The following is a 57671-nucleotide window of genomic DNA, read 5'->3' as shown; positions in this document are numbered from 1 at the left end:
CCGTATTCTCAGGCTCGGCTGACCCCAATTGGTCTGTGCCATAAGCCAAAATTGATTCGTGCGGTACAGATACAACCTCTGGTTCCATGCACAGCAGTCGAATTTGATTCTTTGGTCCTGCGTAAAGAATTTTGGTAGCTGACCCCCCGTAATCGCAGGCCGCGATCGCTTGAGGCCAGATGGTGTCGATAGTAGTTTCGCTCATATCGCAGGTCTTCCTAATTGAAGTTTCAAGAGTGGTAAACAAACAGCCCTGTACGGAAAGGACGTGCAGAAATAACCCTTACGCTAAGCCAAGCGTGCCACCTCAAAAGAAGGCTGTAAAACAACAGCTATTCAAGGATTAAAACGCACTTACTACTTATTAACCCCTCCTAAAACCTCCCCTCCCTCAGCCAGTTGTCTGAATCCCAGCATCTACAAAAATCGGACTCACGGCTTAGGCTGGGACAGAGCTTTTGGTAGCAAGCTGTGTCAGAGGTGCGTGCAAACTGCTTTCTCTAACGGGATAGCACCCCTATGAGGAGAGCGCTGCTGCCAGCCTGTCGCTGTTCAATGGAAAATTTTCCATTAGCTATTAGACGGGAAGCCCCGCGCTGTATTGCTTGCAATCAGCATCGGGTACTTCACACAGACATCTCGAAAAAAGATGTAGAGACAAGGGCGATCGCGTATGCAAGCAAAAGTGGAAGAGCACGCATCATTGATTTTCCCAGATGTCTATTGGAAATTCCCACGCCTGTTAAGTTCAGCCAAATCTGGCTCTGGGCCACAGTGACAATGGAAAATTTTCCATTGGAAATTCCCACGCCTGTTGAATTCAGCCAAACCTGAGTCTAAGCCCTAGTGGCAAGGGAAAATTTTCCATTGGAAAGACTGACATCGAGTTGCCATGCCTTAAAGCCCCTCCAGGCAACAAGCGAGTGGCAAGTGGCTGAGGCGCGATTGCCCTCCGCGCACGCTACCCGATCGCAGCCGAAGGATAAAGTTCGTTACCCAACACCAAATAGCGAGCAAACTAGCCATGTCGAGATCCAAACGAATCAAAAGAATAGCCGTATACCTAACGCCAGAAGAACTTCAACTTGCTGAGACAATGGCTAAAAATCTCCAGGTGAGCATCAGCAGTCTGTTCCGATACCACACTTTTAAACAACAACATCAACCAGCTTTGTGCCAAAAATTAGCCGAACTTAACCTCCGCCTCAAACCGATTGCCCTTGCTACAGAACAAGCATTATGGATGGGGGAAAAAATTACACAGCCAGCCAACTTTGAGGATCTGATTGAGCAAACTTTGGCACTGCTCAAGCAAGTACAGCAACAGCAAATGAACGTACCACTTCTAATGAATTTAAGCGATATTGAGGAAAATTTAGAAGCTCCTAGCGAAAACTTTTAATAAAAACATCCACAAATCATCACTTTTTTACTACACAAGTTTTAAGTTTAGTAAATAATGATTGGCAAGCAGAAAATCGGTAAAACTTTTACCCCATTGCTCAATTACCTCTTCTCCAAAGAAGGAGCTTCACTGATTGGAGGAAATATGGTAGGAGAAAATGTCCAGGAATTAGCTGCTGAGTTTCTGTTCTCCAAACAACTCAACCCTAGAGTTGAAAAACCAGTTTACCATGCGACCTTAAGCGTGCCGGATGGCGAGTATATCCCTGATGCCAAATGGCGGGCGATCGCCCTAGATTACCTAGAAGGAATGGGACTGGATAAAAATCTGTTTGCTATCATCCGCCATACCGACCGCGACCACGACCACATTCACATTGCAGCCAGCCGTATCAAATTGGATGAGCAAGGAACTTGCGTATCAGATAGCTGGAACTATCTACGCAGCGAAAAATTGATTCAAGAATTGGAAGAAAAGTATGACTTGACACCAGCTTCCCGCAGTTTTGATAAAGAACGCCGTTCTCCCACGACTGGCGAACACCGACGGTTAGCAAGAACGGGGGAAATCAGCACGCGGGAACAACTGCAAACAGCACTAGATAGAGCAACCACTGACAGTCCTGCGCTCGCTCTTTTGATTGACCGACTCGTTGAACAAGGCATTAGTGTAAAAATAGAACCTACCCCCGCAGGCGAATTAGGGATTAGCTACAAATTAGGCAATATTGCTTTTAGCGGCACTCATTTAGGCAAAGCTTACACCTTCAAGGGGCTGCAAAAATACAGAGGAGTCACTTACTCTGCTAATACTGACATAAATGTGGAAGCCATTCCCCCATTGCAAGAGCGAGAATTGAACGAAATTTTGGAAACAGAAAACTCTAAACCAAATAGCGACGCGAACAATGATAGTGATGCTGATGACTGCGGCGAAATGAGGAACAGCAGCATCGAGAGCAATTCTTCACCAATATACTGGCAGACCTACTCTAATATTGACAGGCCAGAGCGAGAAGGAAGCAGCACAGGGACTTCCTCAGAAACCGACAAAGATTCTCTAATCTCTGAGTCAGAAGATGTAGGCAAACCCGACTCGCCCAACGAGCGCGAAACATCGGGGTTCGACTCACTTAACTGGGAGTCTGTACGAAGCAATTTAATAGAAAATGCTTGTCTGCCAGTCGAATTAATCGACCTCCTACACGACAGGGGATGGATAGACGCAGACAGCCTGAACCGCCCTGTATTCCAACTCCGCACTCTTGCAGGAGAGTACAGAGGAACCTGCACCTTAGACGCCAATGGAAAATTTTCCATTGACAGTCATGAGGAAGGCTCACATCAAGGAGGCGACAACAGTGAGAAGGGAGTTTTCTGGATAGCGGTTCAAAACAATATTGAAAGAGCCATTATTGCCAGCAACCCGGTAGAACTCCTGTCGGTAATTGCCTTAGATCCAGATTTCAATAAGAGGCCGACTTTATACTTAAGCATTGATGCGGTTTCTTCGCTGCCAACCGGCTTTCTTAAGGAAGTAGAAACTATAGTAGTCGGCTTCAAAGGAGATCGAGACGGCGATCGACTGTCAAAAGAAATTATTGAAACATTCCCTCAATCAAAGCGAATCAATCCAGGCTTTGCCGGCTGGAACGCAATCTTAGCATCTCAAGAGCAAGAAAACGAAAATGCTTTTAACGATCGTGATGAAGCAATCGATCGCAATTTTGGCATAATTTTGGATTAATCAAAGCTCACTATTAGTATTTTACGCAGCTTTCATGGGGCCAGGAAACGATGACTAAAGTTGGGCGATAAACAAATTGCTTATTTTTACGACGCCCTTTTCGACTTGTTTGAGCAGTAAAACCGTCGCTGCAACCCACCTAAAAACCAAACAATATGCTATTTGGAAAAGAGCTTTTTCCAAACCGGCTTGTCCAAGCCGTGACTCAGACTCTATTATCAGTAGTGTGAAAGAGTGGAAGCGCCACCTTAAAATTATGAATCTACGTCACTTACTTCTGTCGACTGCGCCCTAAATCTTCGTGCAACCAGCGAGAATGGAACTCTGCTTTGTTAGAAGTAATGGAAGGACTAAAAGCAGTGTATCTCCCAACTAAATTCAGCGATTTGCCATTGGTGAAGTGGCTGCTAGCGCAGCATTATGAATGGCTTGCTAACAAAAATTTGAATTTGAGAAATTTCCAACTATCATCATGAAACTGCATTCACCCATTTGCGATCTGCCAGGGTTAAACCCAAGCAATTACAAAATGCTAGAAAGGCTGGGCCTTGCAACTGTACGAGACTTACTGCTCTACTTTCCCCGTGATTACATCAAGTATCGGCGAGTAAAAATTTATCAGTTGAAAGTAGGCGATTCAGTCACGGTTGTAGGTAAGATTGAACATCAGGAAGTAGTCAGTCCGCCTAAAAATTCTAGGCTAACAATTCAGACTATTATTGTCAAGGACAAAACCGGTAAAATAGCCTGCAAGCGTTTCTTCAACCACCCGTACTACCAATCAAAAAAGTGGAGGAACGAGCAAGCTGCCACCTATGTTGCTGGAGGCATTGTTGCTATATGTGGGATAGTCAAAGCCGATCGCTATTGCGGAATGGCATTAACTTCCCCTGAAATCCGATTAATCGGTCTAGACGAAGCCAAGGATACGAAAAATTCAATTATCCCAATTTATCCTTTGACAAAGGGAGTTAGCAACGAAATTGTCCAAGATGCAGTAACCTCAGCTTTGGAATCTGCCAAGCTGCTAAATGACCCCCTGCCGCAGGAGTTCAGACGACAACACGGTTTGATGGAATTACAGAAGGCGATCGCAAACATCCACCAGCCCCCAGACGAAACCAAACTAGAAGCTGCCCGCCGTCGCCTGGTATTTGATGAGTTTTTCTATCTCCAGCTATCGTTTCTCGTGCGTCGCCACCGACTTTTGGCGCGATCGGCTCTTACAAAAATAACTCCTGCTGGCCCTCTAATCCAACAGTTTTACTCTCAACTTCCCTTCTCGCTTACCTCAGCTCAACATAGGGTCATTAACGACATTCTCAACGACATGACTTCCAAAACGCCGATGAACCGACTGGTACAGGGGGATGTCGGTTCTGGTAAAACAGTTGTTGCTGTCGTTGCTATCCTCGCTGCCATCCAGTCTGGCTACCAAGCGGCACTTATGGCACCTACAGAAGTGCTAGCCCAACAGCATCACAGGAAGATTGCGGCGTGGTTTGAACGCCTTGGCGTTTCTGTTCAATTGCTGACGGGTTCTACCAAAACCGCCAAGCGCAGAGAAATCCACGCCCAATTAGAGACGGGTGAACTTTCACTATTGGTAGGAACTCACGCGCTTCTGCAAGAGAAGGTCAACTTCAACAAACTCGGTCTGGTAGTCATTGACGAACAGCACAGATTCGGGGTGCAACAGCGGCAGGATTTACTGAACAAGGGAAACAGACCTCATGTGCTGACGATGACCGCGACTCCTATTCCGCGTACTTTAGCACTGACCTTGCACGGGGATTTGGATGTCAGTCAGATTGACGAGTTACCGCCCGGTCGTCAGAAGATTCACACGAAAGTGCTTAATAAAAGCGCTTCAGCATACGATTTAATCCGCCTTGAGGTACTTCGAGGTCGTCAGGCGTACATCATCCTTCCCTTGGTGGAAGAATCGGAAAAGCTAGATTTGAGAGCAGCGGTAGCAGAATACGATCGACTCTCAGCAGAAATCTTCCCCGAATTTAGCGTAGGATTGCTGCACGGTCGGATGACATCAGCCGAGAAAGATGAAGCGCTCAAATCATTCCGCGACAACAAAACCCAGATACTCGTTTCCACCACTGTGGTTGAAGTGGGCGTGGATGTTCCAAATGCTACAGTTATTTTAATCGACCATGCCGATCGCTTTGGCTTGGCTCAACTGCACCAGTTAAGGGGTCGGGTTGGTCGGGGTTCGCACCGTTCCTATTGTCTGCTGCTCAATACCAGTAAAACAGCAGAAGCTAAGGCACGTCTTGAAGTGTTGGAAAAATCCACCGATGGGTTCTTTATTTCAGAGATGGATTTGCGGCTGCGTGGGCCAGGTGTTGTGATGGGCTATCGGCAGTCGGGAATTTCAGAATTTGCTCTGGCAAATATACTGGATGATAAGGATTTGCTGAATTTAGCTCGTTATATGGCAGTAGCGATCGTCAAAAGTAACCCGAATTTAGAGGGACATCCTTTGATGGTTGCAGAACTCAAAAGACGAGGGCTGACAAGTTGGGATTGCACTCTTAATTAATAGGTTTGCTTAGAGGATATTAAAAAATTATGGTGAACAGAGTGCCAGCCCGATCGAGTATGTCAATATATTGGCTCACATCGCAGGGTTTTGCTTCCCTCCTCTCATCAGCAGTTAAATATAGCTTTCTTTAGCTTTTGAAATATCCTCTTAGCTTTTTATGAGAATATTTTTTTACTTAACCTCAAACAATCTATTAACAGATTTTTTATTTCATAGGATATACTTTTAATTATATAATTGTATTTTATAATTACTATTGAGGTCGTATTTTGAACGGTTATCTTATCTACCATCCATCTCGTACTAAATCAGTATTCGATAGCATCGTAGTTTATCACGATACTATTGTTGGCAATCAAGATCCATACATTTGGAATTGTAAATTCCTGCATTCCTATTGTCACATTACACAAATGTCTTCCATAGTAAATAATATCAATTTTTGGGTCAGTGGCGATACTTTTCCAAATTTTAATAACCTTTATTGTGATTTGGTATTTATTATAAAGGAAAAAACTTACTGGAAAAATGCTAATACTATAGATCGTACCGATGCTACTATTGATACTGATGAAGCATATCTGGATCACTATCGTTGGGCTTGGCAACATCCTTTTAAGCGTCGTCGCAGATTCACCCTTAAAGCTGATCCAGATAACAGCTTTCAGCCACAGAACGCTTTTCAAGAATTAATTGATATTCTTCCTTTTCTGCTCGAACAAGGACTGACCCTACCTGAAATTCGTCGAGGTATGAGAGCGGGCTTTAATTCTAAACCGTTTAGCCTTAATGCTTCTTTGGCAGCTAATCTTTACTCTTGGTTGGATCGAACCGCAGCTATTAAACTTGAGGGAGCTAAGTTACAAAAAATTCGTGAAAACAACCCGCATTTAGCAAGCCTATAAATTTATTGAAAATTTTAGTATAATTCCTTAATTAACAAAAATTATTTCTTATGTAAGAGTTACGAAATTTAGCCTTAGCCATATAAACAGCTTCCTTAACTTTCCATTGTTTTTGGGGCAGTAACTCTTTAACATTTTGTAACTGAACTAATCCTCTATAATCACCTGTAATTTCAGAAACAACTCTAGCGATCGCCTTACAACAACTATCAGGATATTTGACAACTTGCAACTCAGAAAACCGAATCACCACCCAATTTCTTTCTAAGAAAAACTGATTGCGCTGATTATCTTTATTCCTATCCACACAATGATGAGGCTTTCCAGTTCGCCCATCATAAGGTTCATCAATCTCGATATCTATAGCTAAACCTGTCGGTTGATGAACCAGTATAAAGTCAGCAGTGTAACGAAAAGATGTACCGGGTATAGGAAACTCACCACCCATACAGAAGTCATAAAAACCAGAGAAATAACGACATAAGTAAATAAAAAATTGCTTTTCACTCACCCCTTGCTGTACTCCTCCCTTACTCTGACTTGCTGGCTGCTGAATAATTTCTCTTAAAGAAATATTAAACAGCTTAGATCGTTCCTGCAACAGAGAATTATATTGCTCAGTTTCCTTGTGATTTAGCTGCAAGCGACACAATTGATAACTTTCGTATTTGGATAATTGTTGTTGGTAGTCAGCCAGTCGTTGCTTGTAGCGATCACGCACTTGAAAATCAACAAACCGTAGATAAGAGAAAGCTGCTACTACACTCACTGACGAACACGTCAGCGATGACCAGAAAGCCATAACACTCATGCCAAACAGCCAGTTAACCAACATTACTACCGCAATACTAGCTATCCAAAGTTGAATTACCAGAGAATAACGAGAATTATTGGAAACTGGCGGTCGCGGCGGAAAAGGAATTTTTTTTGTAGAAGAAGCACTTTCTTCCAAAATAGGTATCGGGTTATCCGCGCAGAACTGACGAATGGAATCGGGGATAAGAATAACTGGGTAAAAGCCTCTTATTTTGCTCATGGTTATGCTTTTTGTAGGCAATCTATAAGCTCAGGTTATGTGTATTTTCAGCCTTTAACCTATTAAATATGCGCGTCGTATCACATCATGCCAAGGAATTACCAACTTCTCTACCTAATTTCCGATGTCATCCACTTATAAATGGGCTAACGCCCAGATATTGGGGTGAAAATAATAATTTGGTACGCCACTACTTATGCCTACAAATCAGCCCAATAATACACAAAAAATTGCCACAGACCGTCTCAAATCCACGCGGGACAAACTGACAAGAAAAATCAAATTGGCCTTGAAGACTGCAACGCCCGAAGAAACTCTGGAAGTGTGGATGTTGATGAAACGGCAGGAACTCCAAAGAACGACTCCTGGGTTATCGGAACAGCAAATGGAAAGCGTCGTGCGATCGCTAATCCTAGAACTCGGCTATGACATCATCGCTACCTCAACTGCCTCACCTGCTGCTGCATCGCCAGAACCAGAAGTTCAGACAGATGAAAGCGAAGTGGATGACGCGGATGAGGATAACGATGCTGATTTCACTAACGACGATCTTGAAGGCGACGAAGATAACTTTTCAGAAGAATTATCAGATGTATCTGAAGAAAAACTTCCTTCTCGCAAGCAGCGGGTTCCTGCTTTGAAAAAAGTTGAAAAATTAAGGGCTTCTACGCGAAATGGAAAGCACTATTAAGCATTGTTTAATTTGAAATTCTAGACGAGGTTTTACACAACCGTGTCCCTACAACAATGTGAAGCTGACGACACAACAAATACACTCATTTCCTACACTAATACTTCTTTGCTGGGAAGAGTGGATTTCAAATCCGACTCCCTAGAACTTATCCCAGAGACGGAAATTTTGGAAGTAGGCGATGAAAGCATTGACTCTCATAGTTTGGAAGACGAACTCACGCCAGGAACGCTAGCCATACTCGCTAGCATTGAAACTTTTGATGAGTATTTTCATTGTTGCGGAAGGTGGTAACTAATGTATTTAGCCAAAGATTTGTTAGCCAGATATTCGATACAAGCAGTCGAACTCTGGAATCAATTGGAAACTGCTGAAACTCCCGAAGAAGAGGAGGCTATTCTTAAAGAAATCTGGGAAAACCAGACAAACCAGGAAATTGCTGCTGACACGCAAGCCGAACTAGCAGATCAACTAGATGCTGAAATTTGTGCCGTCAAAGCACGCTTAAAACATTTAGTAGAACTGCATACTGAGGCAATTGAACGACTGGAACGTTGGCGCAGCAGTCTGGATAAAACCCTGCTACAATTTCATTCAATGGGAGTAATTCCCACAGAGATTGTGGGGATCTCGCGTCACATCCGACTCAAGGAAAATCCGCCAAGTTGCGAAGTATTAATCAATCCTTGTGAATTGCCAACAGAGTACCGCACAGAAAAGCTAGTTGTTACACCCAACAAACGCAAAATCGTAGCGGATTGGAAACAAGGCATTCCCGTTGATGGCACTCGAATTGAGCGTAAACTCAGAGTTGAATACGGAATAGTACCATCAAATCTGACCTCTGCAACTGAGGTAATTTCTAATCGTGCTGCTGCACCAAATACTCAGGAAAATCATTCAACTATCACACAAAATAGTAGGCGAAAAGAAAAGGCGATCGCTAAAAGCGCTGATGGTTCTAACAAGAAAATGAAAGCACGAGCCGGCTAGGGGTAAATCTTCAGAAAAATAAGCGTGGGAGGTTTAACTAACAGCAGATAGTTGTTATATCGCTATCTGCTAAACCATTTTTTTGAATTAATTTAGGAGAACTTAATCCATGAAAAAACAAAACAACCATTCCTTTGATATTTCAACATTTGACACAATTATCTACCGAATTCATCGAGGAAAACTTGCCATCTTAATTGAGGATGGAGACAATCGCCTCGATATATCGTTTCCCATAAAAGATGGGCGATTATTCGTCCTCCTTGGTTCTATAAGAGCCGCTGTAGCTGAAGCAATGACCGATTACTTGGAAGTAGAAGCCTACGGAGATGAGCCGCTACTATTATTAAGTGGATCTTTGAATAAGTTTAATTAATACCAATAAGGGGGCTAACGCCCATAAGTAGTATGACCAGCTATTAAATAGCATAGCAAAAATGAAATGGTTGACACCAGAAGAGGCAGTCGCGGCTGCTAATTTATCGGTAACGAGCGAACAGTTAATTGAGTATACAATTCAACCCGAAGATGAAGAAACAATAGAGGAAAAATTCCAAAAGATTGGACTGCTATTTGACCGAGATCGCTGGCAAGCCAAAAAACATTATCTAGGTCTCCTCTCGCCAGCTAAAGTTAAAAAACCAGTCGCTACGGAATCATCAACCTCTGCAAGCGATTCAGAATCAATAGATGATGATAATTGGGCAGAGGAAGATGAAGAAAATGCTGTCTCTGAAACTGAAGAATCCCACAATTTACAATCCGAACATCAAGAAGAACCTTATATCTTAGAGAAATGTACTGTCGAAGTGCACCTGAGATTTAAACCAGATGACGGCCATCCAGACGGACGAATTGTAATTATTTCCGCAAGTAGTCACAGGGACTTTCCAGTTAGCGAAAAGATAAGAGAGTCATCATTGGGAGAATTACCGCCACCTCTCAAAGAACTGCTGAAGGAACTTGTAGCAGATTTTCCTAATTGCCAAGTGCGGCGACAGATTGCTAATGCTCGCAACCAAAAGAAAAGAAGCGCTAACCCAAATAAACCTGGAAGCGAAGCAAGTAGCACCACTACGTCTACAACTTCTACAGAGTCTAAAACTACTGGAACGCAACTGACCTTATTTGGGATTTGAACGACATACCTACTTTTGGGATAAAAAAATGACTTCAAAAAAGAAAGTGCTAATTTCCTTCGAGGGACAACAGCATCCTGTTGATGAGGAAATAGCAAATGATGATAACGAACTCCGCAAATTGCTCACAACTTATTACCCAGATTGCGCTAACGCCGACATCATTAGAAAACCTGGAGAATTGATTACAGTAGCCAAACGCAACGGCTCTAAAGGAGTAAAATAACCATGAAAATGACTCCTTTAGAATTCCTCATCAATGCACCAGAAGAAGTCAATCCCGCACTATCTATGTGCCGGAAACTACAACGGTTAGAGCTTTCTGGCGAACTCGATAGCGCGACTATGAAAGAAATGGTAAAAGCTATTGAGTTAGCTATTTCAAAAGGGACAGACGACGTGAGAGCAGTTGAGCAAACCAAGGAACGACTGTTAAATAGTCGCTCTGTAGCTGGTGCAGTTCCAATGGGGTTTTAATATGGCTGCAATTTGGAATGCTAAATCCGCTCTGCAAATATTACAGCAGTGCCAACCAATCATCGATTTTAAATCAGCAACCGATTATTTGTTAGATAAACTGAACACCTATCAGCTACTCAGTCTTTATCAACAATTGTTTCCTTTGGAATGGGAAAAAAGCCAAGCGGAACTCTACTCGGAAGATGAAAATCACAGTCCCAAGGAATTGGAGTTTATTTCGCTAGTTAACGAACATTTATTTCCGATTGACGACATAATTTTAGAGGGCGCTTATGAAGAGCGCCTCTATCAAATTCCTGTCTCGCCTAAAGGAATAGATTGGCAAGACCATGAAGAAGGAATTGACGCATTGCGAAGTGGATGGCAGATATTACTGCCGCTTTCGCAGTCAGGTCGGTGGTGGTTGGAATCGGTAGTAGGCGATAAAGGAGAATCGTGGTACGAATGCACGTTTGGATACAGGTTGAAAGACATTTCACATCCCGAACAAACTAACTTTAAACTTCTTAAAACATTAGCCCGTCGCGTTGCACCTCCCATCAGCGATTTGCCTACAGCCTTAGCACTTCTTGACTTAAAAACTGGCAATATTTGGCTAGACCAAAGTGTTTGCTGTGAAAGTTACTGGAATCATAATTTTGAATCAAGACCCTGGACAATTGAAGACATTAAATTCCTAGCAAGTGAATGGAAAAAAGCTAGTCAGCTACTAGATAAAGCCTGCGAATTGATTGACTGGATTGAATCTGAGCCTAACACCAATTTCTCACACCTCTTAGCATTATGGAATCTGACATTACATCTGAAATAATTCGAGAGGTACTGGAGGTAGCCCCCCGAAAATTGTCCACTATTCAAGCCGAACTTCTCTTTATTGAGGGCGGTACTTACATTTTTCACTATCAATCGGGGGACAGTTCCAAGTACAAATGTCTGTCTCCAGCAACTCTGCGAGCAGCTTTTGCCAATACACCCATTGATTCGGGTTGGATAAACCCTGAATCGGGGATAGTACGTTGGGGAACTGGCAGCGCCGGGGAATGGACAATCAAATTCGTGCTACCTCAGAAACACGAAATAAATTTGTTGGAATCAAAGCACTTGGTTTGTTTACCAGCATTGGTGTTCTTGGGGTTGAAATCTGATTACTGGGTTTGGGCAATTAAAGGCTCTAAATTTGACCCGGAAGCAGATGCTTTCCACGTTCCGCTGCCCAACGTCTATTTGCATTCCTATCAACCCTGTGGACGCATCTGCTGGGGAGATAATAAACCGCCTGTAGCTTCGCCCAATACTATAAAAAAAGCTTGGGAATTGTTCATCTCTAGTCCCTTCAACGGACATTTGAGTGACGGCAAATCTAGGGCGCAACCCAGTGACGTGCGCTTGCAGCTCGAAAAAGCAGTTAAACGTTCATCTTACCCAGTTAAAGATTTAGTCAGCACGAACCAAACAATTGCCAAATTAGTTTCAGCAATAACTGATGATTGAACCACCTAAAGTGAATCACTACCACTTAGAATTTGTCGATTATAAGATTGTCAAACTCGGAGAAAATCTGCCGTTTCACTCTAGCAGTATGTTCGAGTATTTGATTGGCAGCAATGGCATCTTTGTTAGAGCGGTTAGACTGGGATTAGAAGTGATAATTCCGGTGGAAATTTTTACCGCGTTAATCAGAGGATTAGAACCGATTGAGCCTTTAGTCCGATTAACTCCCGGACGAATCCCTCAACAGATACTCATCCAAATGTGGAAAGAAAGTTGTATCGCCGCGCTTGCAGAACCACCGTTAGAAATCACTTTCCACATTCATCAGGACCAAGGAGAATGGCGGCTCGTAATTCCAGAGCAAACGCAAAGTTCTGCTAAATGTAGAGCAATTGAATACGGTTTAGATTCTTCGTACATTAACGCCACTGTAGAGGTACATTCGCACAATCGGATGGCAGCTTTCTTCTCAAGTGCAGATGATGCAGATGAAGGGGGTTTCCGCATTTTCGTAGTTTTAGGGAGAGTGACTGAATCGAGCGCTGAAATTATTTGCCGCGTGGGAGTTTATCGACAGTTCTGGCACGTTCCGGCTGACTGGATATTTGAATTACCGAGTTTCATTGTAGATGTCACAGTTGGTGGAGAAAAAGACGATTTGATGGATAAATTCTACTCCAGTTCTGTTGCGCCATCTTTGTTAGATGACCCAATCGAATTGTAAACAAGATTTGGAGATTTACCCCATGTTTAATTATGATTATTTGGAAGCTTCGCCTCTGATTGTCAGACAAGCTGATTCGATTGATTTTTGGCTAATTGGGGCGGGAGGAACGGGTTCTTGGCTGTCTTACCATATTGCACGGCTGGCACGGAGTTTGGGTAAGTCGGGGAAAAAGGTGCAATTTGCGATCGCAGATCCCGATCGAGTTGAATTCGCCAACATCAGCAGGCAAGCTTTCTGCGATAAGGAAATCGGACTGCCCAAGGCGCAGGCTCTAGCGTTGAGATACTCTATCGCTTGGGGAGTTGACACGACGGCTTTCGTGCAGGTATTTGACCCCAAGCTAATCCGCTACGCCTACGACAAACTGACCATCCTGGTGGGGTGCGTGGATACAGCAGCCGGGAGAGCGGCAATTAATCAGGCTCTGGAGTTAAACCAATTTTACAGCCGTTCTGAAATTCCCCGCGTGTGGTATCTCGATTGCGGAAATCATGCAGCAGCGGGACAAATTTTGCTGGGCAGTTCTTTGGAAACTGACCCGGACTTCTATAATTTTGGGGTACTGGGATGTGCTAGGCTGCCATCTCCGGTGCTCCTGGCTCCTGACCTTTTGAAACCGAAACCTGAAGAGTTGACAAATAACCTATCTTGTGCTGAGATGGCAGTGCTGAATGTGCAGAGCGAGAGCGTGAATGTTCGAGTGGCGGCTGAGGCGGCGGATTATTTGTACCGGATGGCTGCGGGCAATCTCAAGCGGTTTGCGACCTATTTTGATTTGGAGAGTGGGACGGCGCGATCGCTTTACATTACCCAGCATTCGGTCTGTGTGGCACTAAAATCTAATGCTTGAGTTCAGCATCCGTCATCGACCTCACCCCAACCAATGATCCAATGGAAAATTTTCGATTAGGGGGTGCGACATCTTACCTCGTTTGAGGTTAGTAGGAACTTTTTAGCCAAATCCACGATTGGAACTACCCGAAATCCTAGAATTACCGCTTGCTGTGATCTTTACAATGTGTACCGCCTGCGCCATAACTCGACCCTCCTTCTTAATTTGACAGGTCATGCGGTGAGTACCTTTAAAGGCAGTGCTTGTCCAAATTGTGGTTCCGCTATCACTGCTTTCCCAGTAAAGCTGCTTCGCCTCACCTGCCTCGTCTCCTTCGTTATCAACAATCCATTGCACGCTGTAGAGGGGGAGGGGTGGGACATTTGTTGATATGACTGAAAATTTGAGTGCAACGCCTTTAGGTAAAACAGAGCTTCCACTCAAGTACTGTTCATAAATTGGGCCATTCTCACGCTTGGCAAGATCGCAGCGAACTGTAACACTGTATCCTGTTACAGCACTTAACTCAGCCTTGATTGTACCTTTAGTGCTTTCTTTTTTCGCCCAGAATTCATGATTAAAAATCCAGTCCCAAGCAAAACGCGCCTTCTCTCTCGTACACTTTGACTCGTCAAATAACACGCTAAGTTTACTGATTGCAGTATCGAGTCGATCCCGAAGTCGAGTGACTTGGTTTAATACTTCAGTTTTGCCTGTCAGTTCCTGTGAAGTATCGACTGGATTGTATACGTGGCAAGAGGCTTTTAGTCGATTACGTAATGCCACCATAGTGTTGTACAAGGCAAGGTCATCGCGCTCGCTGTTCGCTGTGTAAATACCAGACTCGGCTACTAGTGCTGACACGATCATGCCACCGGGTAGACTCCAAGAAGTTCGTGAGCGACAGAACCGTTTTAGAAATCGCACAATGCGGCGCATTTGCCCATCTTCAACTTTAGGATAGTAACCGAGAGTTTGACTGGCCTTCGGGCTTAGTGTCGCAACACATTTACTAAACCAGTCGTTAACCTCCATTGGATCTCGCCGTTTCCACTCGGTGCTGGCATGCTCAATACGCTTTATACCGAGGTTGTCTATATAGGTGCGGTAGATTGCAAAGTCGATATGGTAGCCTTCTGCATACCAAATCGTAACTGCATTAGTACGTGATTCTGGTTCCTTTGTGAAATTAGTGCAGCGTTTGCATAACGCATCACGTACACGCTGCCGTGCTTTAAGCGGGTCTTCAGGTATCTCATCTTTATGGAAAATTAGTGAAACGTCAATATCGTAGTCATTGTCACCCTTCGGATCTTGGTTGAGAGTATGCATTGCATACCCACCTTGGTTCTTCCAGTCATAAGGATGTGAGTGCGGACGACCAGTTTCTTTAGCAAGATCGTTTAAACCATTTTTTAGTCGGGTGATATTTAAGTCTCGATAAGTTGCAAGTTGCTGTCGTCGTATTGTTCCAAGACGAACATGGGTGTCATAAAAAATTTGTAAGTCGTCAGAGATGTCGTACATGAATATGTGAAATTACTCTGAGGTATCATGGATGAGCAACTTAGTCGAAATGACCCTAGATTCAGGTGAATCAGCACTATTAATCTTAACACCCCAGGCATACCGTGGACTTGTATGAGATGTGTAGTTGTAGACGATAACCTGGTGATGGATCGTTCGGCTGATTCGGCGTCCGAGACTGAAGCCAAGGCTAACTGGTCCAGAATAAAAGATATGCACAATAAGTGACTTGTCAACGCGGGTATGCAAATCATCAAGGACTTGCCGGAAAGCGTTACAGACTTCCTTTACCTGACTGTAATGGGTGATCGCGTCAATACGTCGCTTACCTATCTTAATCTGTATATCTTCATAGGGCTGAGGCACTACATCGTCCACATCATTTTTGGTAATGTCAAACGAAATGGCGATTCTAATGGCAACGGCAACAGCATTTGCTGGACGTGAGATATTGCTAACGCTTAGGTCAAGTTTTGGACTATCATCACCAGCCAACTCATACCAACAATTTACATCGCGATCCAATTCAAATAACGCAATCCTAGGCCAGGTTGAGACAGCATAACCAGCACAGAACTGAAGTGGAATGTGAACAATGCCATAGTAACCAATTACTGCTTCTGGATTGGCTTGAAATACCACTAAAAAATCGTTTATGAGATTGTTATTCTGTTGTACAGCACTAATGGGGTCGCAAACGCCGTTTGTGAAGAAAGATGATAGGTAAAACTCGATATGTTGAATTTTGTAATGCCGAAAATGAGCAGGTAAGGACTCCTCCGAAATACGAACTGTTAATAGTTCAAATGACTGATGACGGATTGCAAAGAAAGTTCCTACTGGATGCTGAACATCAGTCTTACCAGAGCCATATCCGGCAGGTACAACACGGGCTAAGCGTTCAATCCCTTCAATTGCTTTTGAATTAGTTGGTGAAACAGCTAGTACGCGAATCCATAGTTGTTTTGCAAGTTGGAAGTTTTGCTGAACTTCAGCCAGAAGAGCATCGTTTTCCAGTGTCACGATGTCAGTAAGATTAGCTTTGCGAGGCAACAAAATGAGGTGGTACTTAGTTGGTGGTTCGACTACACCATAAGGAGTTTGCTGAACCTTTCTGTATTGTTGGGTCAGGCTAGGAACCCTTTGCCTTAGACGTTGATAGAGCCGTTCAACGGTCGCACAGTTGCTTTCTCCTTCAATTTTTAGTCCCTCCAACAGGGCATAGGTGAATGATCCATGTTGTAGTTCATTAATCTCATAGGAAGATTCCCCTGGGCTACAGGAGAACAAGCTAATGACACCTTGCTGCTTTTCTTGCCCAAAGCCCACACCATCTCTTTGCCCGTTTCCGCTTCGACAAGCATCAATTAGCATAACAACGTTATCGGCACCACTGCGTCGCAGGCGTTCACTAACGTACTGCAATGAAATGCCACTACTCTCAACATCACCAGGATCAACATCTATCGGCATCAGATAGTCCCGATCTTTATGACGTTTTCCATGCCCTGCAAAGAAGAACCACAAGTTATCGCCTGACTTCAAAAATGACTCTTCAAACCGCACTCGAAAGAAACGATTTAAAGTTGTGTAAGTAGGATGAGAGTCCAGATCAGAACCGTAGTCTTGCTTTATAGGCAAGGAATCATCAGCAAAGTGATAAACAGTCTGGATATTGAGTTCTTGCCGGAAAAATACTTGCATTGCCTCGGCATCAAATTTGGCGTAGTTGAGTGATTGCAAGTTGCGATAACCATTGATACCGATCGTAATTGCCCAGTTTTGTCCCATTTCAACTGTTTGTAGTAGTTCGCTTGAACTTAAGCTTAATTGCCCCTTTGTTCCCCAATTTTCCGCTATTGCCTAGGATGCTTACCTGCCCTTCACCATTGATTTCAACGGATAGTTCGACTTCATCTAGTTGTAGTCCATTTTGTTGGTTAGCCTCAGTTGAAATATCACCTAAGACCTTCAGCAGTCCATTCATTTGAACTTTTAGAGCCGCTGCATCCAATGGAACTCGCTGCTGGACGGTCGTCTTTATTTGTTCTTTCACTCGCTGACCAAAACCACCCCCAGTATCATCGCTACTCCGCTGTCCTTGGAGAATTTCAACACTTTCAGTGGTCTCTACTTCAGTCACAATCCAAATTTGAGATGAATCGTCTGACATGCTTTTAATTCCAAAATTTTTCTTCTATTCTATCTTCGCTGAAATTAAGACACTGTACTTTAAACTAAGAAATAAAAGTAAGGCCTTATGTGATTGGCACTAATACACCAGTAGCAAACAATTGAGCAATTGAAGACAGATTGCTTAAATCAAACCCATAAATAAACCCTTTCTATGTAACTAGGGTCAGCCTGAATTCGCTCATCAAAGTTCATATTCTCCCATTCTACAATAACCTTCCCCGGCCTATCCATCAAATCTGGTGGATCGCTAGGAGGGTGCAAGGACGGGTAACAGTCGTCAACATTCCCACCCCAACCGCTCGCCCAATGGAAAATTTTCCATTGGGCATAGCCAAACCAAGAGGCCATATCAGGGCGGCTACCGCCGCCCCATCGGACCAAACACCCCATGCCTCTGCTATGTGTCCCCCTACGCCTAGACCCTATCGATATATGTAGGGTCAGCCTGAATTCGCTCGTCGAAGTCCATATTCTCCCATTCTTCAATAACCCTCCCCGGTCTGTCCATCAAATCCGCAGGAGCACTGCTGGGACGCACGAATGGGTATTTATCCTCATCTTCAGGAGCGATCGTCAATTCCACCAGCTCAGTATCTTCATCTTCAAACAGAGCCGGATTAACAATTGTATCAACCTTTAGTTCCATTTCAATCACCTCAAAAACACTTCCAACGGTCAACACTTGACCGAGTTTCAACCTGTTAAGGCTTAGATAGACTTTTCTTACCTGCCTTACCAACTGTTTCAACAATTCCTATTATAACACCTCGATTCTAGGGAGAAATCAACTCATGGTCGCCACAGTTTGTACCGAACAAGGACTCAAAATACCCGTTTTTGATGCCGCTTACACTGATGCCAAAGGTCGAAATGCAGGCAAATTTTTCAACAACCCAGAAATCCTGCGCCACTCGATTCTGCAAGCAATGTTTCAACCAGACGAACTGAAGACATTAATGATTGTCAAACTTGACAAATCCAATCCAGATCCTAGCCAATTACGCGCCAGCATCCACGACCCAGAAGACGGCATCAAGCGACGCATGATATTTCAATCTGGAAACAGCTATTATTTTGGCGACGAAACCCTAGCCAAAAAGATAGGAGACTTATTCGTAACCGAAAAAGACACCGCCTGTCGCTACGGTTCCCTCCTAGTCAGCACTTGTATGTCCGGCGTATCAGAATGCGACAACCTGCGAGTAAAAATTGTTGATTTCACCGACCCGCAATATGCTAAATATCGAACCGGAGACTGTCACGGTGCAATCAGTTCCGAATTACTCAAAAGCATCGGCGGCGAGAAAAATCGAGCCAGCCAATTCCGTTTCGCTTGGCTACGCAGTTGGAATTCAGAAAATACAGAATCCTCACCCCAAGTCAGCTTTTTGGCTAAAGGAACCCTCCGTCCCGATGACAATTTACTCGGCTCACTAGCCGACTCTGAAGGTAACAAACCTCAACTTATTTTAGACCGTTCCAGCATCAAAGGCATCAATAAAAAACAACTCAAAGAACTCATTCCTTGTGGCGATTACGAATTACCAAAAGCCATCCTTGGAAACCGCAAAAACAGTCAAATCGGCATCACCCAAACAAGCTGGCAGTCTACTGGAGTTTGGTTCGACGAAGAAGCCCAAAGGCAAGACTTAGTACCAACAACTAAAGCCGAAGCCCAAAGACTGGCAGCACTGCAACGCGACCCCATGAAATTGCGCCAAGCGATGATTGAAGATCATGACAAGCGCGAAGCATTTTTAGCGCGTTTGAACGAAAGAAAACTTAAAGAACAGCAGGAAAAACTATCAACTACAAGTAACGACGAAATTAACGGTGACAGCGAGGAAAATACCGAGGATAAAAAGCGGGAAAGACAGGACATCCAGATGCTCAAAGCCGACAAATTCGGACTGATGATAGGCAGTCCCGAATTCACCAATATGGCAGAAAGGTGGCTGGCATCCAAATGGCGAAATCTGGCAACCAGGGGAGCTTTATCAATGACTTCTGCAATGGCTCTACCCTGCGAAGATTTACCCAAAGGCACGGTTTGCGCTAACCATTTAGAAGAAGGAGAATGCGTTCAAGGTCGATTCCCAATTCTCAACAAAGATGGTCTGAGGATATATCAAAATGTACACGCAAAAAACCTGGAAAATATTCCAGAGGAAACCCGTGCTGTCATGTCGAAAATCAAAGGGGTAATTTGGTTCAATCCCAAAGACTTAGAAAAGTTCCATCAAGGAGACTTTGACGGTGACGAACCGTTTGGCATCGAATCTCAAAAAATCCCTCAAATTGCCAAACAAATCTTACCAGCACAAGACGGATTATTTGACTTCGGAGAAGTGGTACAAGCGGAGAAAGTTCCCTATACTAAAGCTCGGTATCGAGAAGACGACCCCGAAGTCAGAGAAGGTAAAGTTAAAGCAGGTCAACGCAAATTTACCACCCTAGAACAAATTGGAGTTGCCAGCTCTCAAAATGAAGTCGGAATCGTCGCTTTAGCCATTGGCAAAGTAGCAGCAGCACTCCCCAACCCCGGGGAAGATGAAAAGCTATTTCTCAAGCAGCAAAAGCGATTTATCGCTGCTCTCAGCATCATGGAACAGTACGAAGTTGACTACCAGAAAAACTCGCTGCGGGGTAAAGATGCCAAAGAAGTGAAAGAGAAAACAAATCTAAATCCCGACACTTTACTAGAAAAAGTAGATGAATGGTGCGACAAACACAAAAGCTGCACTTACTTTTTCCAGTACAAAGGAGACGAGCGACTGTACAAACAATTTCCCATGCCCGCCGACTTTCCCAATCCTGTTTACGTCTTAGCCAAAGAGGCCGTTAACCCTTATTGGGAACAGACGCGGCTCATCCAGCGCAACCGAGATGAATTTCAGCACATTCTTCCCCCAATTCCGGCTCATTTAATCGTGTCGAAAGACAATCGCCAGCAACTGGATGCAGCAGGCATTGAGTATGAAAAAGAAGGGAAGGAATTGCACGTTTCCTATGAGTACAAAAATGCCTTAGTAGAGAGAGGAATCCAGTACCGACACAGCAAAGAAAATGACCTGCATTGGGAAGAAAACGAATTACAATGGGCGAAAGACCTGGTGCAGCGCTTTCAAGAGGACAAAAGCATTATCTACGATCGCACTGGCAGCGATATCAAAGCTCGAAAAGAGGAAATGGGCAAACTTTATGACAGTTATCGAGCGGAGATTGACGAAATTTGGGAGACTCCTGAAAGAAAAACCAGGGCTGCTCATGCCTTATTCCAAGCTACCCACACTTCCGATAACCTGAGCAAACACCGGACAATTTGCCAGAAGGTAGCAGAGGATTTGGAAATTACCTTTTCCCTACAAGAAGACTACGAATTGGTCCACGAAGCCTTACCGCGAGATGTCTACGTCCTGCAAGTTCCTTTCCAGAAAGTGAAAACTAAAGACGGCAGAACCATTGACCTTCCTAACCAATGGAAAGACGCACTCGATAGCAAAGGGATTGAATATGAAGCTACTGCTCATCCCGAATTGCCGTTAGTTGAATTCGCCTTCAAAAACTTACCCCAGAGCATGGTGGCGAAACTAGATGGCAAATATGGAGATAATTCCAACGACCATATCGACACCGACTCTTTGAAGGTAACAAACTACTCCGGTAATGAAACCAGACTCCTCATCGTCCCTCCCGTCGATTGTCGGTGGATTGAGTCTCAAGATAAAGCAGGTAGAGGCGCACTTGTCTACAAATTATTCATGGATGAAATCTCCGATGCTTTGTCAAATTATCGGGTAAATCAAATAGAAGTAGTCAATGTCAAACATCCCGATAACGATTACTCAGAGGAAGATTTCTCCAAGTCAAAATGGAAGGATCGGAAAGTAACTCTGCAAGTGGGAACGATAAACTTACCTCCCACTCACGAGAAATATTACCGATTTCAAGGCACTCCCATTATCCAGTTAGACGCGAAAAACTTGGGTACATTTTCCCCTGAAAGTCCTAAATTTCCCCCTGGAACCACTTTTGAGGCGACGCTTTCCCCCGACAAAAGCGGCAGGTCAGTTATGCTGAAAGTCGATCGCGAATCGATTCGGTTGCCTGAAATTCAATTGCCATCGATCGATTCACCTGAAGTATCTCAGACTTCTGATTTGGCGAAGCCTGCGGGAAACGCGATTCGCTCAGCGATCCGCCCAAACGGAATCGCTCAAAACAGTAGCACGTACCAACCGCCAAAATTCCAACAAGAACCTGCTTCAAAACCAGAAACGGCAGTTAATAACGGAAAGGGCGACACCACTAACGCTAAAGCTGAAAACTGGCGGCTTTCTCTGCAAGACACGCTCTTTAGCGTCGTGTCGGAAACATACAAGCAACGGCGATCGCAGTTGCACCTTCCTTCCGATAGTACCCAACACTTCAAGTTTGGCGACAACCAATGGACGGCTTACGTGCAGCCGAACGGGGATTGCTTTGTCAGAAACGAGTCCAAGCGCACCGTGTTTAAAGCCAACGTTCACACCGGGGAGGTTCAAATTCCCCTGACAGAGCAAGCAGCGGCTCGTTTTCAAGAGATGATTGTAGAACGGGAAAAAGATTTGGCCCAGTCCCGAACTACTCTCATGCCTGCGACTGAATCGAAACCGAGGGAGTTGGAAATGGTTTAGTCGAGTGGGGGTGGCTGGGTTTTATATCGTTTCCGGTTGGATGGGAATGATAAAGTCAAGGTCAATAATTCCACATTCCCCCACCGACCACGGACCACGGATCATCATTCCGGTGTAACCGGAATTGATATTAGGGGGCGATCGCCTAGGAGTCAATGGAAAATTTTCCATTGACTTCTGTTGTACGCACAGCTAAAAGTATGTTATGGATTATACTTAAACCACTTTTTACCCTCGTCCTAGACGAACGCTTCGCTTCGCAAATCTCTGTAGTATACTTGTGCTATCCTAACAATTAGCTTGAAAACAAAGTTTCTTAATGTCAGCTAAAGATTTCTTTCACAATACAGTTAAAACATCTCTCGAAAAAGATGGGTGGACAATTACAGACGATCCTCTATTTATTCAAGCTGAGGATATTGATTTTTACATAGACTTAGCAGCAGAGAGAATCCTAGCTGCTGAAAAAACTGGTCAAAAGATAGCAGTAGAGGTAAAATCTTTTCTAGGAGCGTCAGACGTGACTGAGTTTCACATAGCACTTGGTCAATGCCTCAACTACCGTTCAGCCTTGAGATTGACAGAGCCAGAGAGAACTTTGTATTTAGCAATTACAGTTGATATTTACGATGAATTTTTTAGTCGTAAATTTATTCAAAGAGTAATTGCAGAACATCAACTCAAATTGCTTATTTTTAACCCCGAACGAGAGGATATTGTTCTATGGAAGGAATGAATTACCGTGAAGTAGTGCAAACAATTCTTAAAAGTCATGCCAAAAATCGGTCAAATAGCCAGACTGAAGTCCAACTGATATTTGATACGGAACGCGATCGCTATCAAGTTCTTAATATTGGTTGGCAAGATTTAACACGAGTATTTGGCTGTATCATTTACGTGGAAATAAAAGATGGCAAAATTTGGATCGAACGGGATGGTACAGAAATCGGAGTCGCTAACGAATTAGTAGAAGCTGGAGTTCCTAAGCTAGATATAGTTTTAGCGTTTAAAGCTCCCTATAAACGAAAATTTACTGAGTTTGCTGTCAGTTGAAAATGGGAGCGATCGCATTTAGTCATTTTGATAAATATCCCTCTTTACTCTCCTATTAAACATTTGCCACTGATTCGTCACAGTTTATGTTTGTTCGCTCAGCAATTTTTCTTTCAACTCCTGACATTCTTGGGCTAATGGGATGCCTAATTCTGTAGCAATGGATAAGGCATAATCGCAAGTCTCAATAGCTAGAGGGATGTAGCCTAAATCCGCTGACTCATTTTAGCGATCGCTATCTTAATCCGCTCTGTTGCCTCGCTGGTCCAGGTACTAACCCCACTGATATTATGACAAAGGTCAGGTTCTTCTAAGAAGTAATGCCTGCCAGCAATAAGCGCGAGTTGCATTCTCCACACAGAGGGTGCAACTTTTTGTGAGAAGAAACAACACTACAATTGTTACTGAGGGCTACAAAAATCTTTATATTTTAACCCTTCTGTTTCCTAATATTCCCTAATATTCCCTAATATCTCCTACTTCTCCCTAATATTTCCTAAATTTTCCTCCAAATTTCACAAATCTTAATTAAGTTAAATTAAATTTCGCTGCTTTTAAATAGATTTTTTGTACTCCAACACCTCTTAAATCCTCCTAGTTAGTGCGCCAGTCGCATAGCAAGCCATGTCAAATAGACGTTATAGGGGGGTAAAAATGAGTAAATCGCCCAAATCGCCCAATTGTCAGAATTTGTGCAAAAGGCAACGACATATATTCGCTTCAGCACAAGTAGCTGACGAATACCTTTCCTCTGGCTACCGCCAGTAAGCAGGACGATCGCTTACTCTTAAAATTGACCAAATGCCACAAAAACACTACACGCCCACTGAAATATCGCATCCAACCAATACTACTGCCCCTGAAGCGAATGCGATCGCCCTGCCTGACCATTGGGCGCAACCGGATTTTAACTTTGGGGATGCAGTGACAGACAATGAAGAATCTTATATCGTCATAGGTTTGGCAATGGACACACACTTGGACATTTGGAAATACTTGTGTCGCACCCCGAACAATACAGAGCGATTCTTCTGGGAATATCAACTCAGACTTGCTTAAACTTCCAGCACGAAATATTAAGACTTTGTTGAGCGACGGCGATCGCAAACCAGAAACCGTCCTCAACAACAAAGTACGATTGGCTGCAAACCATACTCAACAATGATGCACTTTGCCAACTTTCAAACAACAACATAGTCAAAGGCTACAAGCAATCCAATCCGCAGTATTCACCCTCCCATCAGCCATCTGGATGATAGAAACTGCTCTGGTAACTTCTCACTAATGCGACTTGTGACCGAACAAAACATAAACCGAAAGAAACAGCCTCATCTCCAACAGAATTGCTGAAAATTGAATCAATAAAAGCAATGGATGAATTACGGCGCAAACCTTGCCATCAAGGTTCAGGAAATTGTAGCGAGCATCGGTTGCTCAGCATTAAGTTAACTTGATGCCAATAACCGCTCTGACCTAATCCCTTGCTGTTTAACTTGGCCTTAATAAACCATTAGTTAGCCCTAGAAAATTGATGTGCTTACAACTGCAAGTTTCCCCAAAAACAAACTTTCCAAACCTAACGGAAAGACTGAAGTAGTCCGAGTGCGCCTAACCACCTTTGAAAAGGCAGATTTAGTGAAGCGTGTCGCAGAAGCAGGTGAAAAAAACCTGTCTGACTACTTGCGCAAACGCGCTTTTAGCCCTAACCGCACAGTCCCCGCTATCAATGAAGGAACTTGTGTCCAACTGCGAAAAATGAGCGCGCACATTTGCCAAATGACCAAAGGTGTAGAGACAGCAGTAAAAGCAGGGCAGTTACCCAAACAAAGTCTAGAAGTTCTGCAAAAATTCAGCAGAATGCTAGGCGAATATCACCAAGAACTAAGAGGGAAAGTCAGGAGAGAACTTTTGAGCGAAACCTGCGAACAAATACCCCCGCTTGTGGATTACCAATAAAGCGATCGCTCAACTAGCTAATAGTCCTGTTTGACAATCTCAAGCGCTGCTGAAAGTTCAAGCTCAAACCTAATGATAACCTCAATTTTCCTCGTAGGAGGTGAGAAAGAATGGCGGCAAAACTCTCAACTAAGCCCAACTCCAAAAGACAATTTTCTGCCCCAAAGCGTACTTGGTCTGTCCTAACAGCCACAGATCCCAAACACGTCAAAAAACTGGAACACATTCAGGAAACCCTCGATGCTGCAATAGAAACAATCCAAGAAGAAGGTGGCATTGAGGACTGGGAAGATTTCAAAAACTTCGTTGAATCCTTCAACAAACGACCCGACAGAATCAATGATTCTGGCAATCAGAAAGCTAGTGTCAGCATGGATTTAGTTACTGAAGGAAAAGGAGGCGAGGTATCTGGCTTTGTTTTCTATTTAACTAAAGACCCCAGCCAGAGAACCAGCGGTGTCTATTTAGTTAAAAATTTGAAACAGGCTGGCGTTGAAACGAAAGACAATAACAATTACTATACTCCATCCCAAATTATGGACTTAATCGGGCTGGATGCCAGTGATGAATTAGAGGAGGACGGCATTTCCGAAGAATTTGATGAAGAACTAGATGATGAATTGGAAGATGACTTAAGCGATTTAGAACTAGAGGATGAATTGGAAGATGACTTAAGCGATTTAGAAGAAGATGCAGACTTTCCCAGCCACCATACGCAAACTCGCAAGTCATCGCAGTCCAAACGCCAGCTAGGAAAGTCAGTAGCTTCTAAGAATGCTACCAGCAGAACGCAAAAAAAGGAGGAAGAAGATAATATTGAAGAACTATTTTCTGATGATGAGAATGCTCCTATCCCCAATGGTGTATTGGGCAAGATAGCTAAAAATCGCAGGGTTCAAAATCAGAAGGGTAACGGACAAATCGAGCAAAAACTTACTGAACAGCCCGACGCAAAATATCCCTTCCTTGACACCCTTGAAACTGTTCTAAAAGAAACCGATCGTCAAGGTGCAAGTGTCGCTTCTATGGGACGCGAAATTAACGGATTAACCGTAAGTGGCTTAACCGTCCAAACTGTCTCTTTAATGGGTCTACTTGGAGCCAAGAGTATTGGGGATCTAATTGATTACATTGAACGAGCGAGGGAAAAGGAACAGGCAGAAAAACTCGAAAAAATTCTCGAACAAATTGACTCATTAAACGATCGCGCCGACCGAGTTGCGACTCGTGCTAAACACGCTGATGTCATTTCCGGCATAGAGGCGATAGATACACGCACTGAAAAACTGGCTGAACGGGCTAAGCAGGTATTAGAACCGCCTGCTGCAACTGAACCAGAGGAATTGGAAACGATCGAGCCTCAGAGAAGCGATCGCGACATTGAAGCCAAGGTCACCGAGGGAGTTAAAATCAACAATCCCGAAACCAAGGCAGCTCAAATTGGCGAAAAGATTGGCGATCTAGAGAGCAAGCTCAACCCAAACTCCCAGAAATCTAAGCCTCTACAGCTCGATAAAGATACCAGCATCAGCGAACAGCTAGACCAAATTCAAGACTATTTAGGCCACCTCTCAAAGAGGTTGGATCGCCTTGAAAGTATCGTTGACAAACTGGAACATAAAATGACCGTTCAGATGCCTGTTGAATCAGAATTTAATCCTAATTCACAAGGGCCAGAAACTCGTCAAAAAGTTCAGCCAACCGTTACTGCACCTAACAGTATCGACAAGGAGGAAAGCGAACCAGAGGATCTTCTTAGCAAAATGGTAGCTCAAACAAAAGTACAGCAGCAGCGAGAAACTATAGCAGATTGCTTGGTCAATTATGCTTTTGCTACGGGGCAGTCTCCCCAATCGGGTATTGCTTTTGATGGTGGCGGCAGCTTGAATGTAACTGCTGAAAACAACGAAGTTAAAGTTGTCGTAAAAGGCAGCGATAATACCGAAATTTTTTCGGGAACCAAGAATGGCGATCGCTGGAAATTTGAGCCGGATCGGGACAAACTAACTCCCGAAGAAAGAGAAGCCATTTTCAAATTGCCTCAGTCGGAAGAAGAATACAACAAGCTAGCAACTGCCCAGGCTTTAGTTGAAAAGTTTCAGGACACCTTCCCCAAACGCTTTAGCGGGGAAAAAGATCCAGTGTTTCCTTGGAAAGAATCGCGTCGCGAAGACGGCACGACCGGGGCAGTCAAATACGAATTTGAAATACTGGATCTGCCTGACGGGTCAAAACAATTGATAGGAACTGACCCCCGCCAAGGTGACGCACAAGTGTTCGATGCCGTTCTGGTCAAAGGAAAGCCGCCAGAGGTTCGGCAGTGCCACATTGCTGTTGAAGAAATGGAAGCTGTAGTCGGCTCCCCAGAGCCACAAAAAACTCAATTTAGAGATTCTCAAGCATCTAAAGACTACAACTATACCTCGCCAGGACGTAAAGAACAGTCGCGAGAAGACCGCAACGAATTGCAAGCTTAAACCACTTTGAGGAAAAATTCAATGCAAAACGATTACTTGAACAACAACTACCGCTCTCATAACGATCGCGCAAGGGTTACTAACCTAGGCATTACCCACAAGCGCCGCAGCCATTTTAGCACATTCATGCGTAAATTCAAGCTCAATAACGCCGATTTAGGCTTCATTGCAATTTGCCTAATTGCAGCCATTTATCTAACTCTTGTCCAGCCCTTATTTGTCAGCGTATTTAGCTGTGCATCTCTGGTGTTCTTCGGACTATGGCAAATTACCCGCAGCGTTCCCATCCTCGAAAAACTGCTGGGCAGCAAAATTCGCTTCTGGCATTTAGCTGTCGCTGTCATAACAGTAACAATGTTCCTGAATAACTTTCAGACCCCAGCACAAGCCATTTTTCTAAGCGGTCTCCAAGCGTTTATGACCAATCTAGCAAGCGAAGCTGGAGCAGCAGGAGGAGGAACAGCCATTGACGAATCAACCATTGTTTTAATTTTCAATGCCATTCGAGGCGTATTTCTCTTGCTAGTAGCCGCCGCAGCTTTATTCGCTTACAACCAAGCGCAACAAGGCAATGATTGGCGTCCAATTGTCACCCAAATTGCCCTCGCCTTCGGCATTGTGATTGCCATAGACGTAATAACGTTCTTGTTCGTCGGCGACGGCAGCGGTACTACAGCCGGCTTGGTTCCCAACCTTCCTCCGCTGGGAGTGATTACAAGTTTGACCTTTTGGAACTAAGAAAAAGGAGTCACCAATGGCTTTGCGAGATCCAGAAAAAGACTTTATCAGAGTCAATAAAATCCTGGGCAAACAAGCAAGTATCGGGTTTATTCCAGCCAATCAAATTCTACCTTGGTGCTTCTTGACTGCCATTGCATACATCTTAACGATGGGTCTATTTAGCCTGGGACTGGGTTGGTTCTTCACTGTCTCGCTTTGGCTGATTGTAAGCTGGTGGCTCCTAACAGGAAATCAACCCCACCTTTTTACTGACAAGTTCCGCAAGCCCCCCGGAGATGAGTGGTGCAGCGGCGACAGCTTCTATATTTCTCCCATCTCTTCCCTGCGCCCTCCTAGCATCCAAGGCAAGCCTTACGATTCGCAAATGCGGGTCAAATTGAAGCCCAAAATTGTACCCAATCAATATGGTGGAAGGAGCAAATTTATGCCTTTCCAAAATGAAATTAACCTCTGCTGTTTGGTGGAAATTGAAAAAGATGGCAGGCAAGTGTCTGGGATGCTCCTCAATAACGGGACTAACTACCAACTGGTATTTGGATTCCGCCTCCGAGGGCTTCACAACCTACTGTTTAGGAACGAAGTGTCGGCATTTGCAGCTTCTCTTGAAGAAGGAATGAAAGACATCCCACCCAGTGAAAAAATTACTTTCTGCGCCGGCTGTTACAGCAGTGATGCTGCGAGGCAAAAAGAGTTAGAGCAATTGGCTGACACCGCTGAACTCCAACCCGTATCTGTACTGCTCCGAAATGAACAGTACCGCCTCCGCCAACAAACTCATCAAGGTACCAGGCAGGTATGGGAGCAAATTGCTTTCTGTACTTGGACGGCCGATAACGAAGGCGAAACCATCTCCAGGGATTTCATTGGCAAAGCCATTGATGGGGTAAAAAAATTGTGCGATTCGATTGTGGAAACCATTGCGGGCAACACGCGAATTTACAGAGAGCAATTTTACACGAAACTGCTACTCAACTCTTTTGAACAAGGATTCCTCCGCTGGGAAATTCTCCTGAACACCAAAATGGGACTCGAAATTAGTCCCATGAATTCATCTGAACTTTGGGAGTGGCTGTGGCAGCGATTTAACAGCAGTAAACCACCGCAAATCCCTCAAGTTGTTAAACTTGAAGAAACGCCTTCTGGCTATCAGCTCAGTGAAATTAAGACGACTGAAAAACACATTTCTACAGTTTTGATTGAAGGAACGAAGGGCGTATCCTCCTGCCCCGAACACCGCAAGAGCAACAACCGCGTCTATCTGACGGGAAAGGGAAAAGAATGCGCTGTTCTGACAATGTATGACGCGCCCGCAGGCTGGATTAATACCCGCCAGCAATTGAAATGGATTTGGGAGGTGATGTCCTCAAGCTACGTCCGCGATACAGAAGCTATTGTAGAAATTAGCGCCGGAAATTCCCTTGTAATTAATGATAACTTGGCCCGACAAGCGAAAGGAGCAAAAGCCGCTAGCAGCAGAGCTATAACTAAAGGGCAAGGGCGCGATATTGGCGCTGAAATTAAACAGGAGGAATCTTTCGACGCCCAGCGCCGACTTTACCAAGGAGCCGTACCCCTCAATGCAGCCGTTGCCTTTTTAGTGTACAGAAACACTGCGGAAGAATTAAGCCAAGCCTGTAACGTACTCTCTAATAGTTTTGGAACTGCGAAAGTCATCCGCGAGCGGAACGTTGCCTGGGATATTTGGCTGCAATGCCTGCCCATTACTTGGAAATGGTTGCTGCATAGCGGTTCATTTTTGAGCGAACGCCGCCTCACCCTCGACACTGAAACTGCTGCTGGAATTCTGCCACTAACAGTTCCCCGCGATTTGGATAAAAAAGGAGTTGAATTTATTACCCATCGAGGCGGAAAGCCAATTTTTATTGACTTGTTCTACAGCCAAATTAGCCGCGCTTTAATTACTGGCGAATCTGGTTCAGGCAAGAGCGTTTTGGGGTGGCGTTTTACCGTTGAAGCTCTGGCGAATAATATCCCTGTTGTCGGGATGGACATCAGCAGCGGGGGTAACAGTACCTTCAAAACCGCGATCGAACTTTTGGGCGACCAAGGCGCATATTACGACATCAGTCAAGGATCTAGCAATTTAGTAGAACCGCCAGACCTCCGCAAGTTCGACAAAGCTGAAAGAGAGCGGCGGATGGAATCTTGGAAAGAATTTATCCGCAAAGCTCTGGTGGCGATCGCAATGGGCAAAATTCACCATCCCCACTTAGCCCAGCGGGTAGATTCAATTATCCTGCGAATGCTCGATATGTACCTTAGAGATCCAGAAATCATCGCTCGCTACAACAAGGCATTTGAAAGAGGGTGGCAATCTCCCGAATGGCAGCAAATGCCAACTCTCCAAGATTTGCTGAGGTTTTGCAGCAAAGAAAGGCTCAACCTCAAATCGTTTGAAGAACTGGATAGGTTAGCCATCAATCAAATCCTCAGCCAAGGAAATGCTTTGCTAACATCCCGCTTGGGAAAAGCGATCGGTCAGCCCAGCACGTTTTCGCCGGAACCTGCTGTTAAGTTCTTTGCCCTATCGGGACTGTCTAACGAACAAGATGCCTATTTAATGGCAATTAACGCCCATGCTGCTTGCATCCGCAACGCTCTTTCTCACCCCAAAAGCTTATTTATTGGAGATGAATTGAGCGTCCTACTCAAAAAAGATGGTTTTGCATCAGTTGTCGGCGAACTCTGCGCCACTGGCAGAAAAGATGGCATAGCTGTCTTGCTATTGAGCCAAGATTTTGATGCTATCTGCGAATGTTCCGCAGGAGCACAAATTCTGCAAAATATGGTCTACCGAATTACCGGAAGAATAACCAATTCTGGGGTGGCAGCCGCTCACAAATATTTGGGGTACGACCCGCAAATTATCAGTTCAAATGCAACGGAATCTTTTCTGCCAAGAGCTGCTGACCTCTACTCGTGCTGGCTGATTGAGAAAGGAGGAAGATTTTGGCGATCGCGATTCTACCCCGGAGAGATGATGTTGGCATCAGTTGCTAACAATCAAAATGAAAAAGAAGCCCGAGATCGCATCATGGCTCAATATCCTCCTACCCTCAAAGGGCAGCTTCAAGGGCTAAAGCATTTCACCCAAGAATACATTGCAGCAGTGAAAGAAGGAAAAGGCTTTGACCACATTGGTCAAAATTTAGAAATTACTACCATAGCTGCCAAGACTCAGCAAAAAATGGCATCCGACTTTCACAGCAACAATTCTCAATTTTTTGCAAAACTACCAAAATAACTCCCATGAAATACCGACTTCAATTGATGCAGCAACCTGCTACAAAACTCGCAGCAGTTTCCCTGTTAGCCAGCTTGGAATTAATCGTTCAAGTCAGGCCAAGTTTAGCTCAAGCAACTCCTCCTTTCGTGCCCGGTACACAAGAAACGGCTGTGAAAGCTCCAACCCCAAGCGTTTTCGTGCCAAGTACACAAGAAGCGGCCGTGAGATATCCAGCCCCAACTGCGGGAAGTTTCTTAGCTCCCATTGAAGATGTTTTCAAACAAGTCAACGATTTTATCGGCGACATCCAAGGTTTCGTGCAAAACGAGCTATTTGGCTCTTTAAACGAACTCCTTTCCTCTTCTCTCGGAGCTATCGAAATTCCTGATTTGAGCCAAGTCAGCAGCCAAATTATTAAAGCTCCAACATCCCAGACAGAAGGAACGAAACTGTCAGATTTACTCGAAACTAAGTCGAGCAAATTAGACGGCAAAGGTTCATATGCCATCATGTCTGACTTAGACGCTCAAGCTCAGCGCAGCGCCGCTATCGGCATAGCTGACGGAGCAACCCTCAGCAAAGAAGCTCAAAACAACAGCTTCCAAGTGTTAGAAGCAACTCGACAAGATACCGAACAAAACCTCCAATTGGGCGAAGAATCGCAGAGCCTCGACGTTACTCAACAAATTCTCCAAAACCTCTCGCAGCAGACCGCATTGGGCGCACAAGTCCAGATGCGAAATTTACAGGAAGCTCAGCAAGCTCGCACAGATCGAGCCATTAATAACGTGCTGCTGTCGCAAGCTGCTAAGGAAATATCCGCACTCAACACGGGAGAGCGCCGAGGCAGCACTGCGTCTGGAAACCAAGCCAGCTACCAGGCGGGAATGCTGATGCTCCCCGGCGGCGGCTACTTGGGAAAACCGAGTGGCAGCAACACAACCCCGATTTCAACTAACAGGTTCGCCGCTCCCGATTAATGCTCCGAGCAGTTAAATTGAAGCCGCGATCGTCTCTTGGCTTAGCAAAGATTTTGACAACACAAATTGAGCGTAGCTGTTGACTGTATCGCTCTAAAAAAAAATTGTCAAGCATCGCTCTTAAAAAGTTTGTCAAGCGCTTCTAACACGGCTGGCTTGAATGCAAAGTTGGGGAGCAAGCAGACATCACCGACGACTATTGCCTAGTTTGCGTGCAGACTGACCGTGTTGTTGAATACAAAGTTGAAGTTTTTCCAGAGAAACAAATGAGAGAATTTCTAGCACAAATTACACCACCGACGAGTGGCGCAGAAGGGTCAGCTTTGGACATTGTTAGCGAGTCAATTAACCTGGCTAAGACTACCTCCGAATCTTGGGACAAAGTTTGGATTAGCACGATTGACCCGATCGCTTCGGGGCTGTGGGTCGGTCTAGTACACTTGGGCGTGAATAGAGCTACCATTTATATGTAGATGTAGAAGGTAGAACAGATCGATGCCCAGACTAGCCCCAAAGCCATTGCAATTGGCAGAGCCAGAACGAGAGCAACTGTGGCAGATTGTCAACCGTCATCGGACTCCCCAGCAAATTGCCTTAAGAGCCAGGATTATTCTGTTAGCAGACGAAGGATACAATCATCGAGAAATCGCTCGTGCCCTCAACATCAGTCGAGAGATGGCTTCGTTGTGGCGGCATCGTTGGTTAGAGTTGAGTGTCAAAAATCTGGAAGTGGTGCAGCGATTAGCCGATGCCGAGAGACTCGGAGGTCCAATGACCTTCAGCTTAGAACAGATTCTTCAATTATTTGCGCTCGCTTGTGAGAAACCGGAAATATCTGGGCGACCGCTGAGTCATTGGAGTGCACGAGAGCTAGCAGATGAAGCGGTCAAACAAGGCATAGTCACCAGCATCTCCCCTCGTCATGTTGGGAGATTGATGGCAGAAGCCGATTTAAAACCGCACCAGTCACAATACTGGTTGAATCCCCCCCCGACCCACAGTTTGATGAAAAAATCAAAGACATCTGTGAGGTCTACCTGAGTGCAATAGAGCGTGCCGAGCGGGGAGAGCGGACGATTTCGATGGATGAGATGACAGGAATTCAAGCCATCGAGCGCAAGTCTGCCGACCGTGGGATGCGTCCCGGCAAACGGGAGCGGCGAGAATTTGAGTATATTCGCCACGGCACCCAAACATTAATCGCGAGTTTTGATGTTGCTCAAGGTCAGGTGGTCGCTGCGACCATTGGCGATACCCGAACTGAGTTGGACTATCTGAGCCACGTCGAACACCTGATGGCTAGTGACCCTGATGCTGTCAAATGGCATCTGGTGATGGATTGTTTGAACACTCATCAATCGGAATCCTTGGTTCGGTTTGTGGCAAAATTTGAAGGGCTGGAGGTTCCTCTCGGGGTGAAAGGGGTATCGGGTATTCTTAAATCGATGCCAACTCGATCCGATTTCTTGCGTGACCCCACTCATAAAATCGTGTTTCACTTCACCCCCAAGCATTGTTCTTGGCTCAATCAGATTGAGATTTGGTTCAGTATTTTGGTTCGTAAGTTACTCAGGCGAGCCAATTTCCTTAGTAAAGCTCAACTCAAAACCCGTCTCCTTGAATTCATCGATTACTTCAATTGCACAATGGCTAAACCCTTCAAATGGACTTATTCGGGCAAAGCATTGAAGAAATAATCAATGGTAGGTTAACTCCCGCCTACGTCTACTAGTATCGCTCGGCATCACCCTAGCAGCCGTCAGTATCCTCTTCTTAACTCTAAGCAGCGGGAAAGACATTATCGAAAAGCAGTCATGGTCAGAACTGGCAGCACTGTTCGTCTGGCCGCTCGTCATCATGCTGTTCCTCGGCGCTAACGGCAAATTGCTAGCAAATACCGTCATTTTTACCAGGAGCTTTGCTTACAAGCAAGTCCAAGGTGTCCTCGAAGCGCAACTAGGAGAAATGACATTTAGGGACGCGATCGCCAACGTCACTATCAGCAACATCGGCCGGCAACAACTAGAAAATCTCTACGGCGAATGCCGAAATAAAGTAGGAGAAGAACTGGTTACTTGCTGGAATTCCAAGCAAGAAGCTGCTCAGAAAATTGTTAGCGAAGCTGAAAGGCAAGCCGCCGGCTCAGCCCCTCTGCAAGCGCTGCGGGCTTTTGCTGAAATCCTCTGGAATAATAGCTTGCCCGGCGCTGCTCAAGATGCCGCGACTTTTATAACTGACCCCGGTTCAGTGTTTAGAGAAAAAGCAGTGCCAATCATCCGATTCATTCTATATAGCATCCAGTGGGCGTTTGTCAACATCCTTGAAGCAGCGCTCTTACTAACAGCACTCTTTTCGCCGATCGCGATGGGGCTATCGCTGCTTCCCTTGCAGGGCCGACCGATTTGGGCTTGGGCAACTGGATTTCTGAGTTTATTTGGCGTCCAACTTGGATATAACATCGTCGTCGGATTGGCAGCCACCGTGCTAGTCAATTCTGGAGCCGAATTAGCTAGCGATGTTGCCTTTCTCTTTTTAATCAGTATTTTCGCACCCGGATTAGCTCTATTAATCGCCGGCGGAGGAGGAATTGCCCTGTACAGCGGCATCGCTAGCAATGCCAAACAACTCATCGATGTTTTGAGCAACGCTATAGGAGCAGCCGCTAATTTGGCAATGAACAAAGGATTTAAGTGATGTCAATGTAACTCGGAATTGATAATTCGTAATTCGTAATTACCCACGCATAAATGCGAAGTAGTGAAAGTAAATCGTTTCTTGATAATTAGTATTTCGGAATTAGCGCTCGGTTTCTTTAATCCTGAATTATGAATTACTAATTAGTAAGTGCGAAATACTAATTATTTGAGCCCTCGGTTTCTTTAATTACGAATTCCGAATAACTAATTGCGAATTACTAATTATTCGGTCACTAACCTCAGGTGCTTTTTGCGCCAGGACAGGAAAGTAGCTTTAGCTACTCGTGCCGTGTTTTCTCCCTAACTTACAACTACGGGTTTTTCACACTTACCGAAAGGTTTTATGAAGGTACAAAGATTTTCACAAACTGCATTGTTGCCAGAAGCTAAAAATCTACTGGCATTGTGCTTCCTCATCTTAACTGGAGTGAATATCCTCTCCCTAATTCTGCACCTGTTCGTCGCGTACCGAATCAACTCGGTAGCTGCTATGAAGACAACGCAAGTCCAGCTAATCAACGGTCAAACTTACTATGTAGCGGAACGAGATCGGTTTTTTCGGTATCCCTCAGTTATCCAAAATTTTGTCAAAACTTGGGCAGAGTTAACCTTCAATTGGGACAATAAAATACCAGGAACTAACGATACAGATTCAGGAATTAAAGTCAATTCCAAACGAGTTCCTACCAGCAGTTATTTTGCTTCGTTACTCCTAGAACCCAATTTTGGCAAAGCTTCTCTCCCTGACATAGCTGAACTCGTCCCCAATAAAGTTTTTACGGGTCAATTGCGAGCAACAGTCATCATTTCTTTTTTATCCGAACCCAGAGAAGTCCGTCCGGGCGAATGGGAAATTGACATGATTGCTACCCGGTTGCTCGTCGATCGCACGTCAGGAATCGATGAAAGAATTCCTTTCAATCGCACTTTCCGAATCAAAGCTGTAGAAATCCAAACCCCGCCGCTAGGTAGCCAAGCCTCAGCTTTTGAACAAAAAGTTTATGAGCTTCGCTCGGCGGGCTTAGAAATCAACAAAATTACCGAATTTAAACCCAATTAATAGCAGGTAAAAACATGAACGAAAAAGAACTTCAAAATTGGCGCGAATTTGATGGCGAACCCGATGAAATTGAAGAAAGTTCCTACAGTACGCCGCCTAGCAGCACAACTAGCCACCCTTTTAATGGCAACAACTCCTCTAATGGAGCCAATAACTTTTCCAACAGTTTTAATGGCAACAACTCCTCTAATGGAGCCAATAACTTTTCCAACAGTTCTAACGGTTTTCAGGCAGCTAACGCTCCTAATGGCCCTAGCAGCAATGGCAAAAAGTTGAGCCGTGAGGAGGAAAGAGAATTGGCAGGGCATGACGGAGACGCCGATGAATTATTGGCCTCCGAGCACAGAATTAAACAGGACAGCGAAGGAGCAGAAACCCGCTCTGTTTCTGAGAAGCCCGAAGTTCGGACGTTTTCAGTATTAATGGGTACTGGCGCAGTTCTCGGCATTTTGGGATTCTTTTGGTTTGTGTTCTTTGCTCCTAAACCTGTCCGCCAACAGGCAAAGACGCCGAACCCTAAACCGACTCAAGTTTCTAAAGACGAGTCAGGAGAACTAAAAAGCCGACTGGCATTTCAAGATCAGCAGCGGGCACTAGAAGTTCAGCCACCTGAACCTAAAAATCGATCGACCCCTGCTTCCAAACCGACGCCTGCACCAAAACCTGCACCAGCCACTAGAAGGTCTCAAACCCCGAGGCCGGTTCAAAACTTTAATCCGCCACCGCCAAGGACGGTACAGACCATTCCTCCTCCACAGTCGCCATTACCGCGCCCTGCACAGCCACCTGCACCGCCCCCGCCTCGCCCTCGTCCGACGCCATTACCGCGCCCTGTGCCGCCACCCGCACTGCTGGCACTTCGACCTGCGCCACCACCCCGGTCGCCTTCACCAGAAAAAGTAGACCCTTACGAGCGCTGGGCGCAATTAGCTTCTCTGGGGCAAAGCAGAGGTCAAGCAGTTAAAGAGCTAAATGCTGAAGGTATTTCTGCCAGTTCCGCAACTTTTCCTAGCGCAATCGCGCCGGGGATGACAGCGGCAAGCTACCCTGCCGTGCCGCCAGCAATGCCAGTACCGGCACCGCCCCCCAGTGCAGTAGCAATTGCGCCAGTAGCAGCACCGGTACCATTGTCCCAACAGCAGCCGGTGCCGCCGATTTCTCAAAACCCGCAGCCAGTGCTAGTCAGTTCGCCAAAAAGCCCACAATCGGCTGCACCAATGCAAGAGATACCCGCGATCGCAATTGGAGCTCCTGGCTCGGCTGTAAACGCCAAGGTCATGAGCCCTGGAGAAGCTGGAATCCTCAACCGCACGACCGCCGACGAAAACAGTGAAGGCAGCACAGCAATGAGAGAGATAGCCATCGGGTCATCTGCTCTTGCCAAGGTAATCGTGCCGATGATTTGGGACGAAGCAGGTCAAAGCCCAACAGCCGGAAGGTTTGCCGTCCAATTGACCGAGGACATAATGGCAACTGATGGGGCGATCGCCTTGCCGTCTGGCACCGTCTTAATTACTCAAGTAGAAAATGTCACGCGCGGAAATCGGCTGGTTTCTCAAAGCGTGGTGGCGCTTGTTTACCCCGATTCTGCTGGTCGCATCCAACAAGTACCCATTCCTCCCGGATACTTAATCGTTCGCGGAATCGATAACCAACCTCTCATTGCCGACAGTTTATTTGACAGAGGTTCTGAAATAGCCAAGGCTGATATTTTAGTGGGAATTCTCGGCAGCTTGGGGCGCGTAGGAGAAATAATTAATCGGCCCGCCCAAGAGACTTTCAGCCAGCAGAGCGGCTTTTTTGGAAGTACGGCTGTTAAAACAACAACCTCGTCTGAACCTAACATTTTAGCAGCCGCTTTAGAGGGATTCTTTACACCTACTGCCCAACGGCTGCGAGAAAGATCGGATCGCAACGCGCAAGAACTTTTGAAGCGAGGCAACGTGGCGATCGTACCAGAAGGAACTCAAGTTTCGGTATTTGTCAATGCCTTTGTCACAGTGCAGAGATAACGGAGTTGACATCTTCCCCGCCCTAAAAGAACGGAGATTCCAAGAATCACTTCTTGGACTTCCTCTTTCCATGACTCGGCTTACTCAGACCGGGCTTTATACAAAAATCTTGGAGGTAATATAACCGTGAAAAAACTCACTCTGAAAATTCGTCTGGCTTTACTTTCTCCTGCCTTACTAATTGCCACTGCATTCAGCAATGTCAATATTGGGCAAGCTCAAACATCGGCCCTAAAAATTGTAGGAAGAGATGCAGCAACAAATGCAACTACCAACCTTCAAGTATGGTCTGGCCGTTCCAGCGTTATTGACTTTAGCCAGACTGGTGAAGTCATTACGTACATCCGGTTGGCAGATCCGTCCAGGGCTGTCTTTAACACTGATGCTGAATTAAAAACTAACCAAGCTAGAACCATATTTGTCCAACCGATTCAACCCTTACAATTTCCGGGCGCTACAACAGCAAACATTACTAACCTGTTCATTAAAACTCGATCTCCTGAAGGAATTGAACGCCTTTATACTTTCAATGTCGTTCACCGGGACGGGCAACCTACTAATAATGGCATTGCCATCTCTACGGTAGTGCCCGGGCGGGAGCCAAGCGTAACTTTAGCAGACAATCGAACGGCGGCGCTCAGGGACATCGAAGGGGGATTAGACATTGCCATCCGAAGAGGTTACACGCCTCCCAATGATCCCGTTGTTTTCAAAGTTCGAGAGTTCATCGCTCTAGCTCGAAATGGCACAGCTATTGCTAAAGCTGCTGAGAAAACTAATCTATCAATGTCTGTTGTTATTTCACTAGGGCAGTTAGGGTTGAGCCGCGAACCTTTGTATGAAATTCCAAAAACGCCATCTCATAAGCTCTCCTTTTAACTCGAACTCCAGGAAATTAAATCCGTTTGCTCAACCAAAAATTTCAACTTCGTATCAAGTAATAGTCCGGACAGTTTTTAGCTCAAAGCCTGAAATCCTTGATTTTTTGTTGGTAGTTTTGCTTTGATCTCGGGCTAAAACCCGCATTCTATGGTTGACACTCTAAAACTGTCCGAAGTGTCGATCGAGAACGTTAGCTGTCATCGGTAACGTCTTCATGTGTAGAAACTGCTAATGGCAGCCCTACAGACAACAAAGTGCTTTGCGGTAACTTATTTTCTATCTGCCTTAACATTGCCTCAAGCTCTACTCTTGGACTGGTTTGTAGACCGAGACACTGTACAATTCTATTGGCATCCGTACTCGAACGCTTATTAAGTTGGATGCCATAGCTCCCTGTTTCTGCTAACAGTTCGTAAGAGTGAAACTGCATGGGTTCTCCAAGACGTGCCTCTTGAATATGTTGAAAATAAAATTCACGTTGCATATAATCAATCAGGCAATCTTGAACTACAAGGACAAGATGCTTGCTGAGATGCTCAAATGTATGAATTTTGGGCCTGGCTGAAATGATGTTCCCGTTCCATATTCAATTAATTATTCCTATCGAGCATTACTCACCGCACGCGATTGCTAAACCCTACCTCAATTCAGCAACACAAAACTTGGTTATTTAACTCTAAGTTTGACCTCAGTTCCTACTTGACCATCTCAAATTTATCGGTCATTTTTTAGGAACTATCTCATTGAAGCTATAGCTATAGATAGGGGTTCAGCCACTTGTAAGTCTTCAATCAGATTATCAACCCACCCCTGATAAGAGATGTATGGCACCTTAAAAACAGGTCTTAACTCTTCCCAATCCTCCACTTGAAAAAGATAGGGCGCTAACTGTTCTAAGTAGGAACGACCGAACTGAAATTCCATGTCGAGATTCCGAATCTTCAACAGTAATTTTTCTGTAATAGAAGTTTTTTCAAAGATATCTAATTCTGAAATACCCTTAACTGCCATGCTGTCTATTAACAAGACATAAAGCCTTTTGCGGGATGTTATATCCGGTAATAAATCAGCTTTAATACGTTGTAAAAATAAGTCGCGCTTCTGAATTTGTTCGGCAGTTACCGTGGCATTGAAATATTGAATAAATGGATCTTTTTCTCTTGTTAAGACGCTTTCCGATACTTCTGCTGTCGTGCTTTTTTTTTACGAGCGATCGCCTCATAGGGATCTTCATCCCCTTCCGCATATTGCATCAACTCTGTCATAGACCAACCGATCGCATAGGCAAACTGGACTAACTTTTGCAATCTGGGATCGGCTTTACCCTCGCTCCAGTTCACCAGCGTGTTGAATGAAACTCCTGTAATCCTTCCTAGTTCCCTAGAACTACCAACGCGCTCATCCTCCACCAACGCCTCTATTAACTGACCGAGACGTTTCTGGATTCCACTATCGAGCGCTAAATTTTCCTCTACTTTCGTTGACATTCCTGTTTTCTAATAGCTAAGGAGTTGCCGCAGGCATAATTGTATCGCCTGTATTATACCAGAATAACTCGTTTTACAGTCAATAGTATGATTCGCCTAACTTAATCTAAGCTCCAATCGCTAGCCTTAGACGGGATAATGATAGCCACTAATACTTTGACCCAAAACGTAACAATTCTTTACTTGATCAAAGTTATACTCGGCTATATGCTAGTTAAATGATAAATACTTTTATCAGACCCTCTAAAAATTTTGCCTCACCCTAATCCTAGTCGGAATCGCAAGTGAGGCTATTCTACCAGTGGAAGAGATACAGTTGTACAGAAAAACAACCTTAGAATCCCCATTCTGATTTTTTTCTGAACTGGACTCTTCCCAGACATTAAACACCGACGGCTGTTTGACAGCGATAGCCACCGGACCTACTGAAGTTGTCATCTGACTAAGAGTTAACTGCCAGACCGGGCAGACTCTTGACTGTACTTCCATCGGCCGGACTTAACCGACTCTTGATGGCGGTACATCACATCTATCGGCCGAATTGTTGGAGCCGACTCTTGATGATGGTACATCTCTGGCCGACTTGTTAGAGCCAGCTTTTGATGATGGTACATCTCTGGCCGACTTGTTAAAGCTGCCTTGATGGTTTTTCCATATTAAACCATTAGAAGCACTGAATCAATAGGTATGTCTTAGAATTTCTAGTATTTAAGACATTTGCTGCTCCAACATTCGGCTTCCTCTACCCTTTGGAATAGGAGCCAAAATGCACTACAACGACCTAAGCACCCGCCTGTACCAGGGCTTGTCGCGGATTCCTCAAGACTGGCAACTCTGCCTGCTCGACGGCAAGAAAGTCCCTCAAGGCACGGGCTGGCAGCAAAAGCCACTGACTCCCGCCCAAATGAAAGAAGCCGTAACCAACGGCTGGACGGTAGACAAAGCCGATGGCACTCAATACCGCTGCTACCCCAAAGGCTACGGACTGATCACCGATACGCCAATTGCCGCCAACGGCGCTGCTTACGTAGTCATTAGGGCAATCAAAGACTGGCAAAAGCAAAAGAACTCAGAAACCGCGAAGACGGAGGAGAGTTGATAGCGATCGCTGACATTTACCCCCAGCCCTGCCACCGCCGCTACTGGGTGAGTGATCGCAACGGCCCCACAGAAGAGCGATTTACTTCGTAATGCGAGAAAACTTTGTAATTAGCAAACCCATCAACCTGACAAGCACGATGGACCGACCATAACAGGTGGAGACAGATCACCCCCATGTCTGGCAAGAAAATCTGCGATAATCAAAACCTTGAGGTTAATATAGACTCTAATAACCTTAGCAACAGCTCCTACGCGGAGCCAAAGCAATCGCAACGGTCACATAAGTCATCTACAGAACCCCGCCTCTGCCAAAGAAAATTCTACGAAGAATGCCCCAGTAGTGCAATCACAGATACAATCTATACGGCTGGAGTCACTGGTATGGATTTCTGGGAAATAAGCGAAACCAGTTTGAATGGTCGCAAAGATTTTTCCAAAGGTCGAGTTGAATTGCAAATCCGCGATCGTTTCGACCTAACAGACTTTGCTGAAATTGCCTATCAAGCCAAGGAAATTATCGCCCAGAACTTCGGAGAAGAAACCCTCAAACTGCACTATGCACTGGCAATGATTGCCTTTCGCAAGCCCGAAGTCGGGAGAGAGCAAATTACAGTATCAGCATCTAAACTCCTAGCTGACTTTGGTGAGAATAACAAAAAGAAACACTACATCCCAAAAGCCGAACGAGACGCCAATAGCCAGCCAGCCCGATACCTTTCTAAAGAAGAAAAACTAAGAGCCTTAGCCTATCATGGATATCTGCTAAAACGATTAGAAGTTTCCGTTAAAGCTTGGCGGATACGCAATAAAATATTTACTATTGAACACTCCAATCTCTGGGAGATTTTTCAAATTACCGAGGTGTTTCATCAAGAAAAAAACACCTTGATCGATATTGAAATCACTTATCGCCCTGGCAAATGGTTTGACAAATTTGCAGGTCACGAATACTTGCGGGAATTTGGCTACCTTACCAGCGAGGCGCTAAAACTAGATTATTACCAGGAAAAAATGGCTCTCAGACTGGCTTATTTTGCCCTATTTGCCCTGCAACAGCACAAAAGCGGTCGGTATCAAATAGAAACACTACTGACGCGAATCGGGTATAAGAACGACATAGAGACAGCCAAGAGAAACGGAGTTACTGCCTCGAATTTAAAGCGCAGCTTCGATCGAGGGCTAAAAACACTGGGAAATTTTGAATACCCCTACCTCTTTGACTACGAGTCCGATGTCCCTGACTGGGCGTATCCAAACAGCCAAGTTAAAAAGCCCAATCACTGGTTTGAAACCTGGCTACAACTTAACGGGACTTTACGCCAGCCAGAAGCGCTACCCAAACACCCACAACAACCCGAATCAAAACCAGAGCAACCGCAACCGCCCAAAAGACCCGCCCACAAGCAGAAGTCAGCTCAGCCAGCAGCCAACCTAACCGAACCCATAGCTTTTGGTCAGTGGGTAAGAGAAGCTCGGAAAACTATGGGAGAAAGCCTGAGAACAATGGCAAAAGAGCTGGGGATATCAGCATCCCAGCTATCTCAGATTGAGAACGGCTGCTATCCACATACCATCAAGCCCAGCCTGAAAACCAAGATAATTCGTCACCTTGGCTTAAATGAGTAACTAGCCAACCAAAAGGCATCTTGCATCCAGCGGAAAGACTCCCAATTCAGGGGGTCTTTTTAGCTTTTTGAGCAGCAGAGTGTTTAAACCGCTAAACACCTAAAAAATTGGCAAATTTGCTTGAATCTCTTATCTGACAATGGTTTCAGCGCCTAAACACTTTGGGGGTATTCGGAAAAGTTTAGGGGGTATTCGGAAAAGTTTAGGGGGTATTCGGAAAAGTTGTAAATTTGAAACCTTTGTCCTGTATAGCTTTCAGCGCCTAAAAATCTCCTGAGTAGTTTGAGTAGTTTAATGGAGTGTCACTAACCACAGCAGCCGAGTCAGACAGGCTAAGGATTGATTTCAAATTCTGCCCAATATAAAACGTGACGAGAGAAATTTTTCTGAGGTGCTGGAAGCATTGCCGTCAAACCAAACGCACGGGAATTGCCCGCAGCCTTGCTGACATCAGAGAAACACCCCTACCCCTACGAAAAGCCCCCTCAACCCCGCCTAACCGCTTCCGGCTGCCCCGACCTTCCACCAACACCGGGGGTGCGCTATGAACGCGCCCATCTCCCCCCTGTCCGAATGGCTGGCTTCGGCCATAGACCCCGACCTCATCGCCCTCAACGTCCAAATCCTCTCAGGCGACACCCCCTACCCGTACCTCCTGTACGAAATCAAGGCCGCCTCCGGCAGAGTCCACCCCGACGCACAATGGCGGTGGGCCAGAAAGCACTACAGCCACATCGAACACGGCGGCTGGTGGTGCAATGGTCTTGACCCCCTCAACAACTGGCAGCCCATGTATTGGGGCTGCTTCAAACCCCACCAGCCCCGAAATACCTTTGACCTTAAAGGCAAAATCAAACCCGTCAAATACGAACACCCCCCCAAAACCCCCACCAGAGCCTTCTTCCTGCAAGTCCCAGACCACATCTGGGCAAAAGTCGCAGCACGCTACGATGTCCCCATCGACAACTCAGACAGACAACTTGGCTTCTGGCAATGGGTATGGGACAACAACATCCCGGTCATCATCGTCGAAGGCGTAAAAAAAGCCGGATGCCTACTCACACTGGGCTACGCCGCCATCGCCCTCCCCGGTGTCACCGGCGGTGTCAGAACCAAAACCCCTCAAGGGGAGAAATGCGACCCCTACCTCATCCCCGAACTGCAACACTTTGCCACAGAGGAACGTGAAATCTACATCTGCTTCGACCGCGACAGCAAACGCCAAACCATCCAAAACGTCAACCGGGAAATTGGCAAACTCGGTCGCCTTTTCAGTGCCGCCAAATGCCCCGTCAAAGTCATCAACCTGCCAGGGCCAGAAAAAGGCGTTGACGATTTCGTGGTATCGAAGGGCTCCGATGCCTTCAGCGCCCTCAAAAATGAAGCGCAAGGCTTCCAATTCTGGCTTGATAGGGAATCATGGCTTTTAACCTATGCCGCGTCTTTAAAGCTAAATTCTCGCTATCTGGGAAAACTCCCCTATCCAGAGTCCGGGTTAGCCTGCATCAAAGCCCCCAAAGGCACCGGCAAAACCCAAGCCCTGACCAACTTAGTCTCACAAGCCCTACACACTGGCAACCGCCGCGTGCTGATAATTACCCATAGGATTCAACTAGGCAGGGCGATCTGTGCCAGCTTAGGAATCAACTACATCGACGAAACTAGGGACTCAGCCGAGGGTAAACTGTTCGGATACGGCTTGTGCATAGACAGCCTCCACCCCCTATCTCAAGCTAAATTTAATCCTGAAGACTGGTTCGGTGCGATCGTCATCATCGATGAGTGCGAACAAGTCATCTGGCACGCCTTAAACAGTTCAACTTGCCGCGAAAACCGAGTCACCATCTTGCAAACTCTGCAAGAACTCATCCACAACGTCTTGACAACTGGCGGCTTAGTTGTTGCCCAAGATGCAGATTTATCGGATTACAGCATAGACTACCTAATAGCCATAGCAGGCATTCCTATTTCCCCTTGGGTTGTTATCAATGAGTGGCAGCCCAAACGAAGGCGAAATGTGACGTTTTTTGCCACTTCTAACCCGGCTTCTCTGTATGTTCAAATGGAGCATATTCTTTCTCAAGAAGTCACTTGCTGCGACATTGAAAACCGTGCAGAATTTTGTCCTAAAGAGCAATACCACCCGCGTATTATGGTTGTAGAAGACTCTCAAAAAGTAACAGGAAAATGGTCTTGTCGCAACCTTGAAACCCAACTGCAACGACGCTTCCCCCATCATCGAATTCTTAGAATAGATAGCGAATCAGTAGCAGATCCCAATCATCCCGCTTATGGCTGCATTGAGCAACTCAATGCTCACATCAAAAACTACGATATTATCATCGCCAGCCCCACGATTGGCACTGGTGTGAGCATCGATATCCGAGGTTACTTTACAGCAGTTTTTGGCATCTTTAAAGGGGCGGTAGCCGTCAATGACGCTTTACAAGCTCTAGCCCGTGTAAGGGATGAAAATGTGCCTTGGTTTGTTTGGACTCAACAATTTGGTTTCGGCAAAATTGGCAATGGCAGCGCTAGTTATCGAGCAATAATTAAATCTCAGCAGAAAGTCATTAAAACTAATATCAAACTGTTGCACGGTGTGGATTTTGACATAGATATCGCTCACGACCCTGTTCACTTGCGGACTTGGGCTTTAATGGCAGCTAGAATCAACGTTGGAATGTGGAATTACAGAAAGGCTATTTTGGAGGGATTGAAGGCTGAAGGGCATCGGATAACATTGTGTCGAGAGACTCAATTACATCAGGAGATTAAAGTTATACAAATGCAAAAGTTGGCGGCTCACAATTGCCAAGACAGGGTTTTATTGGAACAGCTAACTGAGCAAGCGCAAAAATTAGAAGAGGAGTTGGAAAACTTAGAAACTGTGGCTAATTGTCTTAGTGATGAGGCTAAAATAATCAGAGAAGAGAATAAGGTAGCTGAGGCTTCTGGGGTTGCCAATGCTGAAAACATTACTCTCTCTGAATACCTGAAATTGAAGGACAAGCGGACTAAGACAAAGGCAGAACTAGACAAGCAGCGTAAATATCAACTGTGGGATACTTATGGAGTGCCTATTACGCCCGAACTAAAACTCAGAGATGATGATGGCTGGTTGCCAAAAATTAGCCTGCATTATTATCTAAGTTATGACCCTGAATTTGTCAGGTTGCGAGATAAAAATCACTTGGCTGGACATCAGGAAAGGGGTAAAGGTAAGGTTTGTCCCCAAGATTTGCGCTTACTTACAGCTAGGGTGGAAGCACTTAAGAAATTGGGAGTAATGGAGTTCTTAAACCCAGACAAAGAGTTTCGAGGGACTGACGCGCAAGTGATAGCTTTTGCTGAGCGGGTTAAGCTATGTTCTGTTGATGTGAAAGACTTTTTAGGCATCAGCGTCAATCCCAAGGCTAAGCCAATGGAGGTGGTGCAGTATATTTTGAGGGGTAAGCTGGGCTTTACTTTGCGGCGAGTTCGCCAAGAAAGGTCAGAGGAACGAGATGCTTTAGGTAGGCCCAAGCGCATTAGGGTTTACCAGTTTGAGTTTCCCCAGGATGGCAGGGAGGCGATTTTTGAGGTTTGGCAGCAGCGGGATAAAGAGGCAGTGTCGGCGGAAGGTGCTACTCAGTGTTTAGAAGGGGTTTCTAGTGGCACAGGGTCGGATAATAATATGGGGATATCTGAGGGTGTGTTTTCTCAGGATTTGCCTCAACAGATTAATGAGGTGGGAACTGTTGGCACAGGGTTGGATAATAATATAGGGATATCTGAGGTTGTGCCGCCTCTTGGTTTATCTCAACAAAATAATGAGGTGGGAACTGTTGGCACAGGGTCGGATAATAATATAGGGATGTCAGAGGGTGTGCCGCCTCTGGATGAGGAATTAGCTCACGCTACTCAAGTGTTTGGAGTGGAAGCTGCACCCGCAGAGACATTAACAACAGAAGGGATGGGAGTTGCAGCTTCATATCAGGCGATAGAACCCGAAAATCACGCTATTCCCACTTATGAGGCAAAAGTACCCCAAATGGCACCGTCTGAGCTGAAAGTTGGCTCGGTGGTGAGGTTCTGCGGTGAAATTCAGAAATATGTCGTTAGAGCTGTTGCAGGGGCTCAGGTAATGGTGAAATCCCTGTTTTCGGGGCAATTCGTCAACACTTATGCACACCGCTTAGAGCTTGCAGAAGGGGGGACAGGATGAGTTATTTATGGCGATCGCGATTGATGCTCAGTATTTATTCAGGAGTTGCCTGCTGCTCAACATACTTTTTAAGTTGCTCATTCGGTAATTGTCACTTCACCCATAACGAAAGCAGTAGCCACTTTATCCTTCCAGCAAGCTACTGCTTTTGTATACGTAAGTTATGCGCTTGCTCCCTCTATAGCAGCGGTACGAAGTTCTAAGCATTGCAGGCATTATTAGTGCAATTTTATGGTTCCATCTAGCGTGCCAAGTTATGGGTGAAATGACAGTAATGTCCGATTAATTTTTGATTAACTTTTATCTCCGCGCCTACCGTCGCGGAGTGGAAGACAGCTGAACTAACAATTCCCGCACCCGCCCTACAAACAAAGCGAGCTACTGAAACCACTTTCCGCAGAGAGTGCTAATTGTGGCGACTGAACGCTCACCCGCCACTGTCCCCTCGCATTGGCGCCCGTCCGTGTGGGCGATCGCGAAGAAAGAAAACACAACTTTTCGCTTTCCTGAAACCGCTTAGATCCTCGTACAGCAGGTCGGAGCCTTTGAATTAATTATCAGAGGAGGTGTATTTCTCCTCAGTTAATCATCCAAAAGGCTGAAGTTAATTATCCGTTTTTTCAGCCCGTGTAGCCATGCTGCACCATGTTGTCAACTGTTGCAATCTAAAAAAGGTTAGCAATGCTTACCGCGAAAAATTTGATTGGGAGTTTTCTGTTAATATGACTATCCAAACTATCAACGATGTACTATTTCCCCCTTTCCTTTTTACCACTCTCTTTTGCTTAGCCTCAGTATTCCTGCACAAACCTGAAGCAGCCCAAGAAGAACTCACAGACAATCGAACCCAAGTAAATGTGTCAACAGTCGCAACACCATCCGATGGTATTGGCAGTGCAGTAAATGGAGCAACAATTGAAATTGAGAAACCAGCCAGCTCCCATCACACTCGCCATCAGACCACAGGCAAAAAAACACCAAACAAACCAGCAAAACCAATTGATTTTGCCGCACATTCAGGCGCAAGCACAACCTCAGTTCCTGCCGTTAATACTTCACTAATTTCACTTAGGCAAGCTCGCAAAATTGCTAGCGCCATCAAAGCTGCTGCGCCAGAACTGGGGTTCAAGCAAAAAGTTAACGGCTCTGATTCCTCTATTGAATGGTTGCAGGCTCAAATCAAAAATCGGCTGGAAAATTCTCCCCTAATTGTGATGCCTATCATCCTCAAGCTTGCTCCCAAAGCGGTGATTGCAAATACCCTAGCATCTGCTACTTCCTTGCCTAGGTGAAAGTGCGCGTTCAGTGTCCTAGCAGCGAACGAAAAGTTTCTCAACCAACCAGCGTACTCGTTTACCCTCCGAAACTTATAACAATGCCCAAGCCTTCGTAAGGCTTGGGCAGTTCTTTTGACCAGAATAAGCGATTTTCCAATAAAATCCTAATTTTTTATTAAAGGGGAACAAAACTAGCAAAACAACTTGCAAAGTGAATAAAAAAATAGTATAATCAAATTCTTACAAGCGCCACTTCTATTTGAGCGTACTGTTATGGCGGCAATTAAACCTGTTACCTTCCGAGACCTCATAGATGCGATCGCCACATTGCCAATTATCAACTTTCCTGAGAATATAAGTCAGTTGAGTAGCAATAAAAGCCAATCTAACTGCAATAAAGGACGCGGGCTCCGGCATCCTCGGCGCAGCGCCCCGCAAGTGGCCCATCAAGCGATAAAAGCTTGGAGGCAGACTTGACGAAAGTACACTTTCGTCCAATAATAAGGGATCTTCCATTTTGGAGGGCTGCGCCGTGAAGGTTCAAGGCAACGGGCGTGCTAAGATTTTGACGCCCGCCGAAATATCTAGGCTGTTCGACCGGGGTTTTGTTACAGCAAGGGATAGGCTTTTGTTTGCTGTGACTTTTTATTGTGCCTGTCGTATTTCAGAGGCGTTAGCTTTAACAACTCAGGACATTGTTGGCGGTGTGGTGACGCTGCGGAAAGCGACAACTAAGGGCAAGTCAGCAACGCGAACGCTGCCGCTACATCCCATGTTGGCTAAGTTTTTATTGGCTTACAATCCAGATGCGGGTTTTTTGTTTCCGGGGCGAGAGGGTACGAAGCCTTTGACACGCTCTCAGGCAGACTTGATTTTTAAAGAAGCTTGCAAACGGGTAAGAATTAAGGGAGCTTCCACACATTCGATGAGGCGGACAGCACTCACGAACTTGAGCAATGCTGGGGTACCACTGCGGGTAATTATGGAGATATCAGGTCACAAAAATTTGTCGAGCCTCCAGCGCTATTTAGAAGTGCAGCCGGAACAGCTTGTCAAGGCACTCGGGATTCTGAAGTGAAGCTATCGCGACTTTGGTTCGCCAGATTGTTTCAACAGTTGAAGGGCTCTCCCGTAAGTCTTCTTTGAATTCAGGCGCAAGGCTCGCGATGGCTACCCATTTCTTCCCGGATGTATTTTAGCTAAAACAAAGGCAACTGCTATCCGCGACAATCCTGACTGGTTTGAGCCGCCTGCTCAAGAGTGAGGTGTGAATAAGCTTTCCTGACTCTTGAGTTGTAATTGACGTAATCCCCATAACTCCATAAAAACTATCTTACGGAACCAGTCAAAGGGCAGATAGATATATACTTACTGCTGCAAATGCTAGGAAATGCCCAAATCATTAAAAATGACTCCACCAATCAACAAACCGAAGGTACTTATCAGTGCGACACCAGCAGTAAATACACCGGAATCCTGATTGTCATTACACCCACAAACTGCCAAATATTTACCCCTTAAAAGTTAGATATTTAGGGTAATTTGGGTTGGTAGCGACTACTTACTATATCACTAAAAAAAAGCTCAAAGAATTAAGCTATTTTAGGGCGAAAAGCCCTTGTAAAAATCTAGGGATATTCATTGATAGTCAGAAGATTGAACTGACAAATTTATCAGTACAAGACAGGTTTGGCCTTGTCAAAGAGCGGCAGCCCTGTCACGCGCGCGTGAAGAAGGCTCTCAAACACCTTCCATTTGGTTGACGACGTTAGCGCAGCCGTCCAAGAGGATCGCTCGATCTGATTTTTTTCAACCGCTCACGACAATAAATCTTGTTTCCGATCGATCGCGAACACCTAGGATGACGTAAATACGTCGTTAGCGCAGCCGTCCAAGAGGATCGCACTCAGCCAGCGGGCTGGTCAAAGAGCGGCTATCGCCGCTATTGGGAGTGACCTGCTCATTTAAGTTTCATCCATTCTTAACAATAGCGAACGCATTCACCTAGGAAAGCCTTCATCACGGGCGATCGCCCTCAAAAAAGCCAGTTAGCTGTTAACAATTAGGATTGACTTCTATTTCAGTTAACTGGCTCCCTTTCAATTAACCACACAAAATTCAAAGAGGGATGCTATCTCGCCATGAACGGACACAACTTGAATTTACTGCCAGTACCACTACCGCCCATGCTGCCAGAAATGGTGGGTATCGTTGCTGATTCCCGATACTTCGCCATGTTTTATATGGGCAGCAAAGCTACTTGGACTGATGGTAGAGGGTTAGGGACTTTCAGTTACTATGCCGTGTACGAGCCACTTACTGAACATCCCGCTCTCGCCCTCGATCTGGAACCATACCACCTCGGTTCAGATGATGAATTTCCCACCCATGCAATTGTGTGCGATCGCTTGGAAGGAAAGATGTACGTCGGAGATTACCCAGAAGTAGAGAAATTTCTCAACATCCAGCACCCGCCGCTGCCCACTCTGTCACCAGAAGAAGTTGAACAGCAACGGCAAAGGATTGAGGAAGAACTGGCAAACTTTGACATTTCCACTTTCCAGAAGTTGGGGATGTTTGAGTTGTTGGCAGGGCACAATCAACAACAAAAGCAGGAGCTAGTAGAATTGGGGCATTGGCTTGACCAACAAGTAACTGAAGATTTGCTCCGGCGATATCTCGAAGCTGCTAATAAAGGTAATTGGACAGCGATTTCTGTACTGCAAAAATTTTTGCAACGCATCCATAAAAATTTTTGACAACAGAATCATTACCATTAAACGAACGCAATCTTTACTTGTAACTATGAGAGGAATTGGTATTAGTGCCAATTCCTAGCAACACTAATTAATGACCAAAAACCCTGCCTATTTCCGTAACAAAAATAAAACACAGAATCAAGTAGTAGCCATTGGAGAAAGAGCGCTTGTACAATGCGTTAAAAGCTGGTGTCCTCCCAGTTGGGAATCAAGATTTCCAGGGAAAATCATCCCTTTCTGGATTCCTATACTTCCTGAGCGACCGCACTCTGATGCAGAAATTCTCAAGTTTGAACCGCTCCACTATCACTTTGACTTTCGCTTTTGGCATGACCGACTTATCAACTTATTCTTCACAGATGGGGAAACTGCTGAAGATTGGCAAGCACGAGTTCAATTAGCTTGTGAAGTTATCGAAATAAAACAAGTGGTGCGCTTGTGCTACCGCAATATACCAATCCTTTCAGCCGACTACAACTTCTTGCCACGCTTGGAGGAAGCTTACTCGAACTGCTCCTTGCTGCCTGGTAATATTTGCCCCCACAAAGGTTATAAACTTTTGCCAAATACCAAGCACCCTAATTTAGGAACCTGCCCGGGTCACGGCTTAGCATTTAACTTCAAAACAGGGCAATTATGCCGGAGAAAGGAATTTACACAGCTTCATTTCAGTTGATTGATTTAGGGGAATATCGCGCTGCAATTTCTTTATCAAGAAATTTGCCGGAAAACCTGTCAAAAAAAGTCAGGTGCAATCGATTCACAGCTATGAACTTATGTCAATCTTAAAAGGAAGTCGAGATTTGATTTCGGCGCTGCCGCTAAGAGATTTGAAGGGGATGCCACCTTCAATCGAATTGCCTGCTAATTTTGCCAAAATTCACACGCCGCGCTTTGAGTGCGGCGACATGGTGCGCTGGACGGGTGTTGGCGAAGAAGCTGATTGGGGGATAGTTATTGGCAAATTTTACAACTGCGAACCGCGCCGGTACTGTTGGATGTGGTGCTACATAATTTGGCTGGCTGCTAATTCCAAGAGCGCAGCTTGGTGTCAGTTTGATACGGCGCGGGAGGAAGATTTGGAGGGGTTTGAGGATGAAAAAGCCGCAAACTTTGACAGATAGAGAGCGCAATTTAATTGCAGCTTACAGCCAATGCCAATTGGGAATGACGCCGAAGCAGTTTTATGGCAAGTGGGCGGTGAGTTACGAGGAAATCGCTTTTATTTGTTCCCGTTCTAATTCTACAGTGCGGGGTTGGTTTAAAAAGGGAAAAAATCGAAGATTTCCTACTCCTGTCGATTTGCGTCATCTGGCAGTAATGGACTTTCTGCTGGAACATTTTGAGGAAATTCCAGAGGCACTGGCAACCTTGCTATGTCGGCTTTCTGAAGATAATAGCGTGCATTAGTAGTGGCGCGTCTGCTTGAAATTAGTGCATTGAACAATTGCCCGTGTTTTCTCAAATTGATAAACTTCAAAGCGTTTCACGGAGGCCCAGCACCCGTTATGGATCAAAGAAACTCTTTCTCCCCCTCTCCCCTTCTCCCTTCTCCCCTTCTCCCCTTCTCCCCTGCGAGTTTCTGAGGAGATTTCTAATGCCTCATTTCCAAATAGACGCGCCACTATTGTTTTTGATTTTATACACATCAAGCCTTTTCAGCATCAAAAAATAATTTGAGCTGGTTTCAGCACAAATATAGTCAATTGTCAATATCACCGTGACCTGTCTTTGACAATATTGTTTCAATTAAGGTAATGGCAGGTAATCAAACACAAACACAATTTGTTACTGTTATCAGGAGGTTAAAATGACCTATTTTGAGAAGTTGCACCCGTGGTGCTTAATTCGCTTACTTCCTAATTGCCAGCGTATTGTTGTGGCGCGATTTCGCAAGAGAAACGATGCAGATGAGCATCTGCGGGTTTTGCAACGGTTGGTTAAACATCGCACATTTGTGATTATTTTTGATAGTCAAGAACAGCCAGTTTTGCCTCAAGATTGATGGGCAAAACTTATTTTGAAGTCGAATTAGTCAAAGTACCTGCATTAGATTAATAACTCCGCTTCTCCACAATTTCTCCTAGTTATCAATCCAACTGATAACTGGGAGAGTTTTTGATGGGTGCATAAGTCCTAACTATGGAAAATTTGAGTAGCAGTCAAATCAACAGAACAAATTATACAAGACTTACGCCCCAAGTATTTAAATACACTATTGGTAGCGGTAAGGTGCTTATGGCTCACCCTACATATAGAGGTTATGCGTAAGTCCTGTTAGAGTTATTATTATCGTCTCCATCAATTATAGGACTTACGCATTGTAACGGTGTAACAAGGCTTTGCGATTACTTCGCGACCCTCGTAATGACAGAAATACGTTGTTCTTGCGTAAGTCCTGAATTAATGATTGTGTAAATTTCAGCTAGCGCTGATTAGTGTTTGAAAGATAGTAGAAGAAACCAACCCTATGATTCAAACACTGGTAAAACCGAATTTTCAATTAACTTCTCAACAAAACAACGCCCTCCAACTCCTCGAACAATTTGTAGCAAGTTCTAAACGGGTATTCGGGCTATTTGGATATGCAGGTACGGGAAAATCAACCCTTGTCAACCTGGTAGCAGAACAATTAGTCAGCGCCGGAAAGAGAGTCGCTTTCACCGCTCCCACCAATAAAGCTGTAGGCGTATTGCGACGGATGGCTGCTGAAAAAGGACTGAGAGGAGTAGACTTTATGACCATCCACCAGCTATTGGGGTTAGCTCCAGTCAAACAGGGGCAAAATAAAATCCTCAAACAAGTTTCTCCTTCTTTCCTTCACCTGTACGACACCATTTTTCTCGATGAGTGCAGTATGGTTACAGCAGAACTGTGGAATATCATTCAAGAAAGAATTGCTAGCGCTTTACTCATCGGCAGCAATCGGCAGCTTATTGTTATGGGCGACCCCGCACAATTGCCTCCTGTTAATAAGGGCGAAATAGAAGAGAAAAAATCTCAATCCTTCAGCGTGCCTGAAAAAGCCGTTTTAACAGAGGTCGTCCGGCAAGGTGCGGGCAGCCCCCTGCTAGAATTCGTAACAGCTTGCCGCACGGCTGTCAAGAGCAAAGAGGCGTTCAAACCCTTCTCCAAATTCAGCCTTGATAAAAAAAACGGAGCCTTCTTAGTCAGAGAAAAAACGCTGCTGAAATACGCCTTAAAAAAGTTCTCTTCTACTTTCCCTCAAGACCCTGATTGCTTTCGCATCCTCTGCTACACTAACGAGCGCGTCGCCTACTGGAATAGCAAAATCAGAGCCAAAATCTACGGAAAAAATGCTCCCAGATTTATTATTGGAGAGAGGTTGATTGCTAAAGCTCCCGTTATTGCTCCCGACGGCAAAACCGTCATCCTGCCCACATCAGCAGAAGTGGAAATTGCCGAATTTCAAGAGGATAGGTACTCTGGCTATAAAGCCTGGAATCTCCAGGTTAAAACCGATGCAGGCGACCAACGCCAAATTTACATCCTCCACGAAAGTGACGCTTGCCGATTCCAACAGGACAATGCTAGGTTGCTGCAAAATGCTAAAAGCAATCCGAGCTTATGGAAGGCATGGTACGACCATTGTGAAATCTTTGCAGACATGAGAAATTGTTGGGCAATTACTGTACACAATTCTCAAGGCTCTACTTTCACGGAGGTGGGAATTGATAGCAGTGATATCGGCAGGAAAGTTGCTACTAAATTGCTGTATCTCGCTCAATTTTTCCATAATCAAAAAGCTCAATTTGTCAAAGAATACCGCGATAGTATTCGAGCGCACAATCAGCTTATGTACGTGAGTTGTAGTCGTGCGAAGCAGCGGGTTTTTGTTACTAAGTAAGCCTAGTTTATATTGGCTGAATGGCACTTTTAGAGTTTAAGGGCGATGCCTGCGGACTTCGACGGTTCCGGCTGAGCGCAAACCGTCGAACGCTAGCTACTCCTACTTGCTTGCAGTCTGACCAGACGATCGCCCTTGAAATGTGCTACTTTTTTAATCGTACTCAAGGGCGATTACAGTAATGTTTATATAAAGATAGCATCGGGTACAATAACAATACGGGACTAAAAGCTGAGAAAATTGTTAGGTTGCGATCGCACTCTTTATCTCACCAAAAAAGTTGCACCAACTTAAAACAGTGCCACACAGACGGAAGTAGTGTCAAAGTTTCCCAGAGGATGGTATGAGTTTAACTAGAGCAATTCCAGAACTGGGTCAGTTAGTCAAAGTGCGATCGCGCCAATACGTCGTCACCGAAATACGTCCAACTGCCATACCTGTTAATCCCATGCTACCAGGGTTACAGCAGTTGCAAAACCTGGTGATGCTTTCCTCTGTGGAAGATGATGCTTTGGGAGAAGAATTACAGGTAATCTGGGAATTAGAACCGGGGGCTTTTATTCGCGAACGGATGGAACTACCGCCACCTACAGGTTTTGATGAACCCGCTAAATTAGACGCTTTTTTGGATGCGGTACGCTGGGGGGGCGCTTCAACTGCTGATATTCGTACTATACAATCTCCCTTTCGCAGCGGTATTGATATTGAAGATTATCAGCTTGACCCCGTTGTGCGTGCCATTCAAATGCCCCGTGTTAACTTACTAATTGCTGATGATGTAGGATTAGGGAAAACCATAGAGGCGGGATTAGTCGCGCAGGAGTTGACAATTCGCCATCGTTGCCGCCGTATTTTGATTATCTGCCCTTCAGCGCTACAAATTCAATGGCGTGACCAAATGCGGGATAAATTTGGTTTAGATTTTCGGATTGTGGATAGTAATCTGATGAAGGAGTTACGGCGTTCTCGCGGGATTCATGTTAATCCTTGGCAGCATTTTCCCAGATTGATTACCTCGATCGACTTTATCAAGCGCGATCGCCCCCTGCGTCTTTTTCGCGAACTCCTCCCCGCCGAAGGCGAACCCCTCTATCCCCGCCGTTTTGACTTGCTGATTGTCGATGAAGCGCACAACGTCGCACCATCCGGCGGCGGAAAATATGCAGTTGACTCCCTCCGAACCACTACAATTAGATTATTAGTTCCTCATTTTGAACACAAATTATTTTTAACCGCAACTCCCCATAACGGTTATCCCGAAAGTTTCACCGCTTTATTAGAATTGTTAGACTCCCAAAGATTTGCTAGGGGTGTTTCTCCTGACAAAAACCAACTGCAAGTTGTCATGGTGCGGCGACTGAAACAGGAGATGCAAAACTGGGATGGTTCGCCTTTATTTCCAGTACGGAATTTAGCCCCTATTTTAGTAGATTATCCCGCCGGAGAACGGAGGGCGCACGCAGCTTTAAAACATTACACCGAATTACGCGGTAAAGGTGTGGCTGATAATACAGAAAAGTATGCTACTGAATTTGTTTTAAAACTGTTAAAGAAACGCTTGTTTTCTTCACCAGAAGCTTTTGCGATTACCTTAGCCCAGCACGAAAAATCTCTAACTTCTGCCCGTCGTCGGACTGCTACCACTTTATCACGACCAACTGAGGGAATTTTACGCCGTCAATTAGAGCAAGTTGAAGAAGAATTTGCCGATGATGCGGTTTACGAAGAAGCAACCGATGAGGCAATTACTAATACTAGCAGATTGTTTCGCCCACTTTCGCCAGCAGAACAACAATTATTACAACAAATGCGAGAATGGGCAGAAGATGCCGCCAAAC

General features: G+C 45.1%; 55 protein-coding genes (2 of these 55 running past the window's edge). 44 read left to right on the top strand and 11 right to left on the bottom strand.

Translation table 11 applies throughout. From position 1 onward, the window contains the following. On the bottom strand, positions 1–205 hold the beginning of the coding sequence (locus OSC7112_RS31935) for a ParM/StbA family protein (RefSeq protein WP_015211767.1). It extends 977 nt beyond the left edge of the window; only the first 205 of its 1182 coding nucleotides appear in the window; the start codon lies at positions 203–205; its stop codon lies off the left edge, out of view. A 350-nt stretch (positions 206–555) separates the two neighbouring features. Between OSC7112_RS31935 and OSC7112_RS31930 the strand changes: the two genes are divergently transcribed. The 5 genes from OSC7112_RS31930 to OSC7112_RS31910 all read left to right on the top strand — a co-directional run bounded on the left by OSC7112_RS31930 (position 556) and on the right by OSC7112_RS31910 (position 6616). Beyond that, positions 556–834, top strand: coding sequence for a hypothetical protein (locus OSC7112_RS31930; RefSeq protein WP_150111731.1), 279 nt, complete (start codon positions 556–558; stop codon positions 832–834). 190 nt (positions 835–1024) lie between these two features. Continuing rightward, positions 1025–1402, top strand: a complete 378-nt coding sequence (locus tag OSC7112_RS31925; RefSeq protein WP_015211765.1) for a hypothetical protein — start codon at positions 1025–1027, stop codon at positions 1400–1402. Between the two features lie 57 nt (positions 1403–1459). Further along, on the top strand, positions 1460–3151 hold the full coding sequence (locus tag OSC7112_RS34925) for a relaxase/mobilization nuclease domain-containing protein (protein ID WP_015211764.1): 1692 nt from the start codon (positions 1460–1462) through the stop codon (positions 3149–3151). Between the two features lie 472 nt (positions 3152–3623). Then, on the top strand, positions 3624–5708 hold the full coding sequence (gene recG, locus OSC7112_RS31915; RefSeq protein WP_015211763.1) for an ATP-dependent DNA helicase RecG: 2085 nt from the start codon (positions 3624–3626) through the stop codon (positions 5706–5708). Positions 5709–6124: 416 nt separating this feature from the next. After that, on the top strand, positions 6125–6616 hold the full coding sequence (locus OSC7112_RS31910; RefSeq protein WP_223300929.1) for a hypothetical protein: 492 nt from the start codon (positions 6125–6127) through the stop codon (positions 6614–6616). A gap of 31 nt (positions 6617–6647) precedes the next feature. On the opposite strand, the gene OSC7112_RS31905 is transcribed toward OSC7112_RS31910, so the two are convergent. Beyond that, the gene (locus OSC7112_RS31905) at positions 6648–7652 is read right to left on the bottom strand and encodes a putative endonuclease domain-containing protein (protein WP_015211761.1); all 1005 of its coding nucleotides are present in this window, start codon (positions 7650–7652) and stop codon (positions 6648–6650) included. A gap of 196 nt (positions 7653–7848) precedes the next feature. Between OSC7112_RS31905 and OSC7112_RS31900 the strand changes: the two genes are divergently transcribed. From OSC7112_RS31900 to OSC7112_RS31850, 11 genes are all read left to right on the top strand, one after another. Continuing rightward, positions 7849–8343: a hypothetical protein gene (locus OSC7112_RS31900; protein ID WP_015211760.1), complete on the top strand. Its 495-nt coding sequence runs from the start codon at positions 7849–7851 to the stop codon at positions 8341–8343. 42 nt (positions 8344–8385) lie between these two features. Then, positions 8386–8637 (top strand): hypothetical protein, encoded by a 252-nt coding sequence (locus OSC7112_RS31895; RefSeq protein ID WP_015211759.1) that lies wholly within the window; start codon positions 8386–8388, stop codon positions 8635–8637. Between the two features lie 3 nt (positions 8638–8640). After that, positions 8641–9336 (top strand): siphovirus Gp157 family protein, encoded by a 696-nt coding sequence (locus OSC7112_RS31890; protein ID WP_015211758.1) that lies wholly within the window; start codon positions 8641–8643, stop codon positions 9334–9336. Between the two features lie 109 nt (positions 9337–9445). Beyond that, positions 9446–9712: a hypothetical protein gene (locus tag OSC7112_RS31885; RefSeq protein ID WP_015211757.1), complete on the top strand. Its 267-nt coding sequence runs from the start codon at positions 9446–9448 to the stop codon at positions 9710–9712. Positions 9713–9773: 61 nt separating this feature from the next. Beyond that, positions 9774–10475, top strand: a complete 702-nt coding sequence (locus tag OSC7112_RS31880) for a hypothetical protein (RefSeq protein WP_015211756.1) — start codon at positions 9774–9776, stop codon at positions 10473–10475. A 28-nt stretch (positions 10476–10503) separates the two neighbouring features. Next, the gene (locus OSC7112_RS31875; protein WP_015211755.1) at positions 10504–10701 is read left to right on the top strand and encodes a hypothetical protein; all 198 of its coding nucleotides are present in this window, start codon (positions 10504–10506) and stop codon (positions 10699–10701) included. A gap of 2 nt (positions 10702–10703) precedes the next feature. Next, positions 10704–10952, top strand: a complete 249-nt coding sequence (locus tag OSC7112_RS31870) for a hypothetical protein (protein ID WP_015211754.1) — start codon at positions 10704–10706, stop codon at positions 10950–10952. A 1-nt stretch (position 10953) separates the two neighbouring features. Next, on the top strand, positions 10954–11766 hold the full coding sequence (locus tag OSC7112_RS31865) for a hypothetical protein (RefSeq protein WP_015211753.1): 813 nt from the start codon (positions 10954–10956) through the stop codon (positions 11764–11766). Further along, positions 11739–12446 carry a prokaryotic E2 ligase family D protein gene (locus OSC7112_RS31860; protein ID WP_015211752.1) on the top strand — a complete coding sequence of 236 codons (708 nt, stop codon included), beginning with the start codon at positions 11739–11741 and terminating at the stop codon, positions 12444–12446. The genes OSC7112_RS31865 and OSC7112_RS31860 overlap by 28 nt, the downstream gene beginning before the upstream one ends. Beyond that, entirely contained in the window at positions 12439–13170 is a 732-nt protein-coding gene (locus OSC7112_RS31855; RefSeq protein ID WP_015211751.1) for a hypothetical protein, read from the top strand. Before OSC7112_RS31860 ends, OSC7112_RS31855 begins: the two co-directional genes overlap by 8 nt. A gap of 22 nt (positions 13171–13192) precedes the next feature. Beyond that, complete coding sequence (locus tag OSC7112_RS31850; RefSeq protein ID WP_015211750.1) at positions 13193–14023, top strand: ThiF family adenylyltransferase; 831 nt, start codon at positions 13193–13195, stop codon at positions 14021–14023. Positions 14024–14125: 102 nt separating this feature from the next. Here OSC7112_RS31850 and OSC7112_RS31845 read toward each other — a convergent pair whose 3' ends face one another. The 4 genes from OSC7112_RS31845 to OSC7112_RS31830 form a co-directional block, all read right to left on the bottom strand. Then, positions 14126–15532 carry a nucleotide-binding domain-containing protein gene (locus OSC7112_RS31845; RefSeq protein WP_015211749.1) on the bottom strand — a complete coding sequence of 469 codons (1407 nt, stop codon included), beginning with the start codon at positions 15530–15532 and terminating at the stop codon, positions 14126–14128. Between the two features lie 12 nt (positions 15533–15544). Continuing rightward, positions 15545–17323, bottom strand: coding sequence for an SAVED domain-containing protein (locus OSC7112_RS34920; protein WP_015211748.1), 1779 nt, complete (start codon positions 17321–17323; stop codon positions 15545–15547). Position 17324: 1 nt separating this feature from the next. After that, positions 17325–17705, bottom strand: coding sequence for a Pepco domain-containing protein (locus tag OSC7112_RS31835; protein ID WP_015211747.1), 381 nt, complete (start codon positions 17703–17705; stop codon positions 17325–17327). Positions 17706–18143: 438 nt separating this feature from the next. Further along, on the bottom strand, positions 18144–18374 hold the full coding sequence (locus OSC7112_RS31830; protein ID WP_015211745.1) for a hypothetical protein: 231 nt from the start codon (positions 18372–18374) through the stop codon (positions 18144–18146). A 145-nt stretch (positions 18375–18519) separates the two neighbouring features. On the opposite strand from OSC7112_RS31830, the gene OSC7112_RS41420 reads away from it, so the two are divergent. Beyond that, entirely contained in the window at positions 18520–22404 is a 3885-nt protein-coding gene (locus OSC7112_RS41420; protein ID WP_015211744.1) for a hypothetical protein, read from the top strand. 21 nt (positions 22405–22425) lie between these two features. Here the strand turns inward: OSC7112_RS41420 and OSC7112_RS40460 are convergent, their stop codons facing one another. Continuing rightward, positions 22426–22575: a hypothetical protein gene (locus OSC7112_RS40460; RefSeq protein ID WP_190274462.1), complete on the bottom strand. Its 150-nt coding sequence runs from the start codon at positions 22573–22575 to the stop codon at positions 22426–22428. 148 nt (positions 22576–22723) lie between these two features. On the opposite strand from OSC7112_RS40460, the gene OSC7112_RS31815 reads away from it, so the two are divergent. The 15 genes from OSC7112_RS31815 to OSC7112_RS31745 all read left to right on the top strand — a co-directional run bounded on the left by OSC7112_RS31815 (position 22724) and on the right by OSC7112_RS31745 (position 39505). After that, the gene (locus OSC7112_RS31815) at positions 22724–23140 is read left to right on the top strand and encodes a XisH family protein (protein ID WP_015211743.1); all 417 of its coding nucleotides are present in this window, start codon (positions 22724–22726) and stop codon (positions 23138–23140) included. Further along, positions 23128–23457: a XisI protein gene (locus OSC7112_RS31810; RefSeq protein WP_015211742.1), complete on the top strand. Its 330-nt coding sequence runs from the start codon at positions 23128–23130 to the stop codon at positions 23455–23457. Before OSC7112_RS31815 ends, OSC7112_RS31810 begins: the two co-directional genes overlap by 13 nt. Positions 23458–24258: 801 nt before the next feature. Next, positions 24259–24516 carry a hypothetical protein gene (locus tag OSC7112_RS41415; RefSeq protein ID WP_015211741.1) on the top strand — a complete coding sequence of 86 codons (258 nt, stop codon included), beginning with the start codon at positions 24259–24261 and terminating at the stop codon, positions 24514–24516. Between the two features lie 474 nt (positions 24517–24990). Next, complete coding sequence (locus OSC7112_RS31800) at positions 24991–25413, top strand: plasmid mobilization protein (RefSeq protein ID WP_015211740.1); 423 nt, start codon at positions 24991–24993, stop codon at positions 25411–25413. 110 nt (positions 25414–25523) lie between these two features. Further along, positions 25524–27890 (top strand): hypothetical protein, encoded by a 2367-nt coding sequence (locus OSC7112_RS31795; RefSeq protein ID WP_015211739.1) that lies wholly within the window; start codon positions 25524–25526, stop codon positions 27888–27890. 21 nt (positions 27891–27911) lie between these two features. Next, positions 27912–28628, top strand: coding sequence for a hypothetical protein (locus tag OSC7112_RS31790; protein ID WP_015211738.1), 717 nt, complete (start codon positions 27912–27914; stop codon positions 28626–28628). Between the two features lie 16 nt (positions 28629–28644). Continuing rightward, positions 28645–31896 (top strand): putative type IV secretion/conjugal transfer ATPase, encoded by a 3252-nt coding sequence (locus OSC7112_RS31785; RefSeq protein ID WP_015211737.1) that lies wholly within the window; start codon positions 28645–28647, stop codon positions 31894–31896. A gap of 5 nt (positions 31897–31901) precedes the next feature. Further along, positions 31902–32858 (top strand): hypothetical protein, encoded by a 957-nt coding sequence (locus OSC7112_RS31780; RefSeq protein ID WP_015211736.1) that lies wholly within the window; start codon positions 31902–31904, stop codon positions 32856–32858. Between the two features lie 266 nt (positions 32859–33124). After that, positions 33125–33331 carry a hypothetical protein gene (locus tag OSC7112_RS31775; RefSeq protein WP_190274461.1) on the top strand — a complete coding sequence of 69 codons (207 nt, stop codon included), beginning with the start codon at positions 33125–33127 and terminating at the stop codon, positions 33329–33331. Between the two features lie 22 nt (positions 33332–33353). Next, on the top strand, positions 33354–33899 hold the full coding sequence (locus tag OSC7112_RS31770) for a helix-turn-helix domain-containing protein (protein WP_015211735.1): 546 nt from the start codon (positions 33354–33356) through the stop codon (positions 33897–33899). Positions 33900–33940: 41 nt separating this feature from the next. Then, positions 33941–34555: a transposase gene (locus OSC7112_RS31765; protein ID WP_015211734.1), complete on the top strand. Its 615-nt coding sequence runs from the start codon at positions 33941–33943 to the stop codon at positions 34553–34555. Between the two features lie 160 nt (positions 34556–34715). Then, positions 34716–35552: a hypothetical protein gene (locus OSC7112_RS31760; protein WP_190274460.1), complete on the top strand. Its 837-nt coding sequence runs from the start codon at positions 34716–34718 to the stop codon at positions 35550–35552. A gap of 345 nt (positions 35553–35897) precedes the next feature. Then, a complete protein-coding gene (locus OSC7112_RS31755) occupies positions 35898–36614 on the top strand; it encodes a hypothetical protein (RefSeq protein ID WP_015211733.1) in 717 nt (238 codons plus the stop codon). A 14-nt stretch (positions 36615–36628) separates the two neighbouring features. Then, positions 36629–38626, top strand: coding sequence for a TrbI/VirB10 family protein (locus OSC7112_RS31750; RefSeq protein ID WP_015211732.1), 1998 nt, complete (start codon positions 36629–36631; stop codon positions 38624–38626). Positions 38627–38752: 126 nt separating this feature from the next. Further along, on the top strand, positions 38753–39505 hold the full coding sequence (locus OSC7112_RS31745) for a hypothetical protein (protein ID WP_015211731.1): 753 nt from the start codon (positions 38753–38755) through the stop codon (positions 39503–39505). Positions 39506–39698: 193 nt separating this feature from the next. On the opposite strand, the gene OSC7112_RS31740 is transcribed toward OSC7112_RS31745, so the two are convergent. From OSC7112_RS31740 to OSC7112_RS31730, 3 genes are all read right to left on the bottom strand, one after another. Continuing rightward, complete coding sequence (locus OSC7112_RS31740; RefSeq protein ID WP_190274459.1) at positions 39699–39938, bottom strand: hypothetical protein; 240 nt, start codon at positions 39936–39938, stop codon at positions 39699–39701. A 305-nt stretch (positions 39939–40243) separates the two neighbouring features. After that, entirely contained in the window at positions 40244–40519 is a 276-nt protein-coding gene (locus OSC7112_RS31735; RefSeq protein WP_015211730.1) for a hypothetical protein, read from the bottom strand. Positions 40520–40671: 152 nt separating this feature from the next. After that, positions 40672–40995 carry a transcriptional regulator gene (locus OSC7112_RS31730; RefSeq protein ID WP_015211729.1) on the bottom strand — a complete coding sequence of 108 codons (324 nt, stop codon included), beginning with the start codon at positions 40993–40995 and terminating at the stop codon, positions 40672–40674. 766 nt (positions 40996–41761) lie between these two features. On the opposite strand from OSC7112_RS31730, the gene OSC7112_RS31725 reads away from it, so the two are divergent. The 4 genes from OSC7112_RS31725 to OSC7112_RS31710 all read left to right on the top strand — a co-directional run bounded on the left by OSC7112_RS31725 (position 41762) and on the right by OSC7112_RS31710 (position 49221). Next, complete coding sequence (locus OSC7112_RS31725; protein ID WP_015211728.1) at positions 41762–42094, top strand: hypothetical protein; 333 nt, start codon at positions 41762–41764, stop codon at positions 42092–42094. Between the two features lie 383 nt (positions 42095–42477). Then, complete coding sequence (locus OSC7112_RS31720) at positions 42478–43722, top strand: helix-turn-helix domain-containing protein (RefSeq protein WP_015211727.1); 1245 nt, start codon at positions 42478–42480, stop codon at positions 43720–43722. 544 nt (positions 43723–44266) lie between these two features. Next, entirely contained in the window at positions 44267–47929 is a 3663-nt protein-coding gene (locus OSC7112_RS31715) for a plasmid replication protein, CyRepA1 family (RefSeq protein ID WP_015211726.1), read from the top strand. A 722-nt stretch (positions 47930–48651) separates the two neighbouring features. After that, complete coding sequence (locus OSC7112_RS31710; RefSeq protein WP_223300928.1) at positions 48652–49221, top strand: hypothetical protein; 570 nt, start codon at positions 48652–48654, stop codon at positions 49219–49221. Positions 49222–49461: 240 nt separating this feature from the next. On the opposite strand, the gene OSC7112_RS40455 is transcribed toward OSC7112_RS31710, so the two are convergent. Continuing rightward, on the bottom strand, positions 49462–49722 hold the full coding sequence (locus OSC7112_RS40455; protein ID WP_190274458.1) for a hypothetical protein: 261 nt from the start codon (positions 49720–49722) through the stop codon (positions 49462–49464). Between the two features lie 16 nt (positions 49723–49738). On the opposite strand from OSC7112_RS40455, the gene OSC7112_RS31700 reads away from it, so the two are divergent. The 8 genes from OSC7112_RS31700 to drmD all read left to right on the top strand — a co-directional run. Beyond that, on the top strand, positions 49739–50284 hold the full coding sequence (locus OSC7112_RS31700) for a tyrosine-type recombinase/integrase (RefSeq protein ID WP_015211723.1): 546 nt from the start codon (positions 49739–49741) through the stop codon (positions 50282–50284). A gap of 1063 nt (positions 50285–51347) precedes the next feature. Continuing rightward, on the top strand, positions 51348–51965 hold the full coding sequence (locus OSC7112_RS31695; protein ID WP_015211722.1) for a hypothetical protein: 618 nt from the start codon (positions 51348–51350) through the stop codon (positions 51963–51965). A 91-nt stretch (positions 51966–52056) separates the two neighbouring features. Next, the gene (locus tag OSC7112_RS31690) at positions 52057–52641 is read left to right on the top strand and encodes a hypothetical protein (RefSeq protein WP_015211721.1); all 585 of its coding nucleotides are present in this window, start codon (positions 52057–52059) and stop codon (positions 52639–52641) included. Between the two features lie 100 nt (positions 52642–52741). Next, on the top strand, positions 52742–53089 hold the full coding sequence (locus OSC7112_RS31685; protein WP_150111728.1) for a hypothetical protein: 348 nt from the start codon (positions 52742–52744) through the stop codon (positions 53087–53089). Next, positions 53061–53375, top strand: a complete 315-nt coding sequence (locus OSC7112_RS31680) for a hypothetical protein (protein WP_015211720.1) — start codon at positions 53061–53063, stop codon at positions 53373–53375. The genes OSC7112_RS31685 and OSC7112_RS31680 overlap by 29 nt, the downstream gene beginning before the upstream one ends. Positions 53376–53775: 400 nt before the next feature. Then, a complete protein-coding gene (locus OSC7112_RS31670; protein ID WP_015211718.1) occupies positions 53776–53970 on the top strand; it encodes a hypothetical protein in 195 nt (64 codons plus the stop codon). A 465-nt stretch (positions 53971–54435) separates the two neighbouring features. Then, a complete protein-coding gene (locus OSC7112_RS31665) occupies positions 54436–55833 on the top strand; it encodes an ATP-dependent DNA helicase (RefSeq protein ID WP_015211717.1) in 1398 nt (465 codons plus the stop codon). 343 nt (positions 55834–56176) lie between these two features. Further along, positions 56177–57671: the 5' end (the start) of a DISARM system SNF2-like helicase DrmD gene (gene drmD, locus OSC7112_RS31660; RefSeq protein WP_015211716.1), read on the top strand. It continues 1658 nt past the right edge of the window; only the first 1495 of its 3153 coding nucleotides appear in the window; its start codon is at positions 56177–56179; the stop codon falls past the right edge of the window.

The sequence above is a fragment of the Oscillatoria nigro-viridis PCC 7112 genome (assembly GCF_000317475.1).
In the GTDB taxonomy this organism is placed as follows: domain Bacteria; phylum Cyanobacteriota; class Cyanobacteriia; order Cyanobacteriales; family Microcoleaceae; genus Microcoleus; species Microcoleus nigroviridis.
The sequence above is the reverse complement of the archived record's forward strand: the minus strand, read 5'-3'. Positions and strand labels throughout refer to the sequence as shown.

Excerpts from the sequence above, each read along its gene's own strand:
- OSC7112_RS31860 (WP_015211752.1), top strand. The coding sequence starts at position 11,739 with ATGGAATCTGACATTACATCTGAAATAATTCGAGAGGTACTGGAGGTA.
- OSC7112_RS31725 (WP_015211728.1), top strand. The coding sequence starts at position 41,762 with ATGCACTACAACGACCTAAGCACCCGCCTGTACCAGGGCTTGTCGCGG.
- OSC7112_RS31875 (WP_015211755.1), top strand. The coding sequence starts at position 10,504 with ATGACTTCAAAAAAGAAAGTGCTAATTTCCTTCGAGGGACAACAGCAT.
- OSC7112_RS31750 (WP_015211732.1), top strand. The coding sequence starts at position 36,629 with ATGAACGAAAAAGAACTTCAAAATTGGCGCGAATTTGATGGCGAACCC.
- OSC7112_RS31775 (WP_190274461.1), top strand. The coding sequence starts at position 33,125 with ATGAGAGAATTTCTAGCACAAATTACACCACCGACGAGTGGCGCAGAA.
- OSC7112_RS34920 (WP_015211748.1), bottom strand. The coding sequence starts at position 17,323 with ATGGGACAAAACTGGGCAATTACGATCGGTATCAATGGTTATCGCAAC.
- OSC7112_RS31720 (WP_015211727.1), top strand. The coding sequence starts at position 42,478 with ATGGATTTCTGGGAAATAAGCGAAACCAGTTTGAATGGTCGCAAAGAT.
- OSC7112_RS31880 (WP_015211756.1), top strand. The coding sequence starts at position 9,774 with ATGAAATGGTTGACACCAGAAGAGGCAGTCGCGGCTGCTAATTTATCG.
- OSC7112_RS31680 (WP_015211720.1), top strand. The coding sequence starts at position 53,061 with ATGAAAAAGCCGCAAACTTTGACAGATAGAGAGCGCAATTTAATTGCA.
- OSC7112_RS31685 (WP_150111728.1), top strand. The coding sequence starts at position 52,742 with ATGTCAATCTTAAAAGGAAGTCGAGATTTGATTTCGGCGCTGCCGCTA.
- OSC7112_RS31890 (WP_015211758.1), top strand. The coding sequence starts at position 8,641 with ATGTATTTAGCCAAAGATTTGTTAGCCAGATATTCGATACAAGCAGTC.
- OSC7112_RS31765 (WP_015211734.1), top strand. The coding sequence starts at position 33,941 with ATGGATGAGATGACAGGAATTCAAGCCATCGAGCGCAAGTCTGCCGAC.
- OSC7112_RS31770 (WP_015211735.1), top strand. The coding sequence starts at position 33,354 with ATGCCCAGACTAGCCCCAAAGCCATTGCAATTGGCAGAGCCAGAACGA.
- OSC7112_RS31795 (WP_015211739.1), top strand. The coding sequence starts at position 25,524 with ATGGCGGCAAAACTCTCAACTAAGCCCAACTCCAAAAGACAATTTTCT.
- OSC7112_RS31785 (WP_015211737.1), top strand. The coding sequence starts at position 28,645 with ATGGCTTTGCGAGATCCAGAAAAAGACTTTATCAGAGTCAATAAAATC.
- OSC7112_RS31865 (WP_015211753.1), top strand. The coding sequence starts at position 10,954 with ATGGCTGCAATTTGGAATGCTAAATCCGCTCTGCAAATATTACAGCAG.
- recG (WP_015211763.1), top strand. The coding sequence starts at position 3,624 with ATGAAACTGCATTCACCCATTTGCGATCTGCCAGGGTTAAACCCAAGC.
- OSC7112_RS31905 (WP_015211761.1), bottom strand. The coding sequence starts at position 7,652 with ATGAGCAAAATAAGAGGCTTTTACCCAGTTATTCTTATCCCCGATTCC.
- OSC7112_RS31885 (WP_015211757.1), top strand. The coding sequence starts at position 9,446 with ATGAAAAAACAAAACAACCATTCCTTTGATATTTCAACATTTGACACA.
- OSC7112_RS31835 (WP_015211747.1), bottom strand. The coding sequence starts at position 17,705 with ATGTCAGACGATTCATCTCAAATTTGGATTGTGACTGAAGTAGAGACC.
- OSC7112_RS31735 (WP_015211730.1), bottom strand. The coding sequence starts at position 40,519 with ATGGCAGTTAAGGGTATTTCAGAATTAGATATCTTTGAAAAAACTTCT.
- OSC7112_RS31695 (WP_015211722.1), top strand. The coding sequence starts at position 51,348 with ATGAACGGACACAACTTGAATTTACTGCCAGTACCACTACCGCCCATG.
- OSC7112_RS31815 (WP_015211743.1), top strand. The coding sequence starts at position 22,724 with ATGTCAGCTAAAGATTTCTTTCACAATACAGTTAAAACATCTCTCGAA.
- OSC7112_RS31850 (WP_015211750.1), top strand. The coding sequence starts at position 13,193 with ATGTTTAATTATGATTATTTGGAAGCTTCGCCTCTGATTGTCAGACAA.
- OSC7112_RS31900 (WP_015211760.1), top strand. The coding sequence starts at position 7,849 with ATGCCTACAAATCAGCCCAATAATACACAAAAAATTGCCACAGACCGT.
- OSC7112_RS31870 (WP_015211754.1), top strand. The coding sequence starts at position 10,704 with ATGAAAATGACTCCTTTAGAATTCCTCATCAATGCACCAGAAGAAGTC.
- OSC7112_RS40460 (WP_190274462.1), bottom strand. The coding sequence starts at position 22,575 with ATGGAAAATTTTCCATTGACTCCTAGGCGATCGCCCCCTAATATCAAT.
- OSC7112_RS31930 (WP_150111731.1), top strand. The coding sequence starts at position 556 with ATGGAAAATTTTCCATTAGCTATTAGACGGGAAGCCCCGCGCTGTATT.
- OSC7112_RS41420 (WP_015211744.1), top strand. The coding sequence starts at position 18,520 with ATGGTCGCCACAGTTTGTACCGAACAAGGACTCAAAATACCCGTTTTT.
- OSC7112_RS31740 (WP_190274459.1), bottom strand. The coding sequence starts at position 39,938 with ATGCAGTTTCACTCTTACGAACTGTTAGCAGAAACAGGGAGCTATGGC.
- OSC7112_RS40455 (WP_190274458.1), bottom strand. The coding sequence starts at position 49,722 with ATGGAAGATCCCTTATTATTGGACGAAAGTGTACTTTCGTCAAGTCTG.
- OSC7112_RS31910 (WP_223300929.1), top strand. The coding sequence starts at position 6,125 with ATGTCTTCCATAGTAAATAATATCAATTTTTGGGTCAGTGGCGATACT.
- OSC7112_RS31925 (WP_015211765.1), top strand. The coding sequence starts at position 1,025 with ATGTCGAGATCCAAACGAATCAAAAGAATAGCCGTATACCTAACGCCA.
- OSC7112_RS31780 (WP_015211736.1), top strand. The coding sequence starts at position 31,902 with ATGAAATACCGACTTCAATTGATGCAGCAACCTGCTACAAAACTCGCA.
- OSC7112_RS31830 (WP_015211745.1), bottom strand. The coding sequence starts at position 18,374 with ATGGAACTAAAGGTTGATACAATTGTTAATCCGGCTCTGTTTGAAGAT.
- OSC7112_RS31810 (WP_015211742.1), top strand. The coding sequence starts at position 23,128 with ATGGAAGGAATGAATTACCGTGAAGTAGTGCAAACAATTCTTAAAAGT.
- OSC7112_RS31665 (WP_015211717.1), top strand. The coding sequence starts at position 54,436 with ATGATTCAAACACTGGTAAAACCGAATTTTCAATTAACTTCTCAACAA.
- OSC7112_RS31845 (WP_015211749.1), bottom strand. The coding sequence starts at position 15,532 with ATGTACGACATCTCTGACGACTTACAAATTTTTTATGACACCCATGTT.
- OSC7112_RS31855 (WP_015211751.1), top strand. The coding sequence starts at position 12,439 with ATGATTGAACCACCTAAAGTGAATCACTACCACTTAGAATTTGTCGAT.
- OSC7112_RS31755 (WP_015211733.1), top strand. The coding sequence starts at position 35,898 with ATGAAGGTACAAAGATTTTCACAAACTGCATTGTTGCCAGAAGCTAAA.
- OSC7112_RS31690 (WP_015211721.1), top strand. The coding sequence starts at position 52,057 with ATGACCAAAAACCCTGCCTATTTCCGTAACAAAAATAAAACACAGAAT.
- OSC7112_RS41415 (WP_015211741.1), top strand. The coding sequence starts at position 24,259 with ATGCCACAAAAACACTACACGCCCACTGAAATATCGCATCCAACCAAT.
- OSC7112_RS31730 (WP_015211729.1), bottom strand. The coding sequence starts at position 40,995 with ATGTCAACGAAAGTAGAGGAAAATTTAGCGCTCGATAGTGGAATCCAG.
- OSC7112_RS31790 (WP_015211738.1), top strand. The coding sequence starts at position 27,912 with ATGCAAAACGATTACTTGAACAACAACTACCGCTCTCATAACGATCGC.
- OSC7112_RS34925 (WP_015211764.1), top strand. The coding sequence starts at position 1,460 with ATGATTGGCAAGCAGAAAATCGGTAAAACTTTTACCCCATTGCTCAAT.
- OSC7112_RS31760 (WP_190274460.1), top strand. The coding sequence starts at position 34,716 with ATGCTGTTCCTCGGCGCTAACGGCAAATTGCTAGCAAATACCGTCATT.
- OSC7112_RS31715 (WP_015211726.1), top strand. The coding sequence starts at position 44,267 with ATGAACGCGCCCATCTCCCCCCTGTCCGAATGGCTGGCTTCGGCCATA.
- OSC7112_RS31710 (WP_223300928.1), top strand. The coding sequence starts at position 48,652 with ATGACTATCCAAACTATCAACGATGTACTATTTCCCCCTTTCCTTTTT.
- OSC7112_RS31670 (WP_015211718.1), top strand. The coding sequence starts at position 53,776 with ATGACCTATTTTGAGAAGTTGCACCCGTGGTGCTTAATTCGCTTACTT.